The sequence below is a fragment of the Micromonospora sp. NPDC005197 genome, from assembly GCF_040608295.1.
In the GTDB taxonomy this organism is placed as follows: Bacteria; Actinomycetota; Actinomycetes; order Mycobacteriales; family Micromonosporaceae; genus Micromonospora.
This window is the reverse complement of the sequence record NZ_JBEXHY010000027.1, coordinates 1-56283: the sequence shown is the minus strand read 5'-3', so window position 1 is coordinate 56283 and position 56283 is coordinate 1. Positions and strand designations below refer to the sequence as shown.

At 69.7% G+C, this 56283-nt stretch carries 56 protein-coding genes and 1 pseudogene; 25 read left to right on the top strand and 32 right to left on the bottom strand.

Going from position 1 to position 56283, the window contains the following annotated elements; genetic code table 11:
• Nucleotides 1-52 precede the first annotated feature (52 nt).
• Nucleotides 53-1069: an SEC-C domain-containing protein gene (locus ABZU46_RS12665; RefSeq protein WP_354856922.1), complete on the bottom strand. Its 1017-nt coding sequence runs from the start codon at nucleotides 1067-1069 to the stop codon at nucleotides 53-55.
• Nucleotides 1070-1186: 117 nt separating this feature from the next.
• Between ABZU46_RS12665 and ABZU46_RS12660 the strand changes: the two genes are divergently transcribed.
• The gene (locus ABZU46_RS12660) at nucleotides 1187-3256 is read left to right on the top strand and encodes a phosphocholine-specific phospholipase C (protein ID WP_354856920.1); all 2070 of its coding nucleotides are present in this window, start codon (nucleotides 1187-1189) and stop codon (nucleotides 3254-3256) included.
• A 187-nt stretch (nucleotides 3257-3443) separates the two neighbouring features.
• On the opposite strand, the gene ABZU46_RS12655 is transcribed toward ABZU46_RS12660, so the two are convergent.
• The 12 genes from ABZU46_RS12655 to ABZU46_RS12600 form a co-directional block, all read right to left on the bottom strand.
• Nucleotides 3444-3935, bottom strand: a complete 492-nt coding sequence (locus ABZU46_RS12655; protein WP_354856919.1) for a DUF2231 domain-containing protein — start codon at nucleotides 3933-3935, stop codon at nucleotides 3444-3446.
• Nucleotides 3936-4042: 107 nt separating this feature from the next.
• Complete coding sequence (locus tag ABZU46_RS12650) at nucleotides 4043-5233, bottom strand: HAMP domain-containing sensor histidine kinase (protein WP_354856917.1); 1191 nt, start codon at nucleotides 5231-5233, stop codon at nucleotides 4043-4045.
• 4 nt (nucleotides 5234-5237) lie between these two features.
• Nucleotides 5238-5906, bottom strand: coding sequence for a response regulator transcription factor (locus ABZU46_RS12645; protein ID WP_354856914.1), 669 nt, complete (start codon nucleotides 5904-5906; stop codon nucleotides 5238-5240).
• Nucleotides 5907-5947: 41 nt separating this feature from the next.
• A complete protein-coding gene (locus tag ABZU46_RS12640) occupies nucleotides 5948-6784 on the bottom strand; it encodes an aldo/keto reductase (protein WP_354856913.1) in 837 nt (278 codons plus the stop codon).
• Nucleotides 6781-8604: a glycoside hydrolase family 15 protein gene (locus ABZU46_RS12635; protein ID WP_354856912.1), complete on the bottom strand. Its 1824-nt coding sequence runs from the start codon at nucleotides 8602-8604 to the stop codon at nucleotides 6781-6783. The genes ABZU46_RS12640 and ABZU46_RS12635 overlap by 4 nt, the downstream gene beginning before the upstream one ends.
• A 63-nt stretch (nucleotides 8605-8667) precedes the next feature.
• Nucleotides 8668-9144 carry a hypothetical protein gene (locus ABZU46_RS12630; protein WP_354856911.1) on the bottom strand — a complete coding sequence of 159 codons (477 nt, stop codon included), beginning with the start codon at nucleotides 9142-9144 and terminating at the stop codon, nucleotides 8668-8670.
• Nucleotides 9145-9388: 244 nt separating this feature from the next.
• Nucleotides 9389-10120 (bottom strand): hypothetical protein, encoded by a 732-nt coding sequence (locus tag ABZU46_RS12625; RefSeq protein ID WP_354856909.1) that lies wholly within the window; start codon nucleotides 10118-10120, stop codon nucleotides 9389-9391.
• Between the two features lie 214 nt (nucleotides 10121-10334).
• Nucleotides 10335-10751 (bottom strand): hypothetical protein, encoded by a 417-nt coding sequence (locus ABZU46_RS12620; RefSeq protein WP_354856908.1) that lies wholly within the window; start codon nucleotides 10749-10751, stop codon nucleotides 10335-10337.
• Nucleotides 10748-13198, bottom strand: coding sequence for an AAA family ATPase (locus ABZU46_RS12615; RefSeq protein WP_354856906.1), 2451 nt, complete (start codon nucleotides 13196-13198; stop codon nucleotides 10748-10750). Before ABZU46_RS12615 ends, ABZU46_RS12620 begins: the two co-directional genes overlap by 4 nt.
• A gap of 89 nt (nucleotides 13199-13287) precedes the next feature.
• On the bottom strand, nucleotides 13288-14106 hold the full coding sequence (locus ABZU46_RS12610) for a hypothetical protein (protein ID WP_354856904.1): 819 nt from the start codon (nucleotides 14104-14106) through the stop codon (nucleotides 13288-13290).
• A 91-nt stretch (nucleotides 14107-14197) separates the two neighbouring features.
• On the bottom strand, nucleotides 14198-15142 hold the full coding sequence (locus tag ABZU46_RS12605) for a hypothetical protein (protein WP_354856902.1): 945 nt from the start codon (nucleotides 15140-15142) through the stop codon (nucleotides 14198-14200).
• An 86-nt stretch (nucleotides 15143-15228) separates the two neighbouring features.
• A complete protein-coding gene (locus ABZU46_RS12600) occupies nucleotides 15229-15753 on the bottom strand; it encodes a DUF4352 domain-containing protein (protein ID WP_354856899.1) in 525 nt (174 codons plus the stop codon).
• Between the two features lie 102 nt (nucleotides 15754-15855).
• On the opposite strand from ABZU46_RS12600, the gene ABZU46_RS12595 reads away from it, so the two are divergent.
• Nucleotides 15856-17760, top strand: a complete 1905-nt coding sequence (locus ABZU46_RS12595) for an N-6 DNA methylase (RefSeq protein WP_354856897.1) — start codon at nucleotides 15856-15858, stop codon at nucleotides 17758-17760.
• A gap of 2 nt (nucleotides 17761-17762) precedes the next feature.
• Here the strand turns inward: ABZU46_RS12595 and ABZU46_RS12590 are convergent, their stop codons facing one another.
• Both ABZU46_RS12590 and ABZU46_RS12585 read right to left on the bottom strand, forming a co-directional pair.
• Nucleotides 17763-18164, bottom strand: coding sequence for a hypothetical protein (locus ABZU46_RS12590; RefSeq protein WP_354856896.1), 402 nt, complete (start codon nucleotides 18162-18164; stop codon nucleotides 17763-17765).
• On the bottom strand, nucleotides 18161-18472 hold the full coding sequence (locus ABZU46_RS12585) for a hypothetical protein (RefSeq protein WP_354856894.1): 312 nt from the start codon (nucleotides 18470-18472) through the stop codon (nucleotides 18161-18163). Before ABZU46_RS12585 ends, ABZU46_RS12590 begins: the two co-directional genes overlap by 4 nt.
• Nucleotides 18473-18612: 140 nt before the next feature.
• Between ABZU46_RS12585 and ABZU46_RS12580 the strand changes: the two genes are divergently transcribed.
• The 7 genes from ABZU46_RS12580 to ABZU46_RS12550 all read left to right on the top strand — a co-directional run bounded on the left by ABZU46_RS12580 (nucleotide 18613) and on the right by ABZU46_RS12550 (nucleotide 30375).
• Nucleotides 18613-20574 (top strand): class I SAM-dependent DNA methyltransferase, encoded by a 1962-nt coding sequence (locus tag ABZU46_RS12580; protein WP_354856892.1) that lies wholly within the window; start codon nucleotides 18613-18615, stop codon nucleotides 20572-20574.
• On the top strand, nucleotides 20571-21782 hold the full coding sequence (locus tag ABZU46_RS12575; RefSeq protein WP_354856890.1) for a restriction endonuclease subunit S: 1212 nt from the start codon (nucleotides 20571-20573) through the stop codon (nucleotides 21780-21782). Before ABZU46_RS12580 ends, ABZU46_RS12575 begins: the two co-directional genes overlap by 4 nt.
• Nucleotides 21779-24838 (top strand): type I restriction endonuclease, encoded by a 3060-nt coding sequence (locus tag ABZU46_RS12570; RefSeq protein WP_354856888.1) that lies wholly within the window; start codon nucleotides 21779-21781, stop codon nucleotides 24836-24838. The genes ABZU46_RS12575 and ABZU46_RS12570 overlap by 4 nt, the downstream gene beginning before the upstream one ends.
• A 148-nt stretch (nucleotides 24839-24986) precedes the next feature.
• Nucleotides 24987-26594: a protein kinase gene (locus tag ABZU46_RS12565; RefSeq protein ID WP_354856886.1), complete on the top strand. Its 1608-nt coding sequence runs from the start codon at nucleotides 24987-24989 to the stop codon at nucleotides 26592-26594.
• Between the two features lie 5 nt (nucleotides 26595-26599).
• Entirely contained in the window at nucleotides 26600-27733 is a 1134-nt protein-coding gene (locus ABZU46_RS12560; RefSeq protein WP_354856884.1) for a hypothetical protein, read from the top strand.
• Entirely contained in the window at nucleotides 27730-28407 is a 678-nt protein-coding gene (locus ABZU46_RS12555; protein WP_354856881.1) for a DUF6308 family protein, read from the top strand. Before ABZU46_RS12560 ends, ABZU46_RS12555 begins: the two co-directional genes overlap by 4 nt.
• An 81-nt stretch (nucleotides 28408-28488) precedes the next feature.
• Entirely contained in the window at nucleotides 28489-30375 is a 1887-nt protein-coding gene (locus ABZU46_RS12550) for a DUF262 domain-containing protein (protein ID WP_354856879.1), read from the top strand.
• Between the two features lie 18 nt (nucleotides 30376-30393).
• Here ABZU46_RS12550 and ABZU46_RS12545 read toward each other — a convergent pair whose 3' ends face one another.
• Entirely contained in the window at nucleotides 30394-30810 is a 417-nt protein-coding gene (locus tag ABZU46_RS12545; RefSeq protein WP_354856878.1) for a winged helix-turn-helix domain-containing protein, read from the bottom strand.
• A gap of 241 nt (nucleotides 30811-31051) precedes the next feature.
• Here ABZU46_RS12545 and ABZU46_RS12540 point away from each other — a divergent pair, with 241 nt between their 5' ends.
• The 4 genes from ABZU46_RS12540 to ABZU46_RS12525 all read left to right on the top strand — a co-directional run bounded on the left by ABZU46_RS12540 (nucleotide 31052) and on the right by ABZU46_RS12525 (nucleotide 33398).
• Nucleotides 31052-31351 (top strand): DivIVA domain-containing protein, encoded by a 300-nt coding sequence (locus tag ABZU46_RS12540; RefSeq protein ID WP_354856876.1) that lies wholly within the window; start codon nucleotides 31052-31054, stop codon nucleotides 31349-31351.
• Nucleotides 31348-31599 carry a hypothetical protein gene (locus tag ABZU46_RS12535; protein WP_354856874.1) on the top strand — a complete coding sequence of 84 codons (252 nt, stop codon included), beginning with the start codon at nucleotides 31348-31350 and terminating at the stop codon, nucleotides 31597-31599. Before ABZU46_RS12540 ends, ABZU46_RS12535 begins: the two co-directional genes overlap by 4 nt.
• An 86-nt stretch (nucleotides 31600-31685) precedes the next feature.
• Nucleotides 31686-32588 (top strand): phospholipase D-like domain-containing protein, encoded by a 903-nt coding sequence (locus ABZU46_RS12530; RefSeq protein ID WP_354856931.1) that lies wholly within the window; start codon nucleotides 31686-31688, stop codon nucleotides 32586-32588.
• Nucleotides 32589-32669: 81 nt separating this feature from the next.
• Nucleotides 32670-33398, top strand: a complete 729-nt coding sequence (locus ABZU46_RS12525) for a CBS domain-containing protein (protein ID WP_354856872.1) — start codon at nucleotides 32670-32672, stop codon at nucleotides 33396-33398.
• A gap of 81 nt (nucleotides 33399-33479) precedes the next feature.
• On the opposite strand, the gene ABZU46_RS12520 is transcribed toward ABZU46_RS12525, so the two are convergent.
• Together ABZU46_RS12520 and ABZU46_RS12515 are read right to left on the bottom strand one after the other, a co-directional pair.
• Complete coding sequence (locus ABZU46_RS12520) at nucleotides 33480-33968, bottom strand: hypothetical protein (protein ID WP_354856870.1); 489 nt, start codon at nucleotides 33966-33968, stop codon at nucleotides 33480-33482.
• A 205-nt stretch (nucleotides 33969-34173) separates the two neighbouring features.
• Entirely contained in the window at nucleotides 34174-34305 is a 132-nt protein-coding gene (locus tag ABZU46_RS12515; protein ID WP_354856868.1) for a hypothetical protein, read from the bottom strand.
• Nucleotides 34306-35044: 739 nt separating this feature from the next.
• Here ABZU46_RS12515 and ABZU46_RS12510 point away from each other — a divergent pair.
• The 3 genes from ABZU46_RS12510 to ABZU46_RS12500 are packed head-to-tail and all read left to right on the top strand — an operon-like array spanning nucleotide 35045 to nucleotide 36718.
• Entirely contained in the window at nucleotides 35045-35461 is a 417-nt protein-coding gene (locus ABZU46_RS12510; RefSeq protein ID WP_354856865.1) for a DUF2267 domain-containing protein, read from the top strand.
• A 38-nt stretch (nucleotides 35462-35499) separates the two neighbouring features.
• Nucleotides 35500-35766 carry a hypothetical protein gene (locus ABZU46_RS12505; RefSeq protein WP_354856863.1) on the top strand — a complete coding sequence of 89 codons (267 nt, stop codon included), beginning with the start codon at nucleotides 35500-35502 and terminating at the stop codon, nucleotides 35764-35766.
• A 40-nt stretch (nucleotides 35767-35806) separates the two neighbouring features.
• Nucleotides 35807-36718, top strand: coding sequence for a TIGR03619 family F420-dependent LLM class oxidoreductase (locus tag ABZU46_RS12500; protein WP_354856861.1), 912 nt, complete (start codon nucleotides 35807-35809; stop codon nucleotides 36716-36718).
• Nucleotides 36719-36733: 15 nt separating this feature from the next.
• Here the strand turns inward: ABZU46_RS12500 and ABZU46_RS12495 are convergent, their stop codons facing one another.
• On the bottom strand, nucleotides 36734-37168 hold the full coding sequence (locus ABZU46_RS12495; protein ID WP_354856859.1) for a TIGR03668 family PPOX class F420-dependent oxidoreductase: 435 nt from the start codon (nucleotides 37166-37168) through the stop codon (nucleotides 36734-36736).
• Between the two features lie 111 nt (nucleotides 37169-37279).
• Between ABZU46_RS12495 and ABZU46_RS12490 the strand changes: the two genes are divergently transcribed.
• Together ABZU46_RS12490 and ABZU46_RS12485 are read left to right on the top strand one after the other, a co-directional pair.
• On the top strand, nucleotides 37280-37729 hold the full coding sequence (locus tag ABZU46_RS12490; protein ID WP_354856856.1) for a VOC family protein: 450 nt from the start codon (nucleotides 37280-37282) through the stop codon (nucleotides 37727-37729).
• 82 nt (nucleotides 37730-37811) lie between these two features.
• On the top strand, nucleotides 37812-38162 hold the full coding sequence (locus ABZU46_RS12485) for a hypothetical protein (protein WP_354856854.1): 351 nt from the start codon (nucleotides 37812-37814) through the stop codon (nucleotides 38160-38162).
• A 139-nt stretch (nucleotides 38163-38301) separates the two neighbouring features.
• Here the strand turns inward: ABZU46_RS12485 and ABZU46_RS12480 are convergent, their stop codons facing one another.
• The 5 genes from ABZU46_RS12480 to ABZU46_RS12460 form a co-directional block, all read right to left on the bottom strand.
• A complete protein-coding gene (locus ABZU46_RS12480; RefSeq protein WP_354856852.1) occupies nucleotides 38302-38694 on the bottom strand; it encodes a hypothetical protein in 393 nt (130 codons plus the stop codon).
• Nucleotides 38691-40004, bottom strand: coding sequence for a WXG100 family type VII secretion target (locus ABZU46_RS12475; protein WP_354856849.1), 1314 nt, complete (start codon nucleotides 40002-40004; stop codon nucleotides 38691-38693). Before ABZU46_RS12475 ends, ABZU46_RS12480 begins: the two co-directional genes overlap by 4 nt.
• The gene (locus ABZU46_RS12470; protein ID WP_354856847.1) at nucleotides 40001-40321 is read right to left on the bottom strand and encodes a type VII secretion target; all 321 of its coding nucleotides are present in this window, start codon (nucleotides 40319-40321) and stop codon (nucleotides 40001-40003) included. The genes ABZU46_RS12475 and ABZU46_RS12470 overlap by 4 nt, the downstream gene beginning before the upstream one ends.
• The gene (locus ABZU46_RS12465) at nucleotides 40308-40706 is read right to left on the bottom strand and encodes a YbaB/EbfC family DNA-binding protein (protein WP_354856845.1); all 399 of its coding nucleotides are present in this window, start codon (nucleotides 40704-40706) and stop codon (nucleotides 40308-40310) included. The genes ABZU46_RS12470 and ABZU46_RS12465 overlap by 14 nt, the downstream gene beginning before the upstream one ends.
• A gap of 127 nt (nucleotides 40707-40833) precedes the next feature.
• A complete protein-coding gene (locus tag ABZU46_RS12460) occupies nucleotides 40834-41529 on the bottom strand; it encodes an NAD(P)H-binding protein (protein ID WP_354856842.1) in 696 nt (231 codons plus the stop codon).
• Nucleotides 41530-41595: 66 nt separating this feature from the next.
• Between ABZU46_RS12460 and ABZU46_RS12455 the strand changes: the two genes are divergently transcribed.
• Both ABZU46_RS12455 and ABZU46_RS12450 read left to right on the top strand, forming a co-directional pair.
• A complete protein-coding gene (locus ABZU46_RS12455) occupies nucleotides 41596-42180 on the top strand; it encodes a TetR family transcriptional regulator (protein WP_354856841.1) in 585 nt (194 codons plus the stop codon).
• A 52-nt stretch (nucleotides 42181-42232) separates the two neighbouring features.
• Entirely contained in the window at nucleotides 42233-44023 is a 1791-nt protein-coding gene (locus ABZU46_RS12450; protein WP_354856839.1) for a gamma-glutamyltransferase family protein, read from the top strand.
• 21 nt (nucleotides 44024-44044) lie between these two features.
• On the opposite strand, the gene ABZU46_RS12445 is transcribed toward ABZU46_RS12450, so the two are convergent.
• From ABZU46_RS12445 to ABZU46_RS12430, 4 genes are read right to left on the bottom strand one after another with little or no spacing between them, the layout of a single operon-like run.
• Nucleotides 44045-44671: a response regulator transcription factor gene (locus tag ABZU46_RS12445; RefSeq protein ID WP_354856836.1), complete on the bottom strand. Its 627-nt coding sequence runs from the start codon at nucleotides 44669-44671 to the stop codon at nucleotides 44045-44047.
• Nucleotides 44668-45921 (bottom strand): histidine kinase, encoded by a 1254-nt coding sequence (locus ABZU46_RS12440; protein WP_354856833.1) that lies wholly within the window; start codon nucleotides 45919-45921, stop codon nucleotides 44668-44670. Before ABZU46_RS12440 ends, ABZU46_RS12445 begins: the two co-directional genes overlap by 4 nt.
• Before the next feature lie 5 nt (nucleotides 45922-45926).
• Nucleotides 45927-46379, bottom strand: a complete 453-nt coding sequence (locus tag ABZU46_RS12435) for an ABA4-like family protein (protein WP_354856831.1) — start codon at nucleotides 46377-46379, stop codon at nucleotides 45927-45929.
• Nucleotides 46376-47302 carry a hypothetical protein gene (locus tag ABZU46_RS12430; protein WP_354856829.1) on the bottom strand — a complete coding sequence of 309 codons (927 nt, stop codon included), beginning with the start codon at nucleotides 47300-47302 and terminating at the stop codon, nucleotides 46376-46378. Before ABZU46_RS12430 ends, ABZU46_RS12435 begins: the two co-directional genes overlap by 4 nt.
• Nucleotides 47303-47467: 165 nt before the next feature.
• On the opposite strand from ABZU46_RS12430, the gene ABZU46_RS12425 reads away from it, so the two are divergent.
• A complete protein-coding gene (locus ABZU46_RS12425; protein WP_354856827.1) occupies nucleotides 47468-48217 on the top strand; it encodes a glyoxalase in 750 nt (249 codons plus the stop codon).
• Between the two features lie 50 nt (nucleotides 48218-48267).
• On the opposite strand, the gene ABZU46_RS12420 is transcribed toward ABZU46_RS12425, so the two are convergent.
• Nucleotides 48268-49545: an MFS transporter gene (locus ABZU46_RS12420; protein WP_354856825.1), complete on the bottom strand. Its 1278-nt coding sequence runs from the start codon at nucleotides 49543-49545 to the stop codon at nucleotides 48268-48270.
• A gap of 55 nt (nucleotides 49546-49600) precedes the next feature.
• Here ABZU46_RS12420 and ABZU46_RS12415 point away from each other — a divergent pair, with 55 nt between their 5' ends.
• On the top strand, nucleotides 49601-50485 hold the full coding sequence (locus ABZU46_RS12415; RefSeq protein ID WP_354856822.1) for a LysR family transcriptional regulator: 885 nt from the start codon (nucleotides 49601-49603) through the stop codon (nucleotides 50483-50485).
• 41 nt (nucleotides 50486-50526) lie between these two features.
• On the opposite strand, the gene ABZU46_RS12410 is transcribed toward ABZU46_RS12415, so the two are convergent.
• Both ABZU46_RS12410 and ABZU46_RS12405 read right to left on the bottom strand, forming a co-directional pair.
• Complete coding sequence (locus ABZU46_RS12410) at nucleotides 50527-52056, bottom strand: TROVE domain-containing protein (RefSeq protein WP_354856819.1); 1530 nt, start codon at nucleotides 52054-52056, stop codon at nucleotides 50527-50529.
• 891 nt (nucleotides 52057-52947) lie between these two features.
• Entirely contained in the window at nucleotides 52948-53346 is a 399-nt protein-coding gene (locus tag ABZU46_RS12405) for an NUDIX domain-containing protein (RefSeq protein ID WP_354856817.1), read from the bottom strand.
• A gap of 61 nt (nucleotides 53347-53407) precedes the next feature.
• Between ABZU46_RS12405 and ABZU46_RS12400 the strand changes: the two are divergent.
• A pseudogene (locus ABZU46_RS12400) lies at nucleotides 53408-53515 on the top strand (RNA-binding protein); the annotation flags it as partial.
• Nucleotides 53516-53657: 142 nt separating this feature from the next.
• Here the strand turns inward: ABZU46_RS12400 and ABZU46_RS12395 are convergent.
• Nucleotides 53658-53957, bottom strand: a complete 300-nt coding sequence (locus ABZU46_RS12395; RefSeq protein WP_354856814.1) for a hypothetical protein — start codon at nucleotides 53955-53957, stop codon at nucleotides 53658-53660.
• A 124-nt stretch (nucleotides 53958-54081) separates the two neighbouring features.
• Between ABZU46_RS12395 and ABZU46_RS12390 the strand changes: the two genes are divergently transcribed.
• Complete coding sequence (locus tag ABZU46_RS12390; protein WP_354856811.1) at nucleotides 54082-54879, top strand: PrsW family intramembrane metalloprotease; 798 nt, start codon at nucleotides 54082-54084, stop codon at nucleotides 54877-54879.
• Nucleotides 54880-55015: 136 nt separating this feature from the next.
• Nucleotides 55016-56283 (top strand): molybdopterin-dependent oxidoreductase (locus tag ABZU46_RS12385; RefSeq protein WP_354856809.1); only part of this gene is annotated, 1268 nt, incomplete at its 3' end.

Sequence of the window (56283 nt, the reverse complement as noted above, 5' to 3'; positions counted from 1 at the left end):
CCGGGAAGGACGTTATCGGTCGCGCGCGGACGTGTCAGCCCTCGGGCTCGCCTCAACTGCGCGAGCGCGGCAGGCAGTCCTTCTTGTACTTCAGGCCCGAGCCGCACCAGCACGGGTCGTTGCGCTCCGGTGGCCAGGGAACCCGCGAGCTGGGTCGCGCCGACACCTCGACCGCGTAGCCGGCCCGGATCGCCGCGTCGGTCGGGTCGCCGTCGCGGCGACCGGCGAACGCGTCCAGGCCGGCCACTGTCGCTCTGAACACGCCCAGCCCGGTCCGGCCGGCACCCGTCAGCCGTACCAGCTCCTTCTCCAGCCGGGCCCGGTGCGCGTCCCAGTCCGGCCCGTACACGTCGGTCAGCTCGGGATGCTCGGCGAGCAGACGGTCGAACTCGGCCCGGGGCCAGAGGAGCAGATCAGAATCAGCGCCCTGACGCTCTGCGGCCCGGCGGACGAGCTGGTTCTCCAGGCGGTCGGCCAGATCGTCCTGCCGGTCGTGCGGCAGGTTGAGATTCCGGCGTACCCGGTGGCGCTGTTGCAGCAGGAAGAAGAGCACACCGGGCGCGTCCGGCGGGCCGACCTCCGGGTCGGCCGCAGCCCCGGCCCGCTCACCCAGCAGGGTGTCGACCGCCTCGCTCAGCCAGGTCTCGGCGATCGCCGAACGGCCGGCCGCGTCCAGCGCCGCGCTGATGTAGGCGGGCGCGTCAGGCTGCGTGAGCAGCAACGGCCGCAGCGCGGTCAGCTCCGCCAGCGCCTCGTCGTCCCGACCGCCGGCCTGGAACATCGCCCGGGCCCGCAGCGCGCGCACGACGCCGGCCCGGGGATCGTCGACGGACGGGTACGCCGCGAGCGCCTCGTCCGCGTACCGCAGCGCGGCGTCGGGCCTGGCCCGGACCTGGGCGATCTCGGCGGCCAGGGTCAGCGCGTCCCCGGCGTCGTCCGGATCCTCCAGGCGGCCCTGCCGGGCCGCCTCGGCGACGTCGGCGGCGACACCGAGCGGGTCGGCCGCCCCGAGCGCCGAACGGCGGAGTTCGGCGAGGTCAGCCTTGGTGAGTACGTCTCTCGTCGGCACGACCTCACGGTACGTCGGCGTGCTTCCGCCCGGCCGAATTATGGCCATCTGCCGTCAACCAGACCTCGATAGCGTCCGGTCGCCAGTTTCTCGACCAGATCGCACAAAGGCGGAGTTATGGGCACGGTGGATCGCCGTACGTTCCTCAAGGCAATGGGTGTTCCCGCGATCGGTGCGGCGCTCCCGCTGGATCTCAGCAAGGCGCTCGCCATCCCGGCGAACAACCGGACCGGCTCGATCAACGACGTCGAGCACGTGATCATCCTGATGCAGGAGAACCGGTCCTTCGACCACTACTTCGGCACCATGCGCGGTGTACGCGGCTTCGGCGACCCGCATCCGGCGACACTGCCGTCCGGCAATGACGTGTGGCACCAGCCCAACGGCACCGACGAGCTGCTGCCCTTCCGCCCCGAGGTGAAGGACCTCGGCCAGACCTTCCTGCCGGACCCGCCGCACGGCTGGAACGACGGGCACGCCGCCTGGAACGACGGCCGGTTCGACGGGTGGGTGCCCAACAAGGGCGTCACGGCGATGACGTACCACACCCGCCAGGACCTGCCCTACCACTACGCGCTCGCCGACGCCTTCACCGTCTGCGACAGCTACCACTGTTCGCTGATGGGCCCGACCGACCCGAACCGCTACCACATGTGGAGCGGCTGGGTCGGCAACGACGGCAAGGGCGGCGGCCCGGTCATCACCAACGCGGAGGCCGGCTACGACTGGTCGACGTACCCGGAGCGGCTGGAGCGCAACGGCATCTCCTGGAAGATCTACCAGGACGTCGGCACCGGCCTCAACGCCGCCGGCTCCTGGGGCTGGACGAACGACCCGTACATCGGCAACTACGGCGACAACTCGCTGCTCTACTTCCACCAATACCAGAACGCGCAGCCCGGAACGCCCCTCGCGGACAAGGCCAAGACCGGCACGGAGATCCGCACCCAGGGCCGCGACCCCGAGGCGCTGCTCGCCGACTTCCGGGCCGACGTCGAGGCGGGACGCCTGCCGCAGGTCTCCTGGATCACCGCGCCCGAGGCGTACACCGAGCACCCGAACTGGGAACCGGCGTACGGCTCCTGGTACATCTCCCAGGTCATCGACATCCTCGCGTCGAACCCCGAGGTGTGGAGCAGGATGGCGCTCTTCATCACGTACGACGAGGAGGGTGGCTTCTTCGACCACGTGGTCCCGCCGACGCCTCCGCAGACGCGCGAGCACGGGCAGTCGACCGTGCCGACCACCAACGAGATCTTCCCCGGCGACGCCGACCACCCGGCGGGCCCGTACGGTCTCGGCATCCGCGTACCGATGATCATCGTGTCGCCGTGGACCCGCGGCGGCTACGTCAACTCCCAGGTCTTCGACCACACCTCGCTGATCAAGTTCCTGGAGACGCGGTTCGGGCACGGCCGGCCGGACCTGGTCGAGAAGAACATCACCCCGTGGCGTCGGGCCGTCGTCGGTGACCTGACCACGGCCTTCGACTTCCGGCACCCGAACCGGTCGCGTGAGGTCACGCTGCCGGACACGGACGACTTCAAGCCCGACGACCTCGTCCGGCACCCCGACGAGGTTCCGGTGCCCCCGGCCGAGGGGCGGTTGCCCAAGCAGGAGCGCGGCGTACGCCCGGCACGGGCGATCCCGTACACCCTGCACGCCGACGGCCGCGTCGCCGACGGCGCGTTCCGGATCGACTTCCGCAACACCGGCGGCGCCGGCGCGGTCTTCCAGGTCCGCCTGGCCGGCAGCACGGCGGTGCCGCGCAGCTACACCGTCGAGCCGGGCAAGCGCCTCACTGACACCTGGGCGATCGAGTCCTCCTACGACCTGTCGGTGTACGGGCCGAACGGCTTCTACCGCCGGTTCGCGGGCGGCCGGTCGCAGCTCGACGTCACCGCCTCGTACGACGAGCACGACCACAAGGTCGTCCTCACGCTGGGCAACCGGGGCGCGAAGCGGGTTGAGGTGACCGTCCGCGACGGGTACCACTCCCGTCCGGTGACGCTGGCGCTGCGGCCCGGCCAGGCGGAGCGGGCGACGTGGGAGCTCACCCGCACCCATGGCTGGTACGACCTGACTCTCACCGTCGCGGGTGACGCCGGCTTCGTGTACCGCTACGCCGGTCACGTCGAGAACGGCAAGGACAGCATCAGCGACCCGGCCCTCGGCGGGCTGGTCTGAGCGACGCCGCGGCACCCGGACCGCTGCTGGTCCGGGTGCCGCGGCAGGACGGATCCTCCGTTGAGCGGTATGACTCACCGGAATACTTATGACTCTGAGTCATACCGCTTGTCGCCACGTCCGTCCCCCGCACCCGGCACGCCCCGTGACACCCCGTGCCCGGGGTGGCCGAGCCCTCGGGCGGCGTTCAGTCGTCGTCGCCGTGCCCGACGGAGGCGGCCGGGGCGCTGCCCCAGACGGCCTTGGCCCCGGAGTCACCTACCCGGTAGACCTGCACCAGGTTCGCTACCGCCACGACCACGGCCAGCACCGCGACCACCACCGCGAGCGCCCTCGGCGTTCGGCGGGAGTCGCTCGACCGGGTGTCGCGGCGGTGCAGCCAGACCAGCGCGACGGCGGCGACCAGCAGGGGCAGGGCGAACCAGATCAGTGTGTCACCGAGTTCGGCGTGCTCGCCCGGGTCGCCGACCCGGTGCTCCAGACTCTCCCCGCTGGAGGTGGCGAGCGGGATCGCGGCCGTCGCCAGCGCGGTGATCAGGACGACGAGCCCGCCGTAGCGGCCCCGCCACGACGGTCGGACGGCCAGCGCGGCGACACCGAGCGCGGCCAGCGGCAGGAGAACCACCACCGCGTGCACGACGAGTGGGTGCAGCGGCAGTCCGTTGACGGTGTCGGGCACGGGGTCTCCTCGGCGCTCGGGATGTCACTGCCCGTCACCATATTGCCGAATTCTTGCGAAATTCTTGCGCCCTCGAATCCGAACCAGCAGCGGCGTCGGTGGGTCCCTCAGGATGCCGGCAGCAGCAGCGTGAAGGTGGCACCCGCACCCGGAGCGCCGGCCACCGTGATCGAACCCCGGTGCGCGTGCGCGACCTGCTGCACGAGCGCCAGGCCCAGCCCGAACCGGCGACCCGCCCCGGCCGTGCCGTGCGCGAAGCGCTCGAAGAGCCGGTCCGCCTCGGCCGGGTCGAGGCCCACACCGTCGTCGCTGACCTCGACGGCCACCTGATCGGCGTGCCGTCGCACGGTCACGGCGACGTTCCCGCCAGCGGCGACGTGCCCGATCGCGTTGTCCACCAGGGCGGTCGTCGCTCGGCGCAGCGCCGTGCGCGCTCCGTGGACCAAGGCCTCGCCGGAGGTCTCCACGCGCAGCTCGACCGTCCGCTCCCGGGCGTACTCCTGCATGCTCGCGACCACCTCGCGGGCCACCTCGCTCAGATCGACGACCGCGGCCGGTGGCGGCTGATGCTCGGCAGCGGCGGACACCAGCAGGTCCTCGACCACGTCGCCGAGCGCCCGGGTGTCCGCCACGAGCTGGTCGAGCTGGTCGGTGAGTCGCGCCGCCGGCTGCGTCTGGGATCGTCGGGCCAGCATCTGTGCACGGGTGTGCAACACGGTGAGCGGGGCGCGCAACTCGTGCGAGGCGTCGGCGACGAAACGGCGTTGCAGAGTCAGCGCGGTGGCCAGGGGCGCGACCGCCCGCCGGGCGAGTAGCGTCGCGGCCACCAGCGCCCCCGTCAGGCCGGCCAGTTCGGCAACCAGCAGCGCGACGCCGAGCTGCCCCTGGCGTTGACGCAGCGGCGCGAGGTCGGCGGCGACGGCCCAGCGGCTGCCGTCCGCTCGGTCGGCGACCAACACCCGTACCGGATGGTCGTCTCCCGCATCCGTGTCGAATCGCCCCGGCTGCCGTCCCAGCGCGTCGCCGAGGACCCGGACCAGCTCCGGCGAGGCGCTTTCAGTCACCTCGACGGCGCCGGATCCGGCCGCCCTGTGGGCCAGGAATTCGCCGGGCGGCGGGTCGTCGGTGTCCTCGGCCATCGCGAGCACCTGAGCCAGCTCGGTGTTCAGCGCCCGCGATTCCTGCCGGCTGGTGAGGACGAACATCAGCGCGCCGACCAGCAGCAGCACCACGCCGATCGCCCCGGCGGTCTGCGCCACACTCCGCCGTCGGGCCTGGACCAGTCGGGCCTCGTCCACGCCGTCAGACCGCGCCGATCCGATAGCCGAGACCGTGCACCGTACGGATCGCCCCCCGGCCCAGTTTGCGACGCAGGTGATGCACGCAGGCGTCGACGCTGCCCGGTGCGTCGGCGTGGTCGAACGCGCTACTCAGCAGCTCGGCACGCGTGAAGACCTTCGTCGGCCGGCCGGCGAGGGCGCGCAGCACGGCGAACTCGCGGGCGGAGAGCGGAATCTCCCCGTCGTCGTCGAGCACTCGCCGGTTTCCCACGTCCAGCCACCGCCGCCGCCCCAGCGGCAGCCGGCCCGCCGCGTCCTGGTGTCGACGGCGCAGTGCCCGCAGTCTGGCCAGCAGTTCAGGGACCTCGAAGGGCTTGACGAGGTAGTCCTCGGCGCCCGCGTCGAGCCCCTCCACCCGGTCGTCCAGGGCGCCCCGGGCGGTGAGCAGCAACACCGGGCACGTCACACCCCGCGCCCGCAATCGGGTGACCAACCCCAGCCCGTCCAACACGGGCAGCCCTCGGTCGACCACCAGCACGTCGTAGTCGCGGGCCAGGGCGCGGTGCAGGCCGCTCTGCCCGTCGCCGGCCACCTCGACCTCGTACCCCTCCTCGGTGAGCAGGTCGGTGAGCAGCGCGCTCAGCGCGCCGTCGTCCTCGACCAGCAGCAGGCGCGGGCGGGCAATCTCCACCCGGCCAGTATTCCCCCTGACCACGACCCCGCCCGGGATGCTCAGAACTCCTCGTACACCGCCGGGTCCTGGTCCGCGAGCCGCCCGTCCGGGCGGCCCAGCGCGGTGATGGCCTCGACCTGCGCGTCGGTGAGCTTGACGTCGAAGACGTCCAGGTTCTCGATCTGCCGCTGCGGCGACGCGGCCTTGGGCAGCGGGATCACCTGGCGGGCCACGTGCCAGGCGAGGATGGTCTGCGCGGGGCTGACGCCGTGGGCGTTCGCGATCTCCACGATGACAGGATGCTGTCGCAGGTCGTTGCCATGGCCGAGCGGGCTCCAACCCTGCACGAGGATCCCGTGCTCCCGGTGGTAGGCGATCGCCTCCTGCTGCGGGAAGTACGGATGCACCTCGATCTGGTTGACCACCGGTGCGATCCCGGTCTCGGCCACCAGCCGGTCGATGTGCTCCGGCAGGAAGTTGGAGAGACCGATGTGTTTCACCAGCCCGCGCTCCCGTGCCTCGATGAGCGCGCGCCAGGCCTGCACGTACAGGTCGACCTTGGGGTTCGGCCAGTGGATCAGGTACAGGTCGATCCGGTCGAGGCCCGTGCGGAACACACTCTCCTCGATCGTGGTCAGCGCCTCGTCGAAGCGGTGGTGCCGCCCCGGCAGCTTCGAGGTGACGACCAGCTCGTCGCGTACGTCGCCCGCCGCACGAGCGGCCCGACCCACCGCGCCTTCGTTCTCGTAGTTGACCGCGGAGTCGATCAACCGGTAACCCGCCCGGATCGCTCGCCCGGTCGCGTCGACACCCGCCGAGCCGTTCAGCCGGTACGTGCCGAGCCCGATCGCCGGCAGCGCGGTGCCGTCGGCGGCCGTCAGGTGCGGAATCGTCATGCTGGGGACCCTACCGGTGCGTCTCGGATGGCGAGTGCGGCCTGGATGAGCGCGGCGTGGGTCAGCGTCTGGGGGTAGTTGCCGAGGTGGGCACCCGTCGCGGGGTTCACCTCTTCGGGGTAGAGGCCGAGTGGGCTGGCGTACTCAACCACGGCCTGGAACAGTTCGACCGCCGCGCGGCGACGCCCGGTGCGGGCAAGCGCCTGAACGAGCCAGAACGAGCAGGGCAGGAACGCGTCCTCGGTGCCGGGGAGGCCGTCACGTCCGGGCGGGTAGCGGTAGAGCAGTGGACCGCCGGCGGAGAGCCGGCCCTGGATGGTGTCGATGGTGCCCCGTACCCGGGGTGACTCGGTCCGATCCATGCCGAGCAGCGGCAGGACGAGCAGAGCCGCGTCGAGGTCCTGGGATCCGTAGCTGCGGACGTAGCTGGCCGCCGTCGGGTCGAAGCCGCGCGTCCGGACCTCGGCGGCGATGGCATCTCGGGCTGTCTGCCAGCGTCGACGTTGGCGGTCGGGCAGGGGGTGCGTGTCGGCGATGGCCAGGGCGCGGTCCAGGGCGAGCCAGCCCATGAGCTTGGAATGGACGTGTTGCGCGGGCTCGCGTACCTCCCAGATGCCGGCGTCCGGCTCCTGCCAACAACCGGCGACCACGTCGGCGAAACCGCGCACCGCCCGCCACGTCTCGGGGAAGAGGCGGTGTCCGGCCCGAGCGAACGCCCAGGCAGCGTCGATCACCCAGCCGTAGCCGTCGAGCTGGTGTTGGCCGGCGGCGCCGTTGCCGATCCGTACCGGACGGCTGTCGAGGTAACCGGGCCAACCGGCCAGTTCCCTTTCCGCTGGCACGTGCCGGCCGTGCAGGGTGAGCAGCGCCGGCAGGCGTGGCCGTTGCAACCGACTGGCGTGCAACAGCCACGCGAGGAAACCGCGGGCCTCGTCGGTCTTGCCGACGCTGAGGAAGGCGCTGACGCCGATGCTGGCGTCACGGGGCCAGACGTAGCGGTAGTCCCAGTTTCGTACCCCACCGGGATCCTCGGGCAGTGACGTGGTGGGCGCGGCCACCGGCGCTCCCGAGGGCGAATAGGTCAACAGCCGCAAGGTGAGCAGGCTTCGTGCGACGTGTTCCCGGAAAGGCAGCCGCTCGTCGATCTCCGCGGTCCAGGCCCGCCACCGGGCCTCGTCCTCGATGAGCAGGTCCCAGGCGGCCGTCGGCTCGACGTGGATCACCGGTTCGCGGTGCGCCACGGCCAGCACGAGGGTGACCGGCCGGCCTGGCCGGACCGTGATCGAGGTGGGTCGACCCGGTTCGATTCTGAACTTGGGCGTGCTGTCCAGCGCGACCGCGAGCGGCCCCCACTCACACACGAGGGCCTGGCGTCGGTGATGGACTCGGGGCCGGCGGCGCCGTGCGCCAAGGCGGGGATCGAACTCCACCACCGCGCCGAGGGCTGCCTGCTCGGCCGACAGCCGTCGCACGATCAGTGTCGTGGGCAGCAGGCGACCGCTGACCTCGGCCACCATCGCCTCCGTGAGGCGGAGCCGGCCGCTGCCCACCGCCCAGGTGGTCTCCAGGGTGGCGGTGTGCTGCCGGTAACGCCGCTCGACGACCGTGGCCGGCCCGGCCGGGCCGACCCGGAACGTTCCTGCGTCCGGGCCCCCGACCAGTCTGCCGAACAGGGGATCGCCGTCGAAGCGTGGTACGCAGAGCCAGTCCATGCCGCCGTCACTCGCGACCAGGGCGGCGGTACGGGTGTCGCCCAGCAGGCCGTAGTCGCTGATCGGTGCCGAGGGCTGAGGACGCATCGGGTCGGGCCCATCAGTCATGGAGATCGCCCCGTGCCGAGCCGCGTTGGCAGGCGTCAGGCGCGGACGACAATCCCGCGCGGATCACCGGGCTTGCAGGAGCAGCCCGAGGAAAGCCCCGTAGACGACGTGGACGACAGCCGTGACCAGGGGAGTCTGGATGCCGTAGTTGACGGCGAACAGACCGGGTGGCTCCAACACCGCCGTGCTGGCCGGCCCCGCTCGCTGCGAGGCCATGCGCGGGTGGACCCCAGGAAGCAGCGGCAGAAGCACCGTCAGCGCGATCCCGACGTGCACAATCCCGAACAGCGCCCCAATCCACCAGGTGGCGCGGTGCAGCAGCGCGAACGCGGCCGCGTAACCGAGAGCGAAACCCTGACCGGCGCAGAGGTGAAGGAAGAACCCGACGACACGCGCCCGATCGGGATCCTCGGTGACGAAGGCCCCGAGCACCAGGGGAAGGTCGAGCCGAGTGAGGCCGGCCAGTTGAGCGGTGATCATCGCCGCGGTGAGCGCCGCGGTGGCGACCAACCCGAACAACGCCCATCCGGCCCAGTCCATCTCAGCAGTCGTCGACGTCGCGGGCGTTCCCGGTCATCGGTCCACCCTCCGGCTGAGCAGCGCGAATCCCACGGCCCGGACCGGACACCCGCCCACCGGGTGCCCGGTTTCTCACCATAAGCCACCGGACCTGTCGCGCTGACCTGCTCGCCCAGACGTCCCTTGACGAGTTGACAGCGGGACGGGGTAGTCGGGCAATGCCCTGCACCTTCTCCACCCACGTTGGCGGTGTGCTGCGTGTCGGTCAGGGCCAGGACGGCGGAGGTGGGCCAAACGCGCGACGGCCGGCCCGCACAGCCAGAGCGGCGAGGGCCGCGTTGGCGCCACCACCAATCACCAGGCCGATACCGAACGGCGCCACTCGACCGAGAACGATGATGCCCTGCTTGGTTCCGTATTTCGTGATGAAGTTTCTCCCCAGGATCTTGTTGATCTGACGCAGCGTTTCGAGGGGCACCTTGGCGACAATCTGACGTCCCCAGTGTTGCCCCGTACGCTCCGCGACCTTGGTGATGGTGGCGGAGCCGGACCCGCCGAGCATGATTCCCATGACGATCGTTCGACGTCGCTCAATCTCGTCGATGCGGACTCCGTGGACTTCGGCGATCGAGAGCGCGAAGAGGGCGCTCATCTCAAGGGATGAGAGAGCCTCGCCGGCGGACAGTGCCAGTGCGATGCCTGTGCCGACGCCGGGTGCCGCCGCAGCTCCTCCCACCGCGGCGCCCGTTCCGGTCAAGGCGCTGACGTACATTCGCTCCAGACCGCGGATCACCTCTGCTGGTGTCGCCTCTGGGTTCCGCTGGCGCGCGCGGGCGATGTTCTTCTGCACCAGCGGGTTCTGGAGGGCGATTGCCTTGTCCAGGAGGTCGAGGACCCGCTGCCCACGTTCGGCTGCTTCCGGAACCGGCTTGTCGAGGGCGTCGTCGTCAATGGGTAGGGCGAGCTCGTTCTCGGATCCCTCGGCTTCAGGCGCCATCTCACATCCTCCATGATCGACATCGGGAGCATCACAGTAGGTGTCAATGTGGTCACCCCGGCTCAGCCGGAGCGGTACCTCATCCCGCGTAGCGTCCAGACGGGAGTGTCTGAAAAGACCGAGCGCACGGTGCGAGCGCGTCTGGGTGCCGCGGCTCCGTGGGCGGGTCGGGTCGTATCCAGGCTGGTAGGACATGGGGTATCCCTCATGGTCGTCAGCTGTCGGGGTCAGTTCGTGGTGCGGTCGGGGGCTCAAGTCGCGCCAGGAGGGTGCTCACCTCGGTGTGCAGGCGTCGTAGCTCCGCCGCCGTCGGGGCCAGCTCATAGCAGTGGTGGTGCGTGGCGGCGGAGAGCATCACCCAGGCGAAGGCCACCCGGCGGGCGGTTTCGCCGCCCGGACCGAGTCGGCCACGCAGCATCAACTGCTTGGCGCGGCCCTGCGGGCATACCGCCACGGCCGGCTTGACCCGCTGCCAGTAGCCGTCGATGCCGCCTTCCAGGGCGAGCCGGATCAGGCAGGCGCAGGCCCGCGGCCACCAACCGGCGCTGACCGCCGCGGCACCGAGCAGACCGGACCCGCGCAACAACTGGTCGGCCGCCGCCAGGCAGCGCTGCGGCGTCGGCGCGGTCACGACAGCGCCGCCGCGAGGAGGCGGGCGTCCGCGACCAGGCCGGGCAGGTCCGCCAGGTACGCACCGTGCACGCCCTCCCGGCACGCCTGGTACGCGTTCACCGCACGTCTTCCGTGCCGGCGGCCGAGCCAGCCGAGCACCTCGCCGCCCTTCTCGGCATCGTCGAACGCCGCCATCGCGACGATGGTGGCCAGCCGACGCGACGCGTCCACGATGGCCGCCTCGATGTCGGCGTGCGGAACACCCCGCACCACCCGGGTCCGCCAGACCGTCCGGTGGCAGGCAGCCTCCACCGCCGAGCGGCACAGCTCGGCGACCACTGGCCCGCGCACCTCGGCGGGGATCTCCTTGTTCCGCGACAACGCGTACGCGTCGTCAAGGTAGCGGGCCACCGGGTCGGAGCCGGGCCGCGGCGTCACCACCGACTTCTCCGCCCGGGTCACCTCGATGATTCGCGCCTTGCCGATGTCGAGCCGGCGCACCGCGTCCGGCAAGCGCGTGTCGTGGGTGAAGACCACCACCTGCCGCTGCTCGGCCAGCGCGGCCAGCACCCGGGCGAGCCCGTCCACCTTCGACGGGTCCATGCTCTGCACCGGGTCGTCGACCACGATGAACCGGAACGGGCTCTCCGGGGCGCAGCTACGCGGCAGGAAGGTCGCCAACCCGAGCGCCTGCATCTCACCCTGACTCATCACCCCGAGGGCCGTGCCATTGTCGGCGCCGTCCACGCTGACCGGGAAGACCACCCGCCGTCGGGTGTTCGCGCCTTCCAGCGTCATCGCACCCAACTCGACGTTGCTCTCCTGCCGCAGCTGCGCCCAGATCTGCTGGGAGTGCTCCGCGAACGGCGCGACCCGCTCGTTGCGGATCTGCGTACCGGCGTCCTTCAGCCAGGCGCGCGCGGCCTTCAACCGGGTCAGGGTCGCCTCCCGCGCCGGCAGCCCGTCGGCGGCGGCCACCCACTCGCGCACGTCGGCCGCCGCGGCCCGCCAACCGGTGTCGCGCTGCCGCAGGAACCCTTCGGCGTACGCGCGGGCCGCGTCCGCCGCGGTCACCACCGCCGGGTACCGTGCGGCCAGGTGGTCGGCCAGTTCGGCCGGCTCCCCGGGTACGCGCCGCAGCGCGGCCACGTCGTCCCGCAGTGCCCCGACCGTCGGCTCCGCCCCGGGGCCCTCGGGCACCGCGAGGTCGTCGATCAGGTGGTGCGCCTGCCGCAGCAGAGCCGTCAGCCGGGTCGTCGCCGTCTGGGCGGCGACGCTGCGCTGCCGAAGCTCGGTGAGCGACTGCGCGGCCGCGGCACGCCACCCGCCGTCCAGGGTGCCGGTGGCGCACACCGGGCACGACCCGTCGCCCTCGTCGTCGTGGTGTTCGAGGGCGAGGCGGAGCAGCTCGGCGCTGCGCAACGCCGCCCGGGACCGGCCACCGTCGTAGCGCATCGCCTCCGCCGCCGCCTCCCGCAGCTGGCCGGCCAGCCGGGTCACCTCGTCGACCGGCGGCGGGGCGAGGGCGGCGAGCTCCCGGCAGAGCAGCACCTCCCGGTCGGCGGTCGCCTCGTCCGGCTCGTCGAGGATCGCCGTCACCGCCGCGAGGTCGACCGCACCCCGGCCACGCAGCAGAGCGGCGGTCCGCCGAGCCCGATCGTCGGCGATTCCCGCAAGCGCGTCGGCCAGGGCGGTGCGCTGTGCGCGTACCTCCTTGATGGTGGCGTCGTGCGGCCGGGCGGCGCGCAGCAGACGCTGATCGGCGTCGGTGAGCGCGTCCAGGCCGAGGATCGCGAAGAGCGCGTCGAAGAGCTGGCTCTGCGTGCCAGCGGCGAGCTTGCCCAGCTCGGCGGCGGTGAGGAACGGCCGGTACAGCTCCAGCGGGCGGGCCAGACCCAGCTCGGAGAGGCCGATGTGCCGACCCTGGGCGCTGGTGACGGTCACCTCGGCGTCGGCCAGCTCGGCCCCGACCGGCCACGCACGGTTCACCCGCGTCGGCGTGGCCACCCCGTCGACCCGCAGCTCGACGTCGACCCAGCACGGGTCCGGGCTGTGCAGGTTGCGCCATCCCGTACGCCAGACGCTCGTCTTGTCGGCCCACCTGGCGCTGTCACCGGTCAGGGCGAGCTCGACGGCCTCGGCGAAGCTGGACTTGCCGGAGCCGTTGCGGCCCACGACCAGGGTGAGGCCCGGACCGGGGTCGATCTGGAGGGTCCGCTCCGGGCCGACGCCGCGGAACCCGGCGACGGTCACCGACTTCAGCCAGATCCGTTCGGTTGGGCCGTCGCCGGTGGGGGAGCGGGGGTCGAGCCGGGTGGGCGTGCCGGCGAGGGCTGCGGTCAGGTCGTCCTCGCTGGTGAGGGCGGCGAGGACCAGCTCGGCGGTCTCGGTCGGTACGTCAGCGGCGGCGAGCCGGTCGAAGATCAGCTCGATCAGGGGCGTGGTGGGCGGGGGAGGCTGGGTCATGGTCGTCTCCAGGCGTGTGGTGTCCGCGGACCGACGGGTCGTCGGTCCGCCCGGGTGAGCGGTGGATGTGCGTTACCGTGGTCGCGCGGTCAGAGCGTGACGTTCGCGTGCCAGTCGCGCAGGAACGCGTCGACCAGGGCGTGCGCCCGAGGACGCAGGTCGAAGGACTCCTCCTGCCGCCGGCGGGCCATGTGCGACAGGCCGTCGGCAGCCTCGTTGAGGGCGTGGCCGCTGTGTCCCTTGACGTGCGCGAACGTCAGATCGGGGCGGCGGGCCACCTGCTCGGCGAGCCGGACCAGGGTGGGCTGGTCCGACCAGCGGCGCTCCCGGAGGCTGTAGCCGGCCGGCATCGCGCCGGTCTCGCCGGCCTGCCAGCGGCGCAGATAGCGCAGGGCGGCGAGGCTGTCCAGCAGTACGGTCATGCCCGCTGGCACCTCGTCATACCCGGTGAGCAGGTAGTCGACCGCGCGTAGCTCGTTGATCAGCACCCGGGAGACGCCGGTCGGGTCGAGCCGACCGGTGCCCCGGCCGAGCAGGCCGTAATGGCCGTCGCTGACGACGTACCCGATGCCGCCGACGCGGCCCTTCCAGCTGGCGTCGGTCGCGGCGACCAGCGGCGCGGACGTCGCCGCCCAGCGGACCACCCGGCCGCGGCCGCGCTGCTGGTCGTCGCCGGACCGGCGGTGGATGCCGTGGTCGGCGGCCAGCCGCTCGGCGGTGTCGAGCAGCTCACCGGTGGAGGTCAGCTCGTCGTAGTGGGCGGCGGTGAGGGCCAGGCGGAGGGCGTCGCCGATGCGCTGGCAGTCGTCGCAGCGGGTAGGGCGGGTGAAGGCGCGCAGGGTGAGTGCACGGTCGTGCAGGGGAGGGGGGAGCAGGGCCAGGGTGCGGAGGAACTCATCGGGACGCACGACGCCTCCTGACGTCTCGGGAGAGGATGGTCGAGGCGCCGGCTGTGGCCGTCTTCCGCCTCGACGCTATGGAGCTGATGTCGTCAACGGATCAGGCGGGCGTGATGGTCCAGTTGCCGTCCGCCGTCACCTGAACGAGGGCGGGCGCCTGCAGGGGACGCACGCCGGAGTAGCCGCCGATCTCGTTGACGAGCAGGCCACCTTCGCCGGTCTCCATCGAGTAGGCGTGTACGACGAAGTTCGAGCTGCCCCTGGAGTGCGTGATCTTCGCGGCGGCGGCATCGCCGCCGAGTACCAGCACGTCGTCACCCTTGCCCGCAGCCTTTCCGGTGAGCGCCTTCGTGGCCATCTGCTCCACGCTGCCGATCGTCAACGTCCACGACCCGGACGCCTCCACCTCGAACTGGGTGGTCAGTGAACCGTCTTCAAGGTTGATCCACCGCTTACCGCTGTAGGAGCCGATCTCGTTCACCAGCAGGCCGTCCCCGTCGCTCTTCAGGGTGGTGTTGCTGGAGCACTTGCAGGTGAACTTGATGACCGACAGATCGGTCAGTTCCTTGATCCGTACGACGTCGTCGCCTCGTCCCTTGAGCACCTTCGGCTTGGGGGTCGGCGGGGCCGTGGTCGGCTCGGCGGCGGTGGTCGTGGGCGCGGTCGTGGTGGGCGCAGCCGTCGTGGCGGTGGCCGTCGGCGCAGCAGTGGTCGGCGTGGCACTGCTCGGAGCGGTAGACGTGGAGCTGCTCGCACTGGCAGCCGGCTCGGCGTCGTCGCCGGCGACCGCGCCGACGACGGCGCCCCCGCAGCAGAGGGCGATGACGAGGGCCAAGCCGCCGGCGGCCCAGGCCTTGGCGACAGATCGCTTGGTCGGGACGGCGACACCGGCCGGAACGCCAGCGAGCCGGACCGTCGGGTCCTCAGGCGGTACGGCGGCACCGGCCGGCGGCGCATCGCCAGCCGCCGCGTTGCGCGGCTCTTCAGACGCCTCGGGCAGGCGGGTCGGCTCGTCGGGCGAGGTCGGGGTGGTCGGATTGGTCACGACGGTTCCTCCAGTGAACTGACGATGGCGGGGGACAGCGGGGCGGGCGGGACGCCCACCCCGCTGTTGCAAGGGGATGGCGCTCGTCAGCCGAGGGCGACGTCGACGCCGCCGGAGAACATCGAGTCGTGCAGCTCGAGCTTGGCGAGCTTGACGTTCTTCGGGATGTCGAAGACCACGACGCCGTTGACCTGGTTGCCGGGGTTGATGTCGTTGAGGAACGTCTCGGCGTTCTTGTTGGCGTAGATCGCCGCGCCGGTGTCGGCGGAGTACTCGGTGCCGTCGGCCGCGTACGCCTTCTGGCTGCTGCCGTCGAACATCTGCGCTTCCTTGCCGATGTTCTTCACGTTGAGCGTGACCAGGCAGAACTGGCCCTGCGCCTTCGCGCCGATCAGGTCGGTGCCGATCTTGGCGACGCCGCACTTGGACGACTTCACCGTGAACTCGAACTTCCCGTCCCGGGCCGCCTCGCCTACCTTCGCGGTCTTCGCCGGGGCGTCCTCGCCCTTGTCTCCGGCGCTGGAGCTCGTGGACTTGTCGGCGGTACCGGAGCCGCAGCCCAGGGCGATGAGGCCGGTGGCGAGCAGGGCGAGAGTCGTGGTCTTGCGCATCGTTGTCCTCCTGAAGTGATCGTTGCGGGGTCAATAAGAGCATCGTCCGACAACAGTGTCAACAGACAATCTCGTGCTTGACAGATGTGCGAGACTTTCGGCGTGCAGGAGAACCCGACCATCACGGCAGCGGAGATCGCCCGGCTCGCCGGCGTCGGTCGTGCTGCGGTCAGCAACTGGCGTAAACGGCATCCCGACTTCCCTGCCCCGGTGGGCGGGACGACGGCGAGCCCCGAGTTCGACCTGATCCAGGTCGAGCAGTGGCTCCGCGCCCAGGGCAAGCTCCCCGAGCTGGCCACCGCCGACCGGCTCTGGCGACACCTCGCCGCGGCCAGCGACACCCCGGCCGCCGGCCTCGCCGCCGTCGGCGCCCTCCTCCTGGCCCGCCAGCGCGGCTCCCGAACCGGTCACCCCGACGCGCAACTCGCGCCGCTGCTGCCCGACATCGACGCCCTCGCCGACGAGCTGGGCCCGCAGGGCGCGTTCGACGAGCTGTGGCAGCGGTTCTCCGCACCGGGGCCCGGCCGCCCTTTCGCCACCCCCGACGACCTCGCCGACCTGATGATCGGGCTCGCCAACGTCAGCGGCGGCTCAGTGCTCGACCCGGCCGCCGGCTCCGGCGCCATCCTGCGAGCCGCCGTCCGCGCCGGCAGCACATCCGTGTACGGGCAGGAGCTCGACGACGACCTGGCCCGGCTCGCCGGCCTGTGGTTGGCCCTGCACGACGTACCCGGGGAGGTCAGCACCGGTGACTCGCTGCGCGCCGACGCCTTCGCCGGCCGCGCCGTCGACGCCGTCGTCTGCCACCCACCGTTCGGCGCCACCAATTGGGGTGACGAGGAACTCGGCCACGACCCCCGCTGGGTCGTCGGCACCACACCCCGTACCGAACCCGAGCTGGCCTGGGTGCAGCACGCCCTCGCCCATGTGCGGGTCGGTGGGCACGCCGTCCTGCTGATGCCACCCACGGTCGCCAGTCGCCGCGCCGGCAAACGCATCCGCAGCGAGCTGCTGCGCCGAGGCCACCTGCGCGCCGTCATCGCGCTTCCACCGGGGGTGGCGGCGCCGCACGGCGTACCCCTGCATCTGTGGGTGCTGCGGCGGGCCGCGACCGACGCGCCGCCACCGGCGCGTGCGCTGCTGATCGACGCCGCAGGCGGCGACCTGGCCGACACCGCGCCGCGCGTGCTGGCCGCGTGGCGGGCCTTCGCCGCCGCCCCGGACTCCGACATCGAGGAGGCCGGGTTCGCCCGCGCGGTCCCGGTCATCGAGCTGCTCGACGAGGAGGTCGACCTCACCCCCGCGCGCCGGCAACCCGCCGTCGTGGGCGAGGCTTCCGGAGAGCATCTGGTACGCACCAGAGAGCGACTGGCCGCCATCGTCGGTGAGTTGCCGGCGTTGCTACCGCAGGTCACGCCAGCACCCGACGGGCCGGACGGCCTCTTCCTCACGGTGGGGGAGCTGGCGAAGAGCGGGGCACTGCAACTGATCGGCCCGGTTCGCGCCGGCACGTCCACACCCGCACCGGACGGGCCACCAGTGCTCACCGTTCAGGACGTGCTCGCCGGGGTGGCGGCGTCCGGGCGGATCGACGACCGCTTCGGGCAGGAGATCCGCCTCGCTGTGGGGGACGTGGTGGTGCCGATGATCGCGCGGCAGCTCACCGCGCGGGTGGTCACGACCGAGGGGGCGCTGTTGGGGCGCAACCTCTACCTGCTGCGGCCCAATCCGGCGGCGTTGGATCCGTGGTTTCTGGCGGGTCAGCTGCGAACGTCGGCGAACGAGAAGCAGTCGTCGAGTCTCTCGGGCACGATGCGGTTCGACATTCGACGGGCGCAGGTGCGGCGACTCTCGTTGGAGGAGCAGCGGGCGCACGGCGACGCGTTCCGGCGCCTGGACGCCTTCGAGTCAGCGATTCGGCAGGCCGCGTCGCTCGGAGCGGAGCTGGCCCAACTCACCGCCGACGGCCTGGCTCGGGGAACGATCCGACCGGACGCCGCGCGGTGACCTCAGACCTCGACGATCGGCCAGTCGTCGCCGAGTACCTTGCGCACCTGATCGGCCCGAGACGTGATGAGGCCGGCAGCGCTGCTGATTGCGAGGAACGCCGCGTGGCCGGCACCGAGGCGGCCGGCCTGCCGGGCCATGCCCCCGATCACCGGGCAGTCGTCGGCCCGGTCGACGTGCAGGGCCGGCGTGACGACCTGGACGGCCGGGTTGCGACGCAGCATCGCCAGGTACTCGTGCTCGGTGTGGTCGAGCAGGCTGTACGCCTCGAGCAGGCAGACCAGCGGAACGGCAACAGTCGCGTCGGCGTCGGCCGCCGCCACCATCGCCTCACCGACGGCCTCGACGCCCTGGGCGTAGGCCATCAGGGCGCCGGTGTCGAGCACGTAGACCGGTGCGCTCACGCCGCGCTCGGCCGGTCGAAGTCGGCGCGGACCTCGTCGACCGGACGCTCCAACAGCTCCGCCACCCGGGCGATCGCCGCCTCGCGCATCTCCGGTGTCACCTGGCGAGAGGCGAGGCGCCGCGCCGCGCCTTGCGGGTCGTACGGGAACTCGCCGTGCCCGGCCGCCCGCAGCGCGGCCCGCATGTCGTCGGATATCCGACGGCGGCGCAGCGCTTCGGTGACGTACGCGGAAACCTGGCGGGCCGGGAGCGCATCCAGCTGCTCGGCCACGTCATCAGGGACGGAGATCGTCACACGCCGACTCATACTCGCGAGCCTAGCGAAGTATGAATCCTCCGTCAGCGACGACCCGCTGACACTTGGTTGATCATCTCCGCCGAGTGGGGGACCCCGACAACGCCGGCCAGCAGCAATACTCCTGACTTAAGGCAATCGAAAGGAACCTGGTGAGCACCAAGCACCAAGAGCTCGCGAACTTCATCTGGTCGGTCGCCGACCTGCTCCGCGGGGACTACAAGCAGTCCGAGTACGGCCGGGTGGTCCTTCCCCTGACCGTCCTGCGTCGGCTGGACTGCGTGTTGGAGCCGACGAAAGACGCGGTGCTGGCCCGGCATGCGCAGCTCAAGGACATGGGCGTGCAGAACATGGACCCGGTGCTGCGCAAGACCGCCGGGCTGTCGTTCTACAACACCAGCGAGATGTCCTTCCGCAAGCTGCTCGGCGACCAGGACAACGTGGCGCTCAACCTGCGCGCCTACATCGGTGGCTTCTCGCCCGGTGCGGTCGACGTGCTGGAGAAGTACGGCTTCGACACCCAGATCAGCCGCCTCGCCGAGGCCGGGCTGCTCTACCAGGTGGTCGCCAAGTTCGCCGACATCGACCTGCACCCGGACGTGGTCTCCAACCACCAGATGGGCTACGTCTTCGAGGAGCTGATCCGCCGCTTCTCCGAAATCAGCAACGAGACCGCCGGTGAGCACTTCACCCCGCGTGAGGTCATCAAGCTGATGGTCAACCTGCTCCTCGCCCCCGACGAGGACGACCTGATCACCCCGGGCATCGTCCGCAAGATCTACGACCCGGCCTGCGGCACCGGGGGCATGCTCAGCGAGGCCCAGGACCACATCCAGGAGCACAACCCGCACGCCACCGTCGAGGTGTACGGGCAGGAGCTCAACGGCGAGACGTACGCGATCTGCCGCTCCGACATGATGCTCAAGGGCGGCGACCCAACGAAGATCGCCTACGGCAACTCGTTCAGCCAGGATGGCCACGAAGACGAGCGCTTCGACTACATGCTCGCCAACCCGCCGTTCGGGGTCGAGTGGAAGAAGGTCGAGCCGTTCATCAAGGCCGAGCATGCCCGTGGCCACGCTGGGCGGTTTGGCGCTGGCCTGCCTCGGATCAACGACGGCTCGCTGCTCTTCCTCCAGCACATGGTCTCGAAGATGAAGCGCCCCGAGGACGGCGGAAGCCGGCTGGCAATCGTTTTCAACGGCTCGCCGCTCTTCACCGGTGCCGCCGGGTCGGGCGAGTCGGAGATCCGCCGGTGGATCCTGGAGAACGACCTCCTCGAAGGCATCGTCGCGCTGCCCGACCAGCTCTTCTACAACACCGGCATCTCCACGTACTTCTGGATCCTTACCAACCGCAAGGAGCCCGCCCGCCGGCGAAAGGTCGTGCTGCTCGACGGTCGCGATTACTGGACCAAGATGCGCAAGAGCCTCGGCGACAAGCGCAAGATGCTCACCGACGAGCACATTGCAGAGCTGACCCGCGCGTACGTGGACGCACTGTCCATCGCGGACGACCCGGAGCACCCGCAGCACGCCAAGGTAAAGATCTTCAAGACCACCGACTTCGGCTACCAGCGGATCACCGTCGAACGCCCGCTGCGACTGCGCTTCGAGGTCACCGAGGAGACGGTCGCGCTGCTCGCGGAGGCGAAGGCGGTCTTCAAATACGCGGAGCGGGAGTCACTGCTGACGGCGGCGAAGTCCCTGATCGGTACGTTCTCCGGGACGCGGGCCGAGTTCGCGATGAAGCTGAACGGGCTGGGGAAGCTGCCGGCGGCGGTGGAGAAGGCGGTGTGGGAGGCGTTCTCGATTAGCGACCCGGAGGGGGAGGTGCAGACCGACCGCAAGGGCAACCCGCTGTCGGACCCGGACCTGCGCGAGAACGAGAACGTGCCGCTGGACGAGGATGTGCACGACTACCTCAAACGGGAGGTACTGCTGTATCACTCGGATGCCTGGATTGATGACACAAAAACAAAGGTCGGCTATGAACTGCCTGTCAATCGGCACTTCTACAACTATGCACCGCCGCGACCCTTGGCTGCCATCGACGCTGAGCTGAGGGCTGTCGAGATCGAAATCCAGACCTTGCTACGAGCGGTGGTCAAGTGAGTTCGTACAAGTCGTGGGTGGCAACGCCAATCAAGCGCCTGGCTCGGGTGTCGTATGGGCTGGGGCAGCCCCCGCGGCTAAGCGCCGAAGGCGTGCCGATTATTAGGGCTACAAATATCACTGACGGGCTCATCGTTCGGGAAAATCTGATCTTCGCCGCAAAGTCTGACTTGCCGCTTGATAGAGCCCCGCTGCTCCGTTCCGGTGAGATTCTAGTAGTCCGGAGTGGCGCTTGTACCGGCGATTCGGCAATCGTGACGGATATGTGGGCCGGCTCGGCGCCGGGCTACGACTTGCGCCTTACTCCGCAATTTGCTGAACCCCGTTTCCTCGCCTATGCGCTACGTAGCCGGCCTGTTCGGGGCCAGATCGAAATCGCCAGAAGTCGAGCGGCTCAGCCGCACCTCAACGCTGAAGAACTTGGCGAGATTCGGATTGATGTCCCAAATAAAGACGAACAGCGGCGGATCGCGGACTTCCTTGACGGCGAGGCCGGCAAGATCGATGCCTTGGTCTCGAAGAAACAGAGAGTACTTTCTCTACTGGATGAGAAAATCAATAGTCGGATCCTCGAATTTATCGGATCAAGCCAGCTGGTCGGGTTGGCTGATCCGAGCACGTCCGTGATCCCCATTCGTAGAGCTCTGGCTAAGCTTGTTCGGCCTGCGGATCCGGATGGCGATGTCGTAACTGCTTTCCGCGACGGACAGGTGGTAGCCCGGTCGGCGCGTCGCCCTAGTGGTTATACCCTACCCACTGGCACCGAAGCGCAGGGGCAGTTCGTACAGACGGGGGACGTGGTGATACATGGCTTGGATGGATTCGCGGGAGCGATTGGAACATCCGAATCATCGGGAAACTGCAGCCCGGTCTATCACGTCTGCGTTCCGCGTGACAGAGGAAACGCGCTCTTCCTGGGAAGATTGCTTCGAGTGCTTGCGATCACTGGGTACTTGGGCCTCTTTGCTACCAGCACTCGGGAACGTGCGGTAGATTTCCGCAACTGGGATGGGTTTGGCCGAATTCCTATTCCCGCCGTCCCTCCCCGTTTGCAAGAGGAGATCGGAGGATGGATTGGCTCTGCTCGCCCCCTTCGTTCCGCCGTAAACCGGTCTTTTGTTCTCGCTGAAGAGCTCCGGCAAGCGCTGATCACGGCGGCGGTTACCGGACAATTCGACGTGTCGACGGCGCGGGGGGCGGAACTATGAGCGGCGTCGACCAGGAGAAGTCGTTCGAGGCTGCCATCCAGGGAGCATTGCTCCGCTCGCGATGGTTGCGCGGTCTGCCCAGCAACTATGACCGTCAGCTGGGCCTCGATACAGGGGAAGTTTTCGCTTTCATCGGCGCGACCCAACCCGACGACTGGGCGAAGCTGCTGGCCTACCAAGGAAACAACCCCGACGAGGCGCAGCGGCACTTCGCCCAGCACCTCGCGAAGCAGATCGACGAACGAGGCCCTCTCGACGTCCTGCGGAGGGGGATCAAGGACAAGGGCATCCTGATTCGCCTTGCCTACTTCAAGCCCGCTCACGCCATTACCGAGGGTGCGCTTAAGCTCTACCGCGCCAACCGCCTCACCGTCACCCGCCAGCTCGCCTACTCGACGAGCAACAACAACATCCTCGACCTGGTCCTCTTCGTCAACGGCATCCCCCTGGCGACCGCCGAGTTGAAGAACCCGCTGACCGGACAGACCGTCGAGGACGCCAAGAAGCAGTACCGCGAAACCCGCGACCCGAAAGAACTGCTCTTCGCGAGGCGTACCCTCGTTCACTTCGCTGTGGACCCCGACATGGTCTTCGTCACGACGAAACTGGCTGGCGACAAGACCCGGTTCCTGCCCTTCAATACGGGCTCCGATGGTCCGGGAGTGTCCGGCGGCGCCGGCAACCCGCCTGCGGGCGAAAGCGGCTACCGCAGCTCTTATCTGTGGGAACAGATCTGGCACCCGGACACGTGGATGGACCTGGTCCGGCGGTTCCTGCACACCGCCAAGGAGTCGCGGAACCTGATCTTCCCGCGCTACCACCAGTGGCACGCCGTCACCCAGCTCACCGAGCACACCGCCCGCAACGGCTCCGGCCACAACTACCTGGTCATGCACTCGGCCGGATCGGGCAAGTCGAACACCATCGCCTGGCTGGCGCACCGGCTCTCCAGCCTGCACACCGCACCGGCCCTCGATCAGGATGCCCAGGCCAAGGGGCTGCGCCCCAACGAGCCGGTCTTCGACAAGGTCATCATCATCACCGACCGCGTGGTGCTCGACCGGCAGCTGCAGGACACCGTCTTCCAGTTCGAGCACGTACCGGGCGTGGTGCAGCGGATCGACAAGGACTCAGCTCAGCTCGCCGCCGCCCTCCAGGGCGAAACCGCGAAGATCATCATCACCACGATGCAGAAGTTCCCCTACATCCTCGAGAAGGTGCAGGGGCTCAAGGGCAAGCGGTTCGCGGTCATCGTCGACGAGGCGCACTCGTCGCAATCCGGCGACTCGGCCGCCGCGTTGAAGAAGGTGCTGCTGAAGCTCGGCAGCGACGACGTGGACGAGTCGGGTGACCTGCTCACCGCGTCGGCGCTGGCCCGGGGCCGGCATGAGACGCTGTCGTACTTCGCGTTCACCGCCACGCCAAAGCCGAAAACCCTCGAACTCTTCGGCACGCCGCATCCGGTCACTGGCAACCCGCAGCCGTTCCATACGTACTCGATGCGGCAGGCCATCGACGAGGGCTTCATTCTCGACGTGCTGCGCAACTACCTGACCTACAAGTCGTACTGGAAGCTGGCCAACGCCAACCCCGATGACCCGGAGGTCGACCCGAAGAAGGCCGGCGCCCAGCTCGCCCGCTTCGCCAGCCTGCACCCCACCATGCAGGCGCAAAAAGCCGAGATCATCGTCGAGCACTTCCGCAAGCACACCGCACCGCGCCTGGGCAACCGCGCCAAGGCCATGGTCGTCACCGGCTCCCGCGAGGCCGCCGTCCGCCTGCACACCGCCATCAAGAAGTACGTCGAGATGCAGGGTTACGTCGGCTGCGAGTCCCTGGTCGCCTTCTCCGGCGACCTGGAGATCGACGGCGTCGAGCACACCGAGGCGCGGAGCAACGGCTTCAGCGAGGGCGAGCTGCCCGAGCGGTTCGCCTACACGGCCGCCGACGACAAGTACGCCGGCACGGCGAAGGCCAAGCAGGACGTCGAGCACAAGATCTTGGTCGTCGCCGAGAAGTACCAGACCGGCTTCGACCAGCCGCTGCTCACCACGATGTACGTCGACAAGCTGCTCAAGAACGTCGCCGCGGTGCAGACCCTGTCCCGGCTCAACCGCACCCACCCGCTCAAGGCCCAGGGCGACGTCTTCGTCCTCGACTTCGTCAACGAGGCCGGCGACATCGCCGAGCAGTTCAAGCCGTACTTCGAAACCGCCGCCACCACGCCCACTGACCCCAACCTGCTCTACACCGCCCAGAACGCGGTGACGGGTTACCCCGTGCTGGTCGACTCGGAGATGCAGGCGTACGCCGAGGCGTTGCTCGCCGTGGAGCAGAAGGCGACGAGTGACACCGCCCTCCAGCGGGCGCACGCCTCCCTCTACCGCTTCACGGAGCCGGCCGTGCAGCGCTTCAACGCCCTGGCCGCCGACGACCCCGAGGCCGCGGACGGCTTCCGGTCCGCGCTGCGCGACTACACCCGCATGTACGCGTTCCTCAGTCAGGTCGTGCCGTACCACGACGAGGACCTGGAGCGGCTCTACCTGTACGGGCGGGCACTGCTCAACCGGCTGCCCCGCCGCCAGGATCCGTCTGTCGACATCGGCGAGGTGGAGTTGACCCACCTACGGGTCAGCAAGACCGGCGAGCACGACGCGTCGCTGTCGCCGGAGGGCGAGCAGATGCTTCCCGGCTTCCTCGGCGGCGGTGCGGGCCGACAGCACGACCTGGAGAAGGTCGTGTTGTCCGAGCTGATTGATGCGTTCAACGACAGGTTCGGCATCGGGCTCGGCGAGGCCGACAAGGTCTGGGTCGAGCAGCAGATCGTAGCCCTGGCCGAGGACGGCACCCTCGAAGCCGCCGCGATGGTCAACGACGAGAGCAACTTCGGCGTGGTCTGCGACAAGCGGATCGAGGACGTGATCCTGTCCCGCCACGACGACAACGGCAAGCTGATGCAGCGCTACCTGGACGACGAAAGCCTGCGCTCGCAGCTCAACCAGTTCGCCCGCCGGCAGGCGTACCAGATGATCCGCAGCCGCAAGGGCATCGCCTGACCTTCCACCCTCGCCGAAAGGAGGACGGTTGTCTCCCGTCCGATAACCGCTTCCGCCTCAGAACCATAGGTAGGGCGAACTGTACGGTGACGAATCCGAGCTACGTCGATGGTTGCTGCAATGAGATGCGACATGCGTTGGGGGCGTGATGCGGGCGCAGGAGCGTGTCGCTGAGCGGTACGAATTGACGTACCCGGTAGGCCATGGCGGTATGGGCGAGGTGTGGGCCGGCTTCGACGAGAAACTCGACCGGCCAGTCGCCATCAAGTTCCTCCGCAAGCTCTCCATCCCAGAGAGCGAGCGGGAGTACGCAGTCGAGCGGTTCTTCCGGGAGGCGCGTGTTACCGCCCGGCTCGATCATCCAGGCGTGCCCAGCGTTCACGACGTCGGGGTTCAGGGCGACGACATCTACATTGTCATGCAGTTGGTGCCGGGCATGCTGGTCGCTGATCTCATTGCCGAGCGGGGGTGGCTCTCCGTGCCGTGGGCGGCGGCGATCGGTGCGCAGATTTGCTCCGTGCTGGCGGCGGCCCACGCCGCCTCGCTGGTGCACCGCGACCTCAAGCCGCAGAACCTCATGCTCACGCCGACCGGCGCGGTCAAGGTCCTCGACTTCGGCGTGGCTGCGCTCCTCGGGCCGGCTGACGTTCCGCGACTGACCGCCACCGGGCACACCCTCGGCACGCCTACATACATGGCACCCGAGCAGGCGTTGAGCAGCACGGTGGGTCCGAGAGCAGACCTGTACGCGCTCGGCTGTGTGCTGTTCGAGCTGCTGACCGGCAACCCGCCTTACCGGTCCGACAATCCGCTCGGCATGCTGCACCGGCACATGAATGACCCGGTGCCCTCCGTTGCGGACCACCGCGGGGGCGTGCCCGAAGAGCTGGTGCGGCTCGTCGCGCAACTACTCGCCAAAGATCCGCAGCACCGTCCGGGATCAGCCACGGAGGTGTATGAGCTACTGGCTCCACTCGGGGCAGTAGAGCGTGAGCTGGCCGCCGACCTGGCGCTGACCGTCGCGGGCGGTGAACCGGTGGACCCCACGATGCCGTACCGGTACCCGTTCGGCCCGTTGCCGCCACGTGTGCCACTGGCACCCACCAGGGTGGACGTCGTGCGGCCCCGCAACGCTCCGGAGGTCGTCGAGGCTCTCTCCATCGATGAGCTGAGTGAGGTAGCGGAGCGGGCGTGGGACCTGGCCGAGGAGGAGCGGTTCACCCAGGCCGCCGAGCTGCTGGAGACGGCCCTGCGGCCGGTCAGGAAGGGGCACGGCGCGAGGCAGCCGAGGATCCTGGAGCTGCGGCTCCACCTGGCCAACCTGTACGTCCTCGCCGGCGCGTTCCGGCAGGCCCTGCCCGAGTTTCAGCGACTCATTCCGGACCTGGCGACCCGCCCGGTGCCCGACCAGGAGCTGATCTGGCAGTGCCGGCAGCAGGCTGCGGTGTGCCAGGCGGAGTTGGGCGAGGCGACCACAGCCTTGGACGAGCTGCGTTCGCTGCTCGCCGAAGAGCAGCGTGCGCTGTCGCCTGAGTCGCCTGAGTTGTTTTCACTGCGGCAGCAGGTCGCCATGCTCGCTGCTGGGGTCGGTGACGTGACCGGGGCTCGTCGCCACCTCACGGATCTGCTTCGAGACGTCAGCGCGCTGTATGGGTCGCAGTCGCCAGCGGCGGTGGAAATCGAGACATTGTTGGTGCACCTCGATCGACTCGGCGAGAACGCGACCGATGAGACGAACCGACGGCGTGAGGGGTGATGAGCATGTTGGAGCTGGAAGACGCGCTGAAGAAGTGCGTCGAACGGGTGGCGCGATTCCGCCGTCAACACCAGCGCATTGGTGAGCAAAACACCAAGGCCGGGCTGATTGAACCAGTCATCGGAGCGCTCGGCTGGGACCTGTTTGACCCAGACGAGGTGCACCGTGAGTATCGTCGACGCGGTCCCGACAACCCGGTCGACTATGCCCTCCTTCTGCTGCGAACACCACGCCTGTTCATCGAAGCGAAGGGCCTCGGGGAGAACCTCGACGATCCGCGGTGGGCCAACCAGACCATCAGTTATGCCGCGGTTGCCGGCGTCGAGTGGGTGGCGCTGACCGACGGCGCCGAGTGGCGGATCTACAACGCCCACGCGCCAGTGCCCATCGAGCACAAGCTGTTCCGCGCGGTCCGTATCGAGGAGGGCCTCGACGATGCGGTAGACCTGCTGTCGCTGCTCAGCAAGGGCAACATGCGTGACAACCGCATTGAGGAGTTGTGGAAGGGCTACTTCGTCGATCGCCAGGTCCACGGGGAGTTGCTCGAACTTTTCGGTGACGGGGAGCCTGCGGCGGAGCTGGTGGCGATGCTCGATCGGCGCCTGCCCAGGCTTAGCAGGGACGAGGTCCGGTCCAGTCTCATCCGAGCCCGTGCCACCTTCGATTTTCCGTCGTCCGCTGCACCGACCAAAGTCAGTCCTGTCCCCGTAACTGAACCGGTGCACGTCGTGCGTCCATCGGCCACCCCTACTGTGCCTCAGCAGCTGACGCCACCCGGTTCGGCCAAAGGGCGTCCGCTCAAGCGGCCGGTGACCAGCGCAGAACGCGCGCTCAAGGTGATCGACCTGATCAGGGCTGGGAGGTTGCGTCCGGGCAGCAAGCTATACGGGAAGTATCTGGGCAAGCAGTACGTCGCCGAGGTACTCATTGACGGCAGCATCCGCTACGAGGGCCGGGTCCTCGGATCCCCGAGCGCGGCTGGGGAGGCGGTGAAGATCGACGTGTATGGGTCGTCGATCACCGCGACCCGGCGGGCCACCGATGGGCTCGACTTCTGGTCGGCAGAGGATGCCCGAGCCGGTGACATGGTGACCCTCAAGGAGATCCGACGCCGTGTGGCAACCGAGGGGGAGGCGTGAGACAGCCGCTCACCCTCGCGCAGATTCTCACAGTCCTGGACGAGCCGCAATCTGTCAACGATCTGCGCCGGTACTTCGGGGTCGATGGTCGTTCGCCGTTCACCGGCGGACAGTTCGAACGGCTCGGGGGCGGCGGTGACCGAGCGGAAACCCGCGACGTCATCACCGCGGAGGATCTGGTCGCGGTCGAACTGCTCAGCGTTCGAGTGCCGCCGCATACCTCTCTCGATCTCTTGCAAGGGGCGCTGGGGAAGGCCGTAACGGCCGAGTTGCGGGGCATACCGACGCACGTATCCCTGGGGCACCCTGACGCGAGCCAATACATCGAAGAGCGAGGACGAGCTGACCGGGCTTGGCGGTTATTGCGGAAGGCGGACGGCATTGGCTGGGTCGTGGCTGGGAAACTACTCGCGCGCAAGCGGCCCTTGCTCGTACCGGTCTACGATGAGATCGTCGCATGTGCTTTCCGGACTCGCAGAAACTTCTGGCGCTGGCTGCACGGTCGTCTGTTGGAGCAGGAAGCGACGCTCGCCAGCCGCCTTTTCGACCTCCGAAGGCGTGCTGGATTGCCTGCGGACGCCATCACTTTGCTCAGAGTTCTCGACGTGGTGATCTGGATGCGTCACCGCGACGAGCACACCGGCTACCGATGCCGAGGCATTCAACTTCCCTAAAACCGACCGCTAGTGGGCGCTGGGGTCGAAGCCGGTCTCATAGCCTGACGAAATTGTCAACTGATCGTTGCAGGGAGCACCGTGGGATTCCAGACGCCACAGTACAAGTTGTCCAAGCTGCTGGAGCAGGCCGGCAGCGGCAGCATCCAGCTTCCGGACTTCCAGCGCGGCTACAAGTGGGACGAGGAGCGCATCAGATCCCTGCTCGTCACGGTGACTCTGGGCCACCCGCTCGGCGTGCTGATGCTGCTTCAAACCGGCAACGACCAGGTGCGGTTCAAGCCAAAGGCGATCGAGGGAACTCCTCCGATGTCCAGTAAGGTGGAGCCAGATTTGCTCCTACTCGACGGGCAGCAGCGCTTGACGTCGCTCTACCAGTCCCTGACCGGCCCGGGTGTTGTCGACACCGAGGATGCCCGGAAGAAGCAGGTTCAGCGACGCTTTTACATCGACATCACCCGAGCCTTAAAGGACCCGGCTCGCCGGGACGAGGCGGTGGTGGTCCTGCCGGGCGACGGGATCGAGCGGACCAACTTCGGCAAGGACATTCGCCTCGACGTGTCCACGCCGGAGAAGGAGCGCGAACACGGTTACTTCCCGTTCCGCCTGATCTACGACTCGCCAGGTCAACTCGACTGGTTGTGGAACTTTCCCGGAGAAACGGGTGAAGCGGCGGCGCGACGAGCGCTCATCCAGCGCTTCCAAGGCGAGATCCTCACGCCAATGCAGAGCTACGAGATCCCTGCCATTGAGCTGGACAAGTCGACGACCAAGGGAGCGGTCGCCACCGTCTTCGAGAAGGTCAACACGGGTGGCCTTCCCCTCAACGTCTTCGAGTTGTTGACGGCGACCTTCGCTGGTGACGCCGCCTACTTCCACCAGCACGGGGACGACTTCCGGCTGAAGGACGACTGGCAGCTCACCGAGGAGATCATCTCCGCCCATCCCGTCCTGAGGGGCATCCGCAACACGGATTTCCTCCAAGCCATCACCCTGCTCGTGACCGCTCACGGGTCGTCGTTCACCTCCGCTCGGAAGGAAGACGTGCTGCGGCTTGAGCTCAGTCAATACCTGGCTTGGGCTGAGCAGGTGCGGGAGGCGTTGGTGTGGGTTGCGCAGTTCCTCCGGGACGAACACATCCACCGGGCGCGCGACATCCCCTACCCGACTCAACTGGTGCCTCTGGCAGTGATCCGCGTGATCCTCGGCGAGGCTGCGACCATCCACGGGGTTCGCAGCCGTTTACGCCAGTGGTTCTGGTGCGGCATCCTCGGCGAGCTCTACGGAGGCGCCACGGAAACCCGCTTCGCGCGCGACGTTGACCAGGTCCCGGCCTGGGCGCGAGCCGTGACGTCCCCGGACACCGCCCCCGAGCTTCCGGGCACCGTGTCGGGAGCGACGTTCGCTGAGTCCCGGCTGCTGTCTCTGCGAACTCGGCAGTCCGCCGCGTACAAGGGCTTGCACGCACTCCTGATGGCGGGGGGTGCCAAGGACTGGAGATTCCACCAGACCTTCGACCATACGCAGTACGTCGCTCTCGACGTCGACATCCATCACGTTTTTCCAAAGAAGTGGTGCGACGACAACAAGATCCCGCGCAATCTCCGGGAGAGCATCATCAACAAGACGCCGCTGGCCGGGAAGACCAACCGTTTCATCGGGGGAGCCTCTCCTGCGGCCTACGTGCCGAAGCTCGAAGGTGCCGCCGCCATCGGCTCCGATGAACTTGATGCCATCATCGGTGCGCACCTGATTGACACCAAGGCACTGAGGGCCGCTGACTTCGACGCCTTCTTCCTTGCGCGTCGGCGAGCTCTGCTGGAGCTGGTGGAGACGGCCATGGGCAAGCAGGCGCAGCGGGACGTTGATGCGGGGAAGTTGACCGGGGGTGGGGAGGCACCCGAGGCCTTCGCGGAGGAGGACGACGATCCGCAGGACACAGACGACGCCAACGAGGACGACCGCTAACTCGTCCGGCTGCTGTGGCTAACTCTCGGTCGGGCGCATCAGCTCGACCTGGTCGCCGGGTTTGACTTCCATCTCGCCCTTGCCGTGGCGGATCTCCAGCACCGGGACGCCTTCGTCCAGGTGCAGCTCATTCCGTTCTTGGCCCGTCGGCATTCGAGCGACGACCGACGCGCCGGCCGGCAACTCCATCTGCTGCCGCTCAGGCGCACGTCGTACCCGCGTTCCGTGCCCGCGGACCGTGCTGACCAGCCCTTCGGAACGCAGGATCGACATTGCCATCCGGACCGCCTCACGGCCAATGCCGTACTCCTGTGTCAGCCGCGATTCGCTCGGCAGCGACACCCCAGGCGCCAGCTCACCGGACTCGATCCGTCTCCGCAACAGGTCAGCGACCTGCACGTAAACGGGCGTGTGTGAGCGCGGATCGACGGTCATGCCTGGTAAGCCTTGTCCCCCCGTGGGTCGTGGTGGTTGTGCCCCTGTGCCCCTGTACGTATATTCATCAAGGCGGCGGAAGCTCAACGCGGGACGGGGATCTATAGCCCGGTCGAGTGACGCCGTGCAGCAACCCCGCTGCCGTGCTGCCAGTCGACGCTGTGGTGGCAGGCCGGGTGGGTTCGCGCAAGCGGTGTGAACACGGGCCCACCCTCCATCAAAGGGAAGGCAGGTCGAGTAGATGAGCGCCCGTAACCAACGACCGGCACGGGAGGTTGGAGCGACCATCCGCTCCTCGACGCACACCAGTCTGCTGCCGTGGCAGGTGCGCGAGCGCCGCTTCGCACCGACCGGGCTCGGGCGTCGCGGGCTGAACCCCGACGACGTGTACGCCTTCCTCGACCGGGTCGCCGTCGACATGGCCGCCGTCTACGCTGCTCTCGCCGAGAGCCGCCTCGAGACGGCCCGGATCAAGGCCGGCCTGCGTCGCCGGCAGGCCGACCAGGCCGGCGCCCGCAACGAGCGGGGCCACGCCCAATGAGCCAGCGGTACGTCATCCACCTGCCCGTCGTTGCCACCGACCTGTCTGCCGCGCAACGCCTGGCCCGGGTCATCGGCCGGTGGATGCTGGTGCTGCCGATGGCCGACCCGGGGGAGACGACCGTCTCCGAGGAGGACCAGCAGTTCCTGCGCCACCGGGTCTTCTGCGACCTGCTGATGCCTGGTGGCCGGCGCTGCCTCCTGCGCGACGGACACGACGGCGACTGCTCCCGCCGCTTACGCCGGTGACTGGAGCGATGCCTGCGACGGACCACCATGGACACGGCCGTACAGGCGGGCCATGATGCGGTGTGCAATTCATAGCGAGCCAGGTGATGCACACGATCTGCCAGAAGGCCGAGGGCAGGAAGGTCAGGGCTGCCGTCGCCTACGCGGGTGACGGGGCGGCCGACCTGCTGCCGGTGAAAGCAGGCGACCTGATCGTCGTCAACGGCAGCAGGAACGCAATCGCCAGCGGCGCTACCTCCGCTCGTCTGCTGCGGAGCTGGTATGAGCAGGGTGTCCTGCTCTATGCCCATGAGACCCTGCACGCGAAGGTCTTCGTCATCGGTCGGACCGCCTTTGTGGGTTCGGCCAACCTTTCGCTGCGTGCCCACAACGACCGTACGGTCGAGGCGGCGATCCAGAGCACCGAAGCTGCAGTCGTCGTCAGTGCTCGGGAGTTCATCGACGAGATGGCTGCCGATGCATTCGAGGTCGACGAGGCTTGGCTCGATTGGGCGGACACGGTGCCGGTGCGTGCCGCTGGTGGCCCGGTGCTGTGGAATCCGGATCCACCGTTCGAACCGAACGAGCCGTACGACGTCTGGGTTGGCCCGGAGGAAAGCGTCGAGTGGACTGACGAGGAAACCGCGCTCGCGCAGGCGGGCTATCGGATGCACAGGGTTGCCGGGGGCAGGGGCAGGTACGGCACGATCGCCATCAGCGAGTCCGCGACGGACACGAGTTCGCTTGTGCAGCCTGACATGGTCTTACTCATCCGTCCGCGCAGCGTTCAGTTGGTCAGGTTTCTCGATCGCCGTCGCCGTGGGGGAGCGGCCATGGGCTTCTACCGCACCGACCGGGATTGCGTCCGTCGAACACTGGGCGAGGTGGCGGCCGCTCTCGACAGCACCCCAGCGAAGCTGCGCGAGGGGGACTGGGTGCGGATGGATTCACCGCAGCGTGAAGCGCTTCGTGAGTTGTTCAAGCTGCCGAAGCTTCCGGCGCGGTCGTGATGAGCGCCTTGGCATGTGAGTAGGTGAACAGCACCGTAGGCCGTCCCGGTGCACGCCCTGGCCTGTGGCAGGCTCCGCCCGGTGACGATCACGACGCTCGGCTCGCGGTTTCTCGCGGCGTTCAATGACATTGAGAAGCACATCAGGGGCCACCTCAAGGCCGACGAGCGCATCAGTTTCACACAGCTCGCTCGGGAATACGCCGAGAAGAAGCGACTTCCAAGTCAACACAAGAGCGCCTTAGTCGCGTTCGCCTCACTGCGGAACGCGATCAGCCACGGCACCTACTACGGTGGTCGACCGATCGCGGAGCCGGTCGAGGCCGTTGTCCAGGAGATCGAGCGGCTCCGGCAGCAGATGCTCGAACCACCGCGGGCGCTGCACGTTCTGCCTCGCGGCGAGGTACGCACGGTGCGTCCGAGCGACCCGGTAGGCACCGCGCTGGACGTGGTTCGGACGCTCGGGTTCTCGCAGCTGCCCGTGTACGACAGCGACGGCTACGCCGGTGTCCTGACCACTAATGCCATAGCTCGATGGCTGGCCGACCAATTGACCAGGAACACGGGCATCGCCGAGGAAGAACCGGTCAGCCACGTGCTGAAGTTCGCAGAGCCAGGCGAGAACGCGGTTCTGGTGCCGCGAGCGATCACCGTGGTGGAGGCGATCGACCGGCTGAGCAGTGGAAGGCAGGCCGGCCAGTTGAGCACGGCGCTCATCATCACTGAGAACGGCCGGACGACGGACAAGCCGCTGCGGCTGATCGCCCCCTACGACCTTCCGCTGCTGACGGCCGCCCTCGCCATTACGTGAGCATCCGTAGGCGAAACGGATGCGCCGCTGGTTCGGTACCTAGGAGGCCGACCAGCGGCACCGCAACTGAATCGACGAGGGTCAGCCCGCGAGGGAGCCCAGGTTGACGCCGTCGAGCAGGTTGATCAGCTCGTCGTCGCGGGTCACCTCGTAGCCGAGTTCACGCAGTTCCGCAACCAGTTCGGCCTCACAGTCCGTAGGAATATCGAGGTACTCACCGTTGTGAACCGTGAGGACGAGTTTGGCGTACCGGTCCCGCAGGTCCTGCGGCAGCACGTCGAGCGCGCGCGTCGTGACCATCGGGGGCCAGTACCCTTCCACGAGCGCGCCCACCTCGGTGATGTGGAAGGGCGCGTCGTCGCCGTACCCGTCCTCCGGCTCGTAGCAGTCGGGGCCGGCGGGGTGCGACAGGTGGGTCATCTGGACCCGTCGAGCCTCGCCCCAGGTCCGCGCGGTGGCGAGTGCCCTGATCTCCGCGGCCTCCCCGGCGGCGGTAGCGGCGTCGATGAAGGCGAGGCAGTCGTGATTGGTGGCGTGGCCGTAAACCAGGTGCTGGTGGTGCGTTGTCATGGCGCACATCCTGCCCCAGGGGACACCCACCAAGATCAGCCTACCGTCCGGGCCCTCTCCACCGGTCGGGTGACCGTTAGGCTGGCCCTCCTGGCCTCGCCACCTGGAGAAACGCCCATGTCCGACAGCGTTTCGCGCAGTTCACCGCCGCCGACAACCAGCTCGCAGTCGGGCTGCTCGTCCAGCCGGCTCGCGCGTTCGAGGGTCACCGGCCCCGCTGCCCGCCTTCCTCGCCGAGCACCGCATCATTGCGCCGAGCGGCACGGATGACGCCGAGGATCGTCTGCTCGGCCTCCACATCGCCGGCGGTGGCGAAGTTCCCGGTGCCCTTGTCCATGTCGATGAGCAGCCGGCGTACATGTTGTTGCTCACCACGTCCACACCGGCACATGCCGCAGCCACCACGACCCCGTCATCGTCAGGGCCCGCGTGCGGGTTGATCATGCCGGGCATGAATATTGGGCGAAGCTATCCCTGGCGGTCAGGGCCGCACCGCGCCGCTCCCGCCGCCGCAGGGTGCAGCCCACCTCCTAGACGTGCGTGATCACATCTTTGCCGTACGCGCTGAGGGTCTTGTCCTTGTCGTCGTGCATCAGGTAGAGGGCGAAGTTGTGCACCCCGAACTCGTTGAGTCCTGCAGCCGGCCGACGTGGGCCGACTCGGGGCCGAGCAGACGGAATCGGTCGACGATGACGTAGGGGACGCAACTGCGGTGGTGGTGAAACCACCACTCCTGATTCGCCCGATCCGGATGAGGCACGGTCGCCCCCGGTTCCCGCAGGCTGTCGAGGTGCCAGGGCGCTGCGCGACAACCAGTTGGGTATCACGGGACGCTCAACGAGCGGGAACGCCAGGGAATCCTTTCTCCGTCGGCGGGAACCCAGGGGCCAGCCAGTTCGAACACGTCGTGACGCCATCAGGCGACATCGACCCGAACAGCGTCGACGCGGTCTTCCTGGGCAGGGTGTTGACCCTTACGCGTGGGCAAGACGCACCGAACCGAAACGCGGCGCATTGAGGTCAGGGGCGCACCTAACTGACGGTTCGACGGCGATCGGGCAGGAGAGGAGAATCAGGTGGAATACGATGATTTCATCAACGCAGTGGCCACGCGGCTGAAGGTGTCGACCGATCAGGCGGCGACGCTTACCAGCGCGACGTTGGAGACATTGGCAGATCGGATCAGCGCCGGCCAGGCTGAGGACCTTGCCTATCAGCTTCCCGACGGGCTCGACGATCACCTGCGCAAACCCCCACCGCTCAGAAGGCAGGAACATGCCCAGCCGTTCGGGCTTGACGAGTTCGTGCGGCGGGTGGCGGACCAACCGGCCGTCGACCGTGCGCTCGCCGGTGCCGGGGTCCGCGCGGTGCTCACCACGCTTCGTGAGGCTGTTTCCCGTGACGAGTTCGAGGACGCGATGGCCCAGCTTCCGAAGGAGTTCCGGCAGGTGATCGAACCGGTGGGCGCCGGTGGCCGGCAGCGCCGCGGGTAGCACGCACGGACCCCGCGACGCACCCCAACTGGTCACTGGTGAACGACGCCGAATTTCTCGAAGCGGTGGGGAAGCGGGCCCGAATGCCGGCGGCGGAGGCGGCGAACGTCGTCGGAGCCACGCTGACGACCGTGGCGGAAGGGGTCAGTGGTGGGAGGGACGAGCGGACCGCTGAGGGCGCCCGCGCCGTGTTGACGACCCTGCGCGAGGCGGTGAGCGCGAGAGACCTCGAGAACCTGGAATCCGAACTGCCAAAGGACTTCCGGCGGCTGCTGCGTCCGGTGGGCCGCAGCGTCGGGGCCTGAACCGAGCCATTTCCTGGCCCGATCCGGGTACGGTGCGCGGGTGGAGGTTGGATTCGCCCCGCCCGTCTCCGGCTCGTGGGCCACACCGGAGAACATGGTCCACGTCGCCCGCCGCGCCGAGCAGCTCGGGTACCACTCGCTCTGGACGTTCCAGCGGCTCCTGGTTCCCGCCGACCTCGCGTGGAGCGAGACCTACCACAGCGTCCAGGACCCGCTGACCACGCTGGCGTTCCTGTCGGCCCACACCACGCGGATCCGGCTCGGCGTCGCGGTGCTCAACATGCCGTTCTTCTCTCCGGTGCTGCTGGCCAAGCAGACCGCGACCCTCGACATCCTCGCCGGCGGACGGCTCGACGTGGGACTCGGCCTCGGCTGGGCGGACTTGGAGTATCAGGCGACGGGGGTGAGCAAGCATCGGCGGGGCCATCGGGCCGAGGAGTTCCTGGCAGTTCTCCGCGCTCTCTGGCAGGACGGCGTCGCCGAGCATCGCGGCGAGTTCTACCAGATCCCGCCGACGCGCCTGGAGCCAAAACCCGTGCAGCGGCCACACCCGCCGATCCTGCTCGGCGGCCAGGCGTCCGCCGCGCTGCGCCGGGCCGGCCGGCTCGCCGACGGCTGGGTCAGTGGCAGCCAGGCGGACCTGACAGGCATCGGCGAGGCGGTCGCGACCGTCAAGGCCGCCGCGGCGGAGGCCGGCCGCGATCCCGGCGCACTGCGCTTCGTCTGCCGCGGCGCGGTCCGCGTACGCCCGACGAGCCCGCCCGGGCGCGCGCCGCTCACCGGCACGCTCGAGCAGATCCGGTGGGATCTTGGCAGACTCGCCGAAGCCGGCATCACGGAAGTGTTCGTCGATCTCAACTTCGATCCGGAGATCGGCTCACCCCGCGCCGACGCGCAGGCGTCACTGCGCCGGGCCGACGAGGTGCTCGACGCCCTCGCTCCGACCCACTGACACCCCGGTCGGCGCTCACCCGGCCGGGTCGGCTGCCGCGTCCGCCGCGGACCACGCCGACCAGCCGGTCACCGCGATCGCGATCACCGGCCCGGCTGGTGGCCGCTGGACGTACTGCGGGTACTTGTCGGCCAGCGCCGCGCGGGCCGCGGCCTCCTCCGCGCGGTCCTCCACCAGCCGACCGTGCCCGTCCAGCCGGACCCACCACAGCCGCGACCAGTCCTCGTCGTACTCGTCGATGAGCAGGCAGGCATGCCCCGTCGCCCGGATGTTCTCCACCCGGCGTAGCCGCCGGTGGCGCTTGGGCTTCTCGTCCACGGCGTGGTAGACGACATCGTCGAGCAGGACGAAGCACACGGACACCAGGTGGGGACGCCCATCCGCCCGGACGGTGGTCAGCCGGGCCACCCTGGCCGACTGGACCCGATGCCGGATTTCGTCGGCGGGCACGGGCCCGACGGTAACAGCCGACACCCGTCATGGTGACTCGTTGTTGCCGTGGAGGCGTGTCGGTGCTGCAGGCGGGTATGCCCTGCCGACCTGAACCTCGGGGGAGGCGTGATGGCGAGCGAGGCGCCCGACTACTTCCAGCCCGAGGCTGGGCTGGTGCTCAGGCACCTGCTGATCGTGCGGGACGTGGACCGTTCCCGGGAGTTCTACCAGCGGGTGCTGGGCGCGACGGTGGTGCGGGAACGCCAGCCGGCGATCCTGCGGTTCCACAACAGCTACATCGTGATCAACGACGAGGGTGGTCCGACCGACGACAAGCCGGGTGTGCAGGCGAAGGCGCCGCCGGATCCGAACACGCTCAGCAGCGCGATGAACGTCCGGGTCACCGACGTCCGGGCGGTCTACGAGCAGTGGCGGTCACGGGGTGGGGAGTTCCTGACCGAGCCCAAGGATCATGGCGTCGAGATCCGGTGCTACCTGCGCGACCCGGACGGCTATCTGATCGAGCTCGGCCAGGGCACGGGGATCCTCGCCGGGATGGGTCGAGCAGCCGCCGCCTGAGCGACCGACACCGGGGAACCCAGCCCGGACCAGCCATCGTGATCGGGCCCCTGGTGATCAGGCGGCGGGTACCGTCAACGTCGTGGAGGATCTCGGCGCGAAGGTCTCGTACCTCGCGCTTCGCGTCGGCACCCGGGTCTACGACGTCGACTCGGCACCCGTCGGCGTGGTCAAGCACGTGCCGACCGACGAACCGAACGACATCTTCCACGGCGTCATCGTGGCACCGCCCGGGCCGGACCAGTCCCACAGCTTTGCCCACCGGGAGCAGATCGCCGACCTGTACGAGCGGGGGGTCGTGCTGTCGGTACCCGGTGCCGAGATGCACGAGCCGGGCGAGGACACGCCGGCCAGAAGGGCCGAGGCCGCGGGTGACGACCCGGTGCAGGTGGGCCTCCGCCGCGCCTGGGAGTGGCTGAGTCGCCCCCGCTGAACCTGGCGGGCAGTTCACACCAGAACAACGCATGATCGGCCCGTCGAGGCAGACGCGGTGGGTCCCCGAGACCGACGAGTAGTAGCTCCAGATTGGCTGGCGTTGTCTGCTGCCCTGCGAGACGAAGCCGGTTGAAGCGTCAGTGGTATCCGAGAATTCGGGTCGCTTCCTCGCCCACCAACCTCAGCTGATCCCCTCGGAGATCGGGCACCTGGTAGTCATTGCCCCGCACTGTCCTGAGGAATTCCGTCGGCAGGCTCACCTGGTATGTAGTGAGGTAGAAGCGTAGGTCGTCGCGCCACAACCATTCGCCGTCCGTCAACACCGAGGCGCCCCCGACAAGGTGTCGGCCGCTGCCGAGGACGTCGATCTCCGCGCCCATGACGTCGATGAGGCCATGCCCGTGGCGTAGGTAGTCTTCGATCCGGGCGGCATCGGGGAGCGGCTCCGCGTTGACGTGCGAGTGGATGCTCTCCACGTAGACCTCGGTCGGGTTGGCTCCTAGTTCTTTGAAGAACCCCACAGTCTTCATTGGTGCCCCCTCGCTTGCGGTACGAAGACCTCCCAGGAACCGCCGCTTTCGACGACTGGCGGCTGAGGTTCAGCAGCCCATCGCTGGGTCCCCACCCGGGCCGTTGGCGCGAGCACGTTGACTCCGAGTTCGTCGGCGACCTGTTGACCGAGTGGTATCCCGTCGAGGTCAGGCTTGAGGGTGCCGGCGTAGCAGGACACCAAACGGACGGGACCGCCGTCGTAGGCGGGATTTTCCCGAACTGCGGCGGCGATCTGGGCCGCGTCGGTGGCGTTTCCGTCCATGTGCGCTCCGTCTGCTGAAACCTTGCCTGGGACAAAGTATCCCTGGTCGGTGCCGTGCACGATGACGTCATGGTGCCCATCCAGCGGTCGCACCTTGTCAAAGTTTCGCATCGTCAAATCGTCGTAGCCGACGCCGGTCGAGTGATCGGAGTGGTAGACCGGGTCGCCAGCGGAGAGGCAGGAATCGGGGGTCCGTTCTGGCGGCAGCGGCCGCGTCCTCGGATCGGCCCAGTCACGTCGCTGTCCCATCCGGTCCGAAGGCCCGAGCCGGGTGAGTCGCCCCAGCGCCTGCTTGAGCTTGTCGATGAGGTCGCCGAGCCGGCGTACCTCCGGGATGAGCCGTCGCAGGCTGGCCAGCAGCCCCCGCAACAACCGCGCGATCCGTGCCCCCCACGACGCCACCAGCGTCGTGACCTGTTCCACGACCAGCGGTGTGGCCAGTCCGCCGGTGACGACGAGTTCGCCCGCGTACGTGATGAGGCGGGAGACGCAGGCGGCGATGGCGTCGCGGACCAGGAGCCGGACGGCGGCCACCAGGCCGGCGGAGCCCTCGGTGATCGCGGCCATGGTGTCGGCGCCCTGGGCGAGGCCGGTGATCGCCTGCTGTTGTTCGGCGGCCCAGGCGCGGTAGGCGGGGCCGGCGCTGCCGCCCCAGCCGGCGACGTCGTCGCGGACGGCGCGGGTCAGTTCGGCTGCTTCCTCGCGGAGCGAGGCGGCGACGTTGTGCCAGGTCTGGGCGTGTGCGGTGATCTGCGCCGGGTCGCCAGCGAGCCAGTCGAGCGCCTCGCTGAGCGGCTTGACGTGCTCGATGAGCCAGGCGATCCCGTATTGCAGCAGGGCGCCGACCGGGTCGGAGACGAAGGCGAGGGCGTCCAGGCCGGCACTCACCACACCGAGGCTGCCGTCGATCCAACTGCCGTTGCGGACGCCCTGCGCGATGAGTTCGATATCCTCGCAGATCCACACACCCGCCCAGGCGCTGGGCGGGGTGTCCGCTGCGGCGGCGACGAGCGGGTTGGACGTCACGGGCGCTGCCGCACCCCGTCGAGCTGGTGCTTGGCGTGGGCGTCGGAGTGTCGGTAGCGGTCCGCTCCGGTCCGCAGCCTGCCGGCGGTGTCCCGCACCGACCCGGCGGCGGACCCGATCCCGTCGACAAGGGTGCGTTGCAGGCCGTCGAGCAGCATCGGCAGCATCGCGCAGAGCTGCCCGTACGCGACACCGCCCAGCCGGACGTTCTGGCCCGCCTGCTGGGCGGTGTCGAGGCTGCTGGCGCAGCGGTCGAGGCGTGCGGCGTGGGCGGTCAGGTCGTCCGGGTCGACCTGGATGCCGTCACCGGCGGGCATCGCTCGGCCCCTGGTCGTGGCCCAGCCGACTGCGGTACGAGTCGATGATGGCCCGGGCGCTCGGGTCATCGCCGAGGGACTCCGCGGTTACGTCAGCCACCTGCCGCAGCAGGTCGGTGCGCGCGGCTCTCGTGGTGTCGAGGATCTGCTGGGCGGTGCGCGCCGCGGATTGTTGCCGGGTGCGCTCGTCGAGCCGTAGGTCGATCAGCAGGCCAGCCGAGTCGACGGTGACGTCAACCGTCCCGTCGGCGTTGCGGGCGCTGCCGGTCAGATCCTGCATCCTCGCTGACAGCGTCTTCGCCCGTTCCGCCCGTTCGGCGAGCGACGACTCCCACTCGTCGAGCCGGCGTCCCGCCGCGTCGAGCGCAGCGTCGTCCGCCCACATGCTGACCCTCCCCAGGGGACCACCGCCGGCCGCCGCCGGCGAGATCACCGGTACGCTACCAACCGGTGGCGCTGTGTGCATGCCCGGATATTGGGCGGCGTCCTCGTGCGAGTCGCTCCGGAGGGCGTCACTTCTTTTTGGCGACGGCCTCGCGCCCGAGCAGACCTGCGATGCTCGGCCGGACCTCGGTGGTGATCACCGCCATTGCCCGCTGGACGAACCGGTCGTCGGTCAACTGCGCCAGCATGCTCGCCGCCAGGTCCGCGCGTGCCGTGAACAGGCCGTCCGCGACGTTCTCCGCCACCTCGTAGCGCGTCGCGGTGGGGTGGTCGAACAGGCCGGACGGGCGGGCGATGGTCCAGTCCAGGTCGCTTTCGCGTACGAGCGACTCCATCCGGCGCATGTCCTCGTGGGCGGTACGGCCCACCCGGCGGTTGAACAGTGGATCCAGCACGTTGTTGAAAAAGAACTCGCCGGCCGGCCGCCAGGTCGGGTCCAGGACGCTGGAGCTGACCGTGACGAGCCGCTGCACGCCGTGGCGGTGCATCGCCGCGATGATGTGCGCGTTGCCCCGCGAGTACACGGTGATCGGTTTCGGGGTGAGCGGCACGCCCAGGCTGGACAGGACGGCGTCGCTGCCGGCTACGACCCGGTCGACCGCGTCGGGGTCCGCGACGTCGGCGCCGACGACGGTGAGGCCGGCCCGAGGCCGGACGGCGTGGGGGCGGCGGGTGACCGCGACGACCTCGTGGCCGGCGGCCAGGGCCTGCTCGGTGATCTGGCGGCCGGTGGGTCCGGTGGCGCCGAAGACGACGGTACGCATGGGTGCACTTCTCGTTGCTGTGGTGACGGTGTTGACCGTGCCACCGCAGGAGCGCATTATTCAACCGTGTTGAATAAAACGCGGGGTCGGCCCCGCGGCAATCCCGATACCCGGGCCCGCATCGCGGAGGCCGCCCGCGACCTGTTCCGCGAGCACGGTTACCCGGGTACGACAGTGCGGGCGGTCGCCGCCGCCGCGGGGGTCGACCCGGCGCTCATCAGCTATCACTTCGGCTCCAAGCAGGGCCTCTTCAGCCAGTCGCTGAATCTGCTCTGCGTCGACCCCGCCGCTCTGGACCAGGCTCTGCGGGGTGACCAGGCCGGCCTGGCCGACCGCCTGCTCGACTCGGTCACCGGTCTGTGGGACGCCAGCGTGCCCGCCGAGAACCGGATGGCGGTGCGGGACGACGACACGATGCGCGCCCTGCGTGACTACCTGGACGGTGAGCTGCGCCTCCGCATCGCTGAATTTCTCGGCGGCCCCGACGCGACCGGACGCGCCACCGCCGCCGTCGGCGTACTCGGAGGGTTGATCTTCACGCGGTACCTGAACCCGATCCGTTCGATCGGCGCACTGTCCCCTGCCGACGTCCGGCGCGTCTTCGGTCCGGCGCTGCGGGCGGCCCTGCACGCCCGGCCCCGCCGGCCCTGACCCGCCGCGCACGACGTACGCTCCGGGCCGCGGACACGAGTGAGGTGTTGTCATGGCGTTCACCACCCGGCCGACCCTGCAGGGAACCTTCGGCATGGTGTCGTCGACGCACTGGCTCGCCAGCCAGTCCGCGATGGGGGTCCTGGAACGCGGCGGCAACGCCTTCGACGCCGCGGTGACCGCCGGGTTCGTCCTGCACGTGGTCGAGCCCCACCTCAACGGCCCGGGGGGCGAGGTGCCGGCCATCGTGGCGACCGCCCAGGATCCTCGTCCGAAGGTGCTGTGCGGGCAGGGCCCGGCGCCGGCCGCCGCGACCATCGCCCACTTCCGGTCCCTCGGCATGGACCTCATCCCGGGCGCCGGCCCGCTCGCGGCCGCCGTGCCCGGCGCGGTGGACGCGTGGCTCCTGCTGCTGCGCGAGCACGGCACGTTCGCGCTCGCCGACGTGCTGGAGCCGGCGATCGGCTACGCCGCCGCCGGCCACCCCCTGGTAGGCAGGGTCGGTGAGACCGTCGCGGCCGTGCGGTCGCTGTTCGAGGAGCACTGGCCGACGTCCGCCCAGCTCTGGCTGCGCGACGGCCGGCCACCGGCGGCGGGGGAGAGGTTCGCCAACCCGGCGTACGCGCGCACTCTGCGCCGACTCGTCGAGGCCGGGCAGGCGGCCGGCGCCGACCGGGAGGCGCAGATCGAGGCCGCGCGCCGAGCCTGGGGTACGGGCTTCGTGGCCGAGGCGATCGACGAGTTCAGCCGGCGGCCGTTCCGGGACTCCAGCGGCCGCTCGCACGCCGGGCTGGTCACCGGCGACGACCTGGCCGCCTACTCGGCGACCTGGGAGGCCCCGACCACCCTCGACTGGCAGGGCTACTCGGTGGCGAAGACCGGGTTCTGGGGCCAGGGGCCGGTGCTGCTGGAGACGCTGGCCGTCCTCGACGCGCTCGACGACGACGGCGCGTACGAGACGGCCACCGCCGCCGGCGTCCACGCCCAGGTCGAGGCGCTCAAGCTCGCCTTCGCCGACCGCGAGGCATGGTACGGCGACAGCGCCGACGTGCCCGCCGCGGCGCTGCTCTCCCCGGCGTACGCGCGGGAGCGGGCGGCCCTGATCGGTGACCGCGCGTCGACCGAGTTGCGACCGGGGAGTCCCGACGGGGCGCAGCCGCGCCTGCCGACCCACGTCCGACGCGGCGCCGGCAGCCGCGTCGACGCGTCGGACCCGACCACGGGCGAGCCGACGGTGCGGTCGGACGGGGTGACCCGGGGCGACACCTGCCACGTGGACGTCGTCGACCGCTGGGGCAACATGATCTCCGCGACGCCGAGTGGTGGCTGGTTGCAGAGTTCGCCCACGATCCCGGAACTCGGCTTTCCGCTGGGCAGCCGGCTGCAGATGTTCTGGCTGGAGGAGGGGCTGCCCTCGTCGCTCGCCCCGGGCCGCCGACCGCGCACCACGTTGAGCCCGACAATGGTGCACCGCGACGGAGAGCCGGTCCTGGCATGCGGTACGCCCGGCGGTGACCAGCAGGACCAGTGGCAGGTGCCCTTCCTGCTGCGCCACCTCGTCGGCGGTCAGCACCTGCAGGAGGCCATCGACGCGCCCGCGTGGCACACCGTCAGCCTGCCGGCGTCGTTCTATCCCCGCGACTCGGAGCCCGGCGTCCTGCTCATGGAGGACCGGTTCGACGCCGACGTGGTGCGGGCCCTGCGGGCGTACGGGCACGAGGTGCGGCTCGCCGACGCGTGGAGTCTGGGCCGGCTCTGCGCCGTGACCCGGGACCCGGGCACGGGCGTGCTCGCCGCCGGCGCGAACCCGAGAGGCATGCAGGGCTACGCGTGCGGCCGATAGCGCGCGCCGGATGGCCGAGGGTCAGGCGCCGCGCGCGAACAGGGCCAGGCGTACGCGGTTGGGGCTGTCGGTCTTGGTCATGAGGCTCGTGATGTGGGTCTTGACGGTGGTGACGCCGATGTGGAGCCGTTCGGCGATCTCGCTGTTGGACAGGCCCTCGGCGACCAGGGTCAGCACGTCCTGCTCGCGGGCGGTCAGCCCCTGCACGGATCGGGGCGGCTCGGCGCGGGCGCGCACCGCGCGTTGGACGAGGCGGTGCAGCACCTCCGGGGTGAACGGGCTGTCGCCCGCGGCGGCGCGGCGGATGCCGTCCAGCAGCTCGGTCGGGGGCGCGTCCTTGAGCAGGAAGCCGCACGCCCCAGCGCTCAGCGCGGGGTAGAGGTGGTCGTCGTCGCCGAACGTGGTCAGCACCAGCACCCGGGTGGCGGGACGCTCGGCGAGGATCCGCGATGTCGCGGTGATTCCGTCGACGCCGGGCATGCGCAGGTCCATGACGACGACGTCGGGGATGAGTCGCGCGGCGAGGACGACCGCCTCGCGGCCGTTGTCGGCCTCGCCGACGACCTCGATGTCGGGTTGCGCGTCGCACAGCATGCGCAGGCCCGCGCGAATGAGGTGCTGGTCGTCGACCAGCAGGACGCGGATCACGCGGGCTCCGGGGCGGCTGATGCGGCCGGTACCTCACGGGCCCGCGGCGCCGGCCCGGCGGCGGGCTCGGGGAGCGTGTTCGGCAGGACGGTCCGCACGCGCCAGCCCGTGCCGGTCGGTCCCGCCTCCAGCCGGCCGCCGAGGACCTCGACGCGTTCGGTCATGCCGGTGATGCCGTGGCCGCCGCCGGCCGGCACGGGCGTCGGGGCGCTGTCGCCGTCGACGCCACCCCCGTCGTCGGTGACCTCCCAGTGCACGGCCCCGGCGTGCAGGGCGACCACCAGGTGCGCCCGCGCGGCCGGCCCGGCGTGGCGTGCCACGTTGGTCAGCGCCTCCTGGGTCAACCGCAGCACCGCCAGGCCACGCACCGCGTCGAGGGAGCCGATCGCCGCGTCGATGTCGGCGTCCACGGTGATGCCGGCCTGGCGGGCCCGGTCGACGGCGGCGCCGAGCGCCGAGGGGAGCGCCGAGGGCTCGATCGCGGTCAGCGCCGCGTCCCCGCGTACCCCGTCGGGGTTGCGCAGCACCGCGACCAGCCGGCGCAGCTCCGCCAGGGCCGCGGTGCCCGTGCCGTGCACGTCGTCGAACACCTCGTCCACCCGGGGGTCCAGGTCGGTGAGGACGTGCCGGGCCACACCGACCCGCAGCACCATCGACGCCACGTGGTGGGCGACGACGTCGTGCAGCTCGCGGGCGATGGCGCTGCGCTCGTCGGCGCGCGCCGCGCGGCTCTCCGACTCGCGGCGCCGCTGCTCGGCCAGCGCCCGCTCCACGGCCTGCCGACCCAGCTCCCGGTTGGTCCGGATGACCAGGCCGAGCAGCACCGGGACACCGACCTCCAGGGCCAGTCCGACGACGCCGGAGGCGACCTGGCGCAGCGGGTCGCCGATCGAGTCGGTCAGGTCGACCACGGCCAGCAGCCCGGCGCCCAGCCAGATGGTGCGGGCGCGAGCCGAGAGCATGGTGACCTCGAGCAGCGCCCAGCTCGCCCCCACCTGGTTGATGGTGAAGTCGTCGATGAGGCAGACCGCGACCGCCAGCAACGCCGTCTGGAGCACCAGGTTGACCACCGGCCGGCGATACGTCACGAGCGCGGCGGCGAACGCGGCCACCGCGAGGATCCACTGTGTCACCGTTGGCGCGGAGCCGGAGTGGGGCACGACGAGCAGGTAGCCCAACCCGCTGAGGTCGAGCAGCACCATCCGCACACGCGCGTCCCGCGTGTCGAACAGTCGTCCCAGCCGCCCCACGGTCGTCAGCCTAGGTGCTCACGGTCGGTGGCAGCGACCGCCGACCGCGGCCACCGCGTCCGTACGCCCAGGTAGGCGGCCAGCCCGAGTGGTCCGAGCAGGATGGTCAGCACCAGCACCGGAGCCATGACCAGCGCCGGCACCCCCCGTTCCCGGCTGTCCCACCACGCCCAGCGGCCCACGAACAGATCGAACGCGATCAGGTGCGCCCAGCCCGCCGCCGCGCCGTCGGGCGTGCCGAGCAGTTCGCGTACCCCGGCCAGGGTCGGCGACGCGACGGCGGGCAGCACCTCGCCGAACGCCGGGACCACCAGCAGCGCGTAGATCACCACGACGGGCAGCACGATCAGCGGTGAGCTGACGATCCGGGTGGTCCAGGACCAGCGCGGCACCAGGATCATCAGCGCCCAGAACGGAGCGGCCACCGCGAACGTCAGGGAGAACAGCGTCGCGGTCATGCCGCCAGCGCCAGTTCCGGGCGGCGTCGGCGGGCCAGGACCAGGCCGCTGGCGGTCGCCGTCGCGACCACCAGGGCCGCGACGGCGGCCAGGGTGCGGGCGTCCGGGCGCAGCAGCGGCTGCCCGCGCAGGGCCTGCCAGGTCAACAGCATCGTGAGTACGCCGTACGCGCCGCCCGCGACGACCAGCAGCCGGACGCGGGTGCGCGTGTCGAGCCGGGTCGCGAAACGGGTCAGCAGGATCGCCAGGATCGGCAGGGCCTGCAGGGCGTGCAGCCCCACGAAGTGCCCGATCCGCAGGTCGCCGCCGGCGGTGCTCCAACCGACCACGGGCAGCCCCGGCCCACCGTCGGCCACGCCGACGCTGTGCGCCCCGGAGATGCCCTCGATGCCCGGGTCCTGCATCGGCAGCACCATCGGCACCGCCGCGAGCATGCCGAGCAGGGACAGGCCGAGCCCCCACCCGACGGCGGTCGCGGCGACCCGGTCGGGGATCCGCCGGATCAGCACGACGATCCCGATGACGAGGTGCGCGAGGAACAGCACCATGATCGCCGCGCCCATCGTCGCGAACAGGGCGGTGTTCAGGGCTGTGGTGTCGTTGAAGTGGCTGGTCTGTCCGCGGATCACCTGCCCGACGATCCACGCGTTCTCGAAAACCGCCACCGTGACGATGACGATGACCGCTCGTTCGGCGATCCGGCTGCGCCGGGGCAGCAGGGAGAGCATCCAGGCGAGTGTCACGCCGTACAGGACGAAGGACACCGCGAACTTGAACGGCTTGAGCCAGATCGGCGCCCCGGTGAGGACGCGCGGGTCGACGAGGATGCCGACCGTGGCGACGACGGCGAGCACCGCCATCGCGCAGACGAGAATCAGGAGGGGGCGGTTCCAGTGTGTCGCCCGACGCAGAACGGTAGTCATGTCTGTAGATGCTCGGGGCCGATCCCGCCGGTCGCGTCCGACCGCGGGCCCCGGTTGCGGCCCGGGGTCGGAGCGCACCTCCTCCCTGGGTAGGAGGCGCGATCGGGGCGGCCCGCCGCCGGTGCTGGCACAATGGCCGGCCTGCCGACCGGACCGGGAGTGACCATGACGATCAACGAGGACCGCGTCCAGCCGAACGAGACCACCGTGCCGCTGCTGCCCTGCCCGGCGCCGGAGGAGACCCTGGCCTTCTGGCGTGCCCTGGGCTTCGAGGTGACCTACGAGCAGATGAGGCCGTACGTGTATCTGGTCGTTCAGTGGAGCGGGTTCGCGCTGCACTACGGGCCCGCGCCGAAGGACCTCGACCCGGCGAAGGAACAGACCGGCGGCTGCCTGGTGTTGGTCGACGCGGTCGCGCCGTACCACGCGGCGTTCGCCGACGCGATGCGCCGCGCCCACGGCAAGGTGCTGGTGAAGGGCCTGCCCCGACTGACCCGCTACCGTGCCGGAGCATCACGGTTCAGCGTCGTCGACCCGTCGGGCAACACCATCACCTTCATCCAGCGAGACGAGCCGAAGGATCTGGAGTACGGCGGGTCGTCCGAGCTTGAAGGACTGGCCCGGGTGCTCGACAACGCGCGGATCTTGCGCGAGTTCAAGCTGGACGACCGGGCCGCCTACCGGGCGCTCGACTCGGGGATGCGCCGTCGTGCCGAAGACGCTCCGACGGTCGAGCAGGCCACGGCGCTGGCCGGCCTGATCGAGCTGTCGATCGCGCTGGGGAAGACCGATCGGGTGCCCGAGTGGGGCGCCCGCCTCCGCGCGCTGACGTTGACCGAGCCGGAGCGTACGCAGGTGAGGGCCTACATCGCGGACCCGGTCGTCCTCGAACCCTGGTGGTCCGATCCGCGCTGACCACACGGTCCGGGGTCGGGCCGGACAGGGCCCAACCCCGGTCGGCGGGGTCAGCGGGCTGCGGGACGGCGACGGAAGAGCGCCGTCACACCGGCGAGCATGACGAGCAGCAGGCCGGTGAACCAGTTCATCACCGTGATCGTGCTGACGGCTCGCGTGGCGATCCCGATGCCAACGGCCGGCAGGCTCATTCCCAGGTAGGCGATGAGGAACAGCCCGGCCAGGGCCTCGCCGCGCCGGGCGGGCGTGGCCATCGCTGCGACCATGCCGACGGCGGCCTTGAACAGCACGCCGGCCCCGACACCGGCGACCACACCACCGACCAGGAACGCGGTCAGGCTGGCGGTGTGCATCCCCACCAGCACGACGGGCACGCCGACCGCCTGCGCCAGCAGCCCGAGCCGCACCTTCGCCGGGGCGGGGAGCCGGTTGGTGACGGTCTGCGCCACGGCGGCGCCGCCGAACACGGCGAACACGACCGCGCCGCCCAGCGCCCGTGAGGGCAGGTGCAGGGCGCCCGCGACGAAGCCCGGGGCGACGGAGGTGAACAGGGCGAACACGGCGAACGACGCGAAGCCGGCGCCGGCAGCGGCCACGTACCCGGCCCGGTCGCCGTGGTCGGCGCTGATCCGTTGCGGCCGGTACGTGGGCTTGACCAGCCGCTCCTCGACGGTCTCCGGGGTCGCCGCGACCGCCACGATGCTGGCGGTCAGCAGCACGGCGAACACCAGGTACGGAGTGCGCAGCGGCGCGTGGACGTACTGGGCGAGGACGCCCGCGACCAACGCGCCCACGCCGAGGCCGCCGATGTTGGCGGCGGTGGAGACCACTTCGAAGCGCTGGCGCGACGCGCCGGGCCGGTGCGCCGCGTGCAGTTCCTGCAGGTAGGCGGTGGCGGTCGCGGTGATCATGCCGATGCCCAGTCCGCTCACCAGGCGGGCGACCAGCAGCACCGGCAGGGACGCGTCGCCCAGGAACAGCGCGGCGGCGACCAGCTCCAACACCAGCGCCGGAATGAGGATCTTCTTCCGGCCGACCCAGTCCGAGACGTGCCCGGCGAGCAGCAGACTGATCACCACACCCACCGCGTACGACGCGAACACGATCGTGACCATGAACGTGGAGAAGTCGTCCCGGGCCATGTAGAGCGGGTAGAGCGGGGCCGGCACGGTGCCGAACGCCATCGCGGTCAGGAACGCCAGAGCGATCACCCAGAAGCCCCGGCCGTGGCGGCGAGACGATCCTTCGGCGCGGGTGGACGCGGCGGCGGGCCGGCGGGATGACAGGATCGTCGACGACATGACCCCACTGTCGCTCCACGCGATCATCGCGTGCAACGAAAGTTGACGCTAGCAACGATCAGTATGGGTGATACTTGGGGACGTGGAACTCCGCCAACTCGAGTACTTCGTCGCCGTGGCCGAGGAGCAGAACTTCACCCGCGCCGCCGCCCGCCTGCACGTCGTCCAGTCCGCCGTCTCGGCGGCGGTCAAGACCCTGGAACGCGAACTGGGTGCGCCGCTGCTGGACCGCAACTCCAAACGCGTACTCCTCACCGACGCCGGCGCCGCGCTGCTGCCCCGCGCCCGCATCGCCCTCGACGCGGCCCGCGACGCCCGCGACGCGGTCGCCGAGGTACACGGCGGCCTCCGTGGCACCCTGCGCATCGGGACGATGACGTCGATCAGACTCCTGCACCTGCCGGCCCTGCTCGGCGAGTTCCACCGCCGGCACCCCGGGGTGCTGCTGCACACCAGCGTTGCTCCGTCCGGCTCCCAGGGGCTCCTCGACGCGCTCGCGGAGCGCCGGCTCGACCTCGCGTTCGTCTCGCTGCCCGGCGCGCCGCCGGCCGAGGTCCGCTTCACGGAGCTGGCCCGCTCGGTGATCGATCTCGTCGTGCCGGACGATCATCCGCTGGCCGCCCGCGAGGCGGTGACGCTCGGGGAAATCGCCGGGCTGAACTTCATCGACTCCCCGGTCGGGTACGGCAACCGCGCCGTCACCGACCGGGCGTTCGCCACCGCCGGCCTGTCCCGGCGCGTCACGATCGAGATCCCCGACATCGCCACCGGCGCCGACCACGTCCGGCACGGCCTCGGCATCGCGCTGCTGCCCCGCTTCGCCGTCGCCGACGCCGGGGGCGTGCGCACGCTGACGGTCACCGACGCCGACCTCGACTGGACGGCGTCGCTCGCCACGCCGGTGGACCGACCGGTGGGCGCGGCCGCCCGCGCCCTCATCGCCCTGACCGGCGAGTTCCTACCCTGACCCGCGCGCTGCGGGGCGGGTGCAGCCCCGCAGCGCGTGGATCAGAAGGGCCACCGGTCGTCGGACCCGGCCTCGATCAGCGGGATCATCGCGAACGCGGCGTCGGACAGTCCGCCGAAGGTGTGCCGGTTCGTGACGGTCGGCGTGTGCCCGACCCGGTATCCGGCCAGGTTCCAGGTGTAGATGGGCACCTCCGCCGGCACCGCCGCGACGACATCCGTCGAGCCGTGCCAGTGGGCCTGCTCATCGGTGAGGATGATCAGCCGGTCGTGTCGGCCGTGGTGCTCGCGGACCGCCTTCTCGGTGTCGGTTCCCCTGCCGAGGAAGTAGCCGCCCTCCTTGAACCGCCGCACCGCCGTGAGGACCGACTCGCCCGCCACCGCAGGGAACACCCGGCTGTCATCGGAGAACGACACCACAGTGGCCGACTGCGCGCGGGCGGCCAGCGCGAGACCGAACACCGCGGCGGCGTCCCAGCAGAGCAGCGTGCCGTCCTTGCTGAACGGGCTCTGCATCGAGCCGGACGTGTCGATGAGGATCAGCGTCCGCCCGTCCAGGGCGGGCACGTTCGCCAGGGCGTGCTGCAACGCCTTCTCCAGCGGGTACGCCCAGCGCAGGCTCGGCGCCGCGTTGTACGCCGACAGGAAGCGCATCGGCAGCACCCGCGAACTCCCAACCTGAGCGGGGTCGGAGAGCTTTGCCGCCACGGTCTCCGCGACGGTGTCGCTGACCCCGGCCCGGTCGAAGTTGCGCAGATTACGCAGCAGCGCCAGGTAGCCCATCGTCGGGATGACCGACTCCCATGCCGCCGCGTCCATCGCGCTCTGTCGCCAGCCGGCCAGCGCCTCCCACGTCATACCGGCAGCGCCCAGCGTCGCCGGATCGGTGAACTCCCTGCGCTGCTCGACAGGCATCGCCATGAGCACGTCCCGCGCCCGGAGCATCCGCAGGGACGGAGGTACGGGATTGTCCCGCCGGTGCCGCCGATCCAGCGCGTGCCGGAACAGGTCGCCCTGTCGCTCATCCCTGGCGCTGGGGTGGGTCAGCTCGATGACGTCACCGAAGCGCACCTGGCTGGCGATGGAGTCGTACTTGAGCAGACTCCGCTCGGTGTAGAGCCGGACCGCCGCGTCGGCGATGCCCCGCTTCACTGGCTTGGGCAGTGCCCGGCCATGACGAGCCAGCCAGCACGCGAGCGCCTCGCCCGGTTCGTCCGCACGCTGCAACGCCGCATCCACGACCGCACGCGAACCCGGGATTCCCGCCGCTACCTGGGCGCGGGCACCCTCAAGGGCCGCCACCACGGACGCTGAGCGCATCATCGCTCCGGTGCGAAGCCACGGTACGAAGCGCGCGAACCAGTCGGGATCAGCGACGGCGACGGTGGCGACCAGGTCGCGGAAGCGGCCGTCGCGGTCGGTGGCGGGCTCGTAGAAGCTGGCCTCGCCCACCATGTTCGAGACACCGAGCAGGAACAGTTCGAGGCGCGGCTCACGGACGAAACCGGGGGCGCCCTCGCCGGTCACCGGCCGATGCCGGCTCGTGCGCAGCTTGACGTTGAACTTGGCCATGACGTCCCCCACGTCAGTCGGCCGAGAAGGCGCCACCACAGCGCACACCCGAGATCAGAGTCGGCCACGGACTAGTCCGCCGTTCTGTCCGTTGAACCACCGACCCGAAGGTGTCGGGGGGATTCGAACCCCCATCTGCGGAGCCGGGAAGTAACCGTTGCCTGCGCACCGGGTGTGCGTGTGGTCGCGCTTCCCGAGATCGAGGTTGGCGACGGATGTCCTTCACCGGGGCCGGAACCCCTCCAGATGTAGCCGTCGCCTACGCACCGGGAAGTGCGGTCACGACCGTAGCGGCAGCGGTGCGGGAGGGGCAACGGGTTTTGTGATCTTGTGATCGACGGCGGCTGGTCGCACCACACGCCCGAGATCAAAAGTGGACACGGTGTTCGCGGGTTCGAACCGCAGGCCCTTGCCGGGCCTTCACCAGGAAGTAACCGTATCCGTCGCACCGGGCGTGCGGCGAGAGCACCTCCCGAGATCGAAGCGGCGACGGCGACCGGCCCTCGCGGGCCAAGGTGACCTGGGCCGCTGGTCGACGCCACGTGACATGGCGGTGGGATTCGAACCCACGTCTCCCCGATTGGAAGCGGAAGTAGCCGTTGCCTGCGCACCGGGAGGTGCCCCATGACGGTAGGCCCGCGTTGCCACGCCAACAACCCGATTCCGCATCCGCTGTCGAGGACTCCGGGCGGTGGGCGCAGCCGGTGGCCGGCGGCGACCGTCGGTCACCTCCGTGGGGGCGGATGCGGTGGTGAGCGGTATACCTCAGAGTCATATTCATACCTCTGAGGTATACCGCTCACCAGCACATCGACACGGCGGGCAGCCAAAGCGGATGACCAGCGCCCTTCGCCGCAGCCCCAGCCCCGTCTTGAGTTAGGACTTATTCGTCTAGATCATGGGCAGGACCAGCGCGGTCGAGGCCGCCAGCTCCCGATCGAACACCTCGTCGCGTGGGACGAACACCATGGCCTGCCCCTCGCCGAGCACGACGTCTTCCTGTCGCGCGGTGGTGACGCCATGGAAGATGTGCACCGTCACGGTGTGCCCGAAGCCCGCCTCGTACGGGCGCGGACCGCTCCACAGCAGGCGCAGCTCACCGGCTGTCAGGCCGGTCTCCTCCAGCAGCTCGCGGCGGGCCGCCTGCTCGGGCGACTCGCCGGGCTCGATGTGACCGCCGGGAAGGCTCCACTGGTTGGGTGAGACGGGCGCGTGCTCGTCGCGATGCTGCATCAGCACCGCCCCGGAGGCGTCGACGAGCAGGACGAGGGCGACGTCGTAGGTGGCCATGCACGAGACCATGCCACGCTGGCCGGCCCCCGTCACCGACGGTCGGGCGTACCCTCCGTGGATGGATCTGGATCATCTTTCGGTGGCGGAGTTCGGGTTCCCCGGGCCGCTGCGGGACACGCTCGTGGCCGCGATCCTGGCCGGCGCGAAGACCTCCACGTCCGCGCTGCTGCTCGGCTACGAGCACGCGAACGAGCCGCTGCCGGAGGCCGGTCACGTGCTCTGAACAGCCCTGGGGCGGCCGCCGGATCAGCCCTGCGCCGCGGTCGGTCCTGGGCTACCTGGCCTTACCCCAGGGAAAGAAGAAGTCGTCACTGTCGGCGAGCCACCAGTAGTACTCGGGAGACTTGTGGTTCTTGCACGCCACCCGCGTGACGGCGACCGATGCGGCCCGGATGCGATCGGCAGCGACGCCGGGAGCGATGATCGCGGTGGGTGGGAAATTCCGTCTTGATCCGCCGGCCGAGGTCGTTCGCGGCCGCCTGCAGGTCGGGCCACTCAAGCCGCTTCCGCATCAGGTTGAGTTCTTCGGCCTTGCGCGCGTAGTAGACGGTGAGCACGAGACCAACGACGCCGGTGATGAACCCGCCGATTCCCAGCCATCGATCCATCCCGCCAGCGTAGGCACGGCCCGCCAGACCTCCACGCTCGCTCGCACGCCGTGGTCGCCGTCGAGTCGTGGGGATCTCAGCGCCAGGCTGGTCTTCGTAACCTGGATCCGCGAGACTCCCCGGTATGGGTGATCGTTCTCGCCGGTGGGCGTGGGTCGGAGTGCTCGTCATCGGGCTGATCCTGTATCTGGCGGTGCTGCGGACCCTCGTGCGCACCCAGAACCCGAACTTCGTGCCAGCACTGATCCTGCTCGGCGCGACCCTGGCTCCCCTGACGTTCCTCACGTTCGCCCAGGCCCGTACCGGGCGTTGGCAGGTGCCGGCGTCGGTTCTGGTGACATCGGCGTTCTTCGGCGGGGTGATCGGCACGGTGGTCGCCGGCACCCTGGAGTACGACACTCTGCGCGGCCTCGGCGCCCTGCCCATGCTGTTCGTGGCACTGATCGAGGAGTCGGCGAAGCTGATCGTCCCCGTGGTGCTGCTGTTCACGGCCCTGGCGCAGCACCGTCGCCGTCTGCCGTCCGACGGTCTGGTCATCGGTGTGGCCGCCGGCATGGGTTTCGCCGCGTTGGAGACGATGGGGTACGCCTTCACCGCGCTGCTGAGCTCGCAGGGCAACATTGGCGCGGTGGAGCAGACCCTGTTCATCCGTGGTCTGACCGCGCCCGCCGGGCACACCGCCTGGACCGGGCTCACCGCCGGAGCGCTGTGGGCGCTGCTGGCCAGCCCGAGCGTCGGCCGGCTGTTCGGGTTCCTCGGCACCTTCCTCGGCGTCGTCGTCCTGCACACCCTCTGGGACACGTTCTCCGGTTCGCTGGTCTTCGTCGTACTGGCGATCGTCAGCATCGGCTGGCTGTTCTGGGAGCTGCACCGCTACCGGACCTTCGGTGATCGCCTGGCGGTCCAGCACCCGTCGAACTGATCGCGGCCCTCCTACACCATGCCGTCGGCGGCCAGCGCGAAATGGTCCGCTCTGCTGATCCCGCTGCGGCCGGGCTGGCACCTCATCTACTGTCGGACTGTTCACATTTAGTGGCTTTCGTCGGGAAGGTGCAGCGATGGGGGTGCGCCGCTGGGTCGAGAGCTGGCCGCTCTACCGCCAGCTCACCGGCACCGACCCGCTCGGGCGGGGCGCGGCGGCCAAGTCGGCCCTGTCACTGTCGCTGACCGCCCGCACCGACACCGCCGACTCGGTCGCCCGGTCGGTCTGTCCGTACTGCGCGGTGGGTTGTGGCCAGCGGGTGTTCGTCAAGGACGGGCAGGTCACACAGATCGAGGGTGACCCGGACAGTCCTATCTCGCGGGGCCGGCTCTGCCCGAAGGGCTCGGCGAGCAAGAGTCTGGTGACCAGTCCGCTGCGGCAGACGACGGTCCGCTACCGGCGGCCGTACGGCACCGAGTGGGAGGATCTCGACCTCGACACGGCGATGCACATGATCGCCGATCGGGTCCTGGCTGCCCGGGACGAGACCTGGGAAGACCGTGACGACGAGGGCCGGCCGCTCAACCGGACGTTGGGGATCTCCAGTCTGGGCGGGGCGACGCTGGACAACGAGGAGAACTACCTCATCAAGAAGTTGTTCACCGCGATGGGGGCGCTGCAGATCGAGAACCAGGCGCGTATTTGACACTCCGCCACCGTCCCCGGTCTGGGGGCCAGCTTCGGTCGTGGCGGCGCCACCCAGTTCCAGCAGGACATCGCCAACGCTGACGTCATCGTCATCCAGGGTTCGAACATGGCGGAAGCACATCCGGTGGGTTTCCAGTGGGTGATGGAGGCCAAGCACCGTGGCGCGAAGGTGTTCCACGTCGACCCGCGGTTCACGCGGACCAGCGCGGTGGCGGACGCGTACCTGCCGATCCGGGCGGGCACCGACATCGCCCTGCTCGGCGGCGTGATCCGCTACATCCTCGACAACGAGCTGGACTTCCGCGAGTACGTGGTCGCTTACACGAACGCCGCCACCATCGTGACCGAGGAGTACCGCGACACCGAGGATCTGTACGGGCTCTTCTCCGGCTTCGCCGAGGACAACGCCAGCTACGACCAGAGCAGTTGGCAGTACGAGGGCGTCGAGGAGAACATCCCCCCCCGGGACACCGAGACGCAGCGGGAAACGGCGGCCGGGCTGGAGCACGAGTCGCACGGCGCGCCGGTGGGCGGGCAGACGCAGCGGGACGAGACGTTGCAGCATCCGCGCTGCGTTTACCAGATCCTCAAGCGGCACTTCTCCCGCTACACGCCGGAGATGGTGGAGCGGGTCTGCGGGATCCCGCAGGAGAAGTTCCTCGAACTGGCGCAGGCGTGGACGGCGAACTCGGGCCG

What these genes read in the sequence shown, in the direction of transcription:
- ABZU46_RS12470 (WP_354856847.1), bottom strand. Translation starts at nt 40,321, where the DNA reads ATGCCCGCCGGTGACGGCATCCAGGTCGACCCGGACGACCTGACCGCC.
- ABZU46_RS12625 (WP_354856909.1), bottom strand. Translation starts at nt 10,120, where the DNA reads ATGGCGCCTGAAGCCGAGGGATCCGAGAACGAGCTCGCCCTACCCATT.
- ABZU46_RS12515 (WP_354856868.1), bottom strand. Translation starts at nt 34,305, where the DNA reads ATGGACAAGGGCACCGGGAACTTCGCCACCGCCGGCGATGTGGAGGCC.
- ABZU46_RS12545 (WP_354856878.1), bottom strand. Translation starts at nt 30,810, where the DNA reads ATGACCGTCGATCCGCGCTCACACACGCCCGTTTACGTGCAGGTCGCT.
- ABZU46_RS12565 (WP_354856886.1), top strand. Translation starts at nt 24,987, where the DNA reads ATGCGGGCGCAGGAGCGTGTCGCTGAGCGGTACGAATTGACGTACCCG.
- ABZU46_RS12540 (WP_354856876.1), top strand. Translation starts at nt 31,052, where the DNA reads ATGAGCGCCCGTAACCAACGACCGGCACGGGAGGTTGGAGCGACCATC.
- ABZU46_RS12460 (WP_354856842.1), bottom strand. Translation starts at nt 41,529, where the DNA reads ATGCGTACCGTCGTCTTCGGCGCCACCGGACCCACCGGCCGCCAGATC.
- ABZU46_RS12450 (WP_354856839.1), top strand. Translation starts at nt 42,233, where the DNA reads ATGGCGTTCACCACCCGGCCGACCCTGCAGGGAACCTTCGGCATGGTG.
- ABZU46_RS12520 (WP_354856870.1), bottom strand. Translation starts at nt 33,968, where the DNA reads ATGACAACGCACCACCAGCACCTGGTTTACGGCCACGCCACCAATCAC.
- ABZU46_RS12570 (WP_354856888.1), top strand. Translation starts at nt 21,779, where the DNA reads ATGAGCGGCGTCGACCAGGAGAAGTCGTTCGAGGCTGCCATCCAGGGA.
- ABZU46_RS12630 (WP_354856911.1), bottom strand. Translation starts at nt 9,144, where the DNA reads ATGGACTGGGCCGGATGGGCGTTGTTCGGGTTGGTCGCCACCGCGGCG.
- ABZU46_RS12530 (WP_354856931.1), top strand. Translation starts at nt 31,686, where the DNA reads ATGCACACGATCTGCCAGAAGGCCGAGGGCAGGAAGGTCAGGGCTGCC.
- ABZU46_RS12490 (WP_354856856.1), top strand. Translation starts at nt 37,280, where the DNA reads ATGGCGAGCGAGGCGCCCGACTACTTCCAGCCCGAGGCTGGGCTGGTG.
- ABZU46_RS12410 (WP_354856819.1), bottom strand. Translation starts at nt 52,056, where the DNA reads ATGGCCAAGTTCAACGTCAAGCTGCGCACGAGCCGGCATCGGCCGGTG.
- ABZU46_RS12425 (WP_354856827.1), top strand. Translation starts at nt 47,468, where the DNA reads ATGACGATCAACGAGGACCGCGTCCAGCCGAACGAGACCACCGTGCCG.
- ABZU46_RS12560 (WP_354856884.1), top strand. Translation starts at nt 26,600, where the DNA reads ATGTTGGAGCTGGAAGACGCGCTGAAGAAGTGCGTCGAACGGGTGGCG.
- ABZU46_RS12430 (WP_354856829.1), bottom strand. Translation starts at nt 47,302, where the DNA reads ATGACTACCGTTCTGCGTCGGGCGACACACTGGAACCGCCCCCTCCTG.
- ABZU46_RS12585 (WP_354856894.1), bottom strand. Translation starts at nt 18,472, where the DNA reads ATGAGTCGGCGTGTGACGATCTCCGTCCCTGATGACGTGGCCGAGCAG.
- ABZU46_RS12615 (WP_354856906.1), bottom strand. Translation starts at nt 13,198, where the DNA reads ATGACCCAGCCTCCCCCGCCCACCACGCCCCTGATCGAGCTGATCTTC.
- ABZU46_RS12435 (WP_354856831.1), bottom strand. Translation starts at nt 46,379, where the DNA reads ATGACCGCGACGCTGTTCTCCCTGACGTTCGCGGTGGCCGCTCCGTTC.
- ABZU46_RS12390 (WP_354856811.1), top strand. Translation starts at nt 54,082, where the DNA reads ATGGGTGATCGTTCTCGCCGGTGGGCGTGGGTCGGAGTGCTCGTCATC.
- ABZU46_RS12480 (WP_354856852.1), bottom strand. Translation starts at nt 38,694, where the DNA reads ATGAAGACTGTGGGGTTCTTCAAAGAACTAGGAGCCAACCCGACCGAG.
- ABZU46_RS12640 (WP_354856913.1), bottom strand. Translation starts at nt 6,784, where the DNA reads ATGACGATTCCGCACCTGACGGCCGCCGACGGCACCGCGCTGCCGGCG.
- ABZU46_RS12660 (WP_354856920.1), top strand. Translation starts at nt 1,187, where the DNA reads ATGGGCACGGTGGATCGCCGTACGTTCCTCAAGGCAATGGGTGTTCCC.
- ABZU46_RS12600 (WP_354856899.1), bottom strand. Translation starts at nt 15,753, where the DNA reads ATGCGCAAGACCACGACTCTCGCCCTGCTCGCCACCGGCCTCATCGCC.
- ABZU46_RS12395 (WP_354856814.1), bottom strand. Translation starts at nt 53,957, where the DNA reads ATGGATCGATGGCTGGGAATCGGCGGGTTCATCACCGGCGTCGTTGGT.
- ABZU46_RS12635 (WP_354856912.1), bottom strand. Translation starts at nt 8,604, where the DNA reads ATGACTGATGGGCCCGACCCGATGCGTCCTCAGCCCTCGGCACCGATC.
- ABZU46_RS12405 (WP_354856817.1), bottom strand. Translation starts at nt 53,346, where the DNA reads ATGGCCACCTACGACGTCGCCCTCGTCCTGCTCGTCGACGCCTCCGGG.
- ABZU46_RS12535 (WP_354856874.1), top strand. Translation starts at nt 31,348, where the DNA reads ATGAGCCAGCGGTACGTCATCCACCTGCCCGTCGTTGCCACCGACCTG.
- ABZU46_RS12420 (WP_354856825.1), bottom strand. Translation starts at nt 49,545, where the DNA reads ATGATCGCGTGGAGCGACAGTGGGGTCATGTCGTCGACGATCCTGTCA.
- ABZU46_RS12465 (WP_354856845.1), bottom strand. Translation starts at nt 40,706, where the DNA reads ATGTGGGCGGACGACGCTGCGCTCGACGCGGCGGGACGCCGGCTCGAC.